This window comes from Streptomyces poonensis, assembly GCF_014650915.1.
Classification (GTDB): domain Bacteria; phylum Actinomycetota; class Actinomycetes; order Streptomycetales; family Streptomycetaceae; genus Streptomyces; species Streptomyces poonensis.
In genome coordinates this window covers 173,015-226,725 of the sequence record NZ_BMVW01000015.1, presented here as the reverse complement: position 1 = coordinate 226,725, position 53,711 = coordinate 173,015, and the positions used below count along the sequence as shown (strand labels likewise).

The 53,711-nt window shown below is 72.1% G+C and carries 47 protein-coding genes and 1 riboswitch (1 of these 48 cut by a window edge); of the genes, 32 read left to right on the top strand and 15 right to left on the bottom strand.

Annotated elements, in window-relative coordinates; genetic code table 11:
- Both IE242_RS29575 and IE242_RS29570 read left to right on the top strand, forming a co-directional pair.
- Positions 1-882 (top strand): 3-deoxy-7-phosphoheptulonate synthase (locus IE242_RS29575; RefSeq protein WP_189864644.1); only part of this gene is annotated, 882 nt, incomplete at its 5' end.
- Between the two features lie 165 nt (positions 883-1,047).
- Positions 1,048-1,302, top strand: coding sequence for a (2Fe-2S)-binding protein (locus tag IE242_RS29570; RefSeq protein ID WP_189864642.1), 255 nt, complete (start codon positions 1,048-1,050; stop codon positions 1,300-1,302).
- Between the two features lie 3 nt (positions 1,303-1,305).
- On the opposite strand, the gene bfr is transcribed toward IE242_RS29570, so the two are convergent.
- Positions 1,306-1,824 carry a bacterioferritin gene (gene bfr, locus IE242_RS29565; RefSeq protein WP_189864640.1) on the bottom strand — a complete coding sequence of 173 codons (519 nt, stop codon included), beginning with the start codon at positions 1,822-1,824 and terminating at the stop codon, positions 1,306-1,308.
- Between the two features lie 186 nt (positions 1,825-2,010).
- Between bfr and IE242_RS29560 the strand changes: the two genes are divergently transcribed.
- A complete protein-coding gene (locus IE242_RS29560; protein WP_189864638.1) occupies positions 2,011-2,676 on the top strand; it encodes a sulfite oxidase-like oxidoreductase in 666 nt (221 codons plus the stop codon).
- 69 nt (positions 2,677-2,745) lie between these two features.
- Here IE242_RS29560 and IE242_RS29555 read toward each other — a convergent pair whose 3' ends face one another.
- The 5 genes from IE242_RS29555 to thiO all read right to left on the bottom strand — a co-directional run bounded on the left by IE242_RS29555 (position 2,746) and on the right by thiO (position 7,917).
- Positions 2,746-3,615: a deoxyribonuclease IV gene (locus tag IE242_RS29555; protein ID WP_189864636.1), complete on the bottom strand. Its 870-nt coding sequence runs from the start codon at positions 3,613-3,615 to the stop codon at positions 2,746-2,748.
- 42 nt (positions 3,616-3,657) lie between these two features.
- Positions 3,658-5,565 (bottom strand): Stk1 family PASTA domain-containing Ser/Thr kinase, encoded by a 1,908-nt coding sequence (gene pknB / locus IE242_RS29550; protein WP_189864634.1) that lies wholly within the window; start codon positions 5,563-5,565, stop codon positions 3,658-3,660.
- 145 nt (positions 5,566-5,710) lie between these two features.
- Positions 5,711-6,505 (bottom strand): thiazole synthase, encoded by a 795-nt coding sequence (locus IE242_RS29545; protein WP_189864632.1) that lies wholly within the window; start codon positions 6,503-6,505, stop codon positions 5,711-5,713.
- 3 nt (positions 6,506-6,508) lie between these two features.
- On the bottom strand, positions 6,509-6,709 hold the full coding sequence (thiS, locus tag IE242_RS29540) for a sulfur carrier protein ThiS (RefSeq protein ID WP_189864630.1): 201 nt from the start codon (positions 6,707-6,709) through the stop codon (positions 6,509-6,511).
- Positions 6,706-7,917 (bottom strand): glycine oxidase ThiO, encoded by a 1,212-nt coding sequence (gene thiO, locus IE242_RS29535; protein WP_189864628.1) that lies wholly within the window; start codon positions 7,915-7,917, stop codon positions 6,706-6,708. The genes thiS and thiO overlap by 4 nt, the downstream gene beginning before the upstream one ends.
- A riboswitch (TPP riboswitch) is annotated at positions 7,915-8,026 on the bottom strand. Its footprint overlaps the gene before it by 3 nt.
- A gap of 171 nt (positions 8,027-8,197) precedes the next feature.
- Between thiO and IE242_RS29530 the strand changes: the two genes are divergently transcribed.
- The 5 genes from IE242_RS29530 to IE242_RS29510 all read left to right on the top strand — a co-directional run bounded on the left by IE242_RS29530 (position 8,198) and on the right by IE242_RS29510 (position 12,622).
- Positions 8,198-9,424 (top strand): NAD(P)/FAD-dependent oxidoreductase, encoded by a 1,227-nt coding sequence (locus IE242_RS29530; protein WP_189864626.1) that lies wholly within the window; start codon positions 8,198-8,200, stop codon positions 9,422-9,424.
- Between the two features lie 58 nt (positions 9,425-9,482).
- A complete protein-coding gene (locus tag IE242_RS29525) occupies positions 9,483-9,848 on the top strand; it encodes an Rv2175c family DNA-binding protein (RefSeq protein ID WP_189864624.1) in 366 nt (121 codons plus the stop codon).
- A 93-nt stretch (positions 9,849-9,941) separates the two neighbouring features.
- Positions 9,942-10,589, top strand: a complete 648-nt coding sequence (gene thiE / locus IE242_RS29520) for a thiamine phosphate synthase (protein WP_189864622.1) — start codon at positions 9,942-9,944, stop codon at positions 10,587-10,589.
- A gap of 123 nt (positions 10,590-10,712) precedes the next feature.
- Complete coding sequence (metF, locus tag IE242_RS29515; RefSeq protein WP_189864620.1) at positions 10,713-11,636, top strand: methylenetetrahydrofolate reductase [NAD(P)H]; 924 nt, start codon at positions 10,713-10,715, stop codon at positions 11,634-11,636.
- Between the two features lie 59 nt (positions 11,637-11,695).
- Positions 11,696-12,622 carry an SCO2102 family sporulation regulator gene (locus IE242_RS29510; protein ID WP_189864617.1) on the top strand — a complete coding sequence of 309 codons (927 nt, stop codon included), beginning with the start codon at positions 11,696-11,698 and terminating at the stop codon, positions 12,620-12,622.
- 93 nt (positions 12,623-12,715) lie between these two features.
- Here the strand turns inward: IE242_RS29510 and IE242_RS29505 are convergent, their stop codons facing one another.
- The 4 genes from IE242_RS29505 to IE242_RS29490 form a co-directional block, all read right to left on the bottom strand.
- A complete protein-coding gene (locus IE242_RS29505) occupies positions 12,716-14,230 on the bottom strand; it encodes a phytoene desaturase family protein (RefSeq protein WP_189864615.1) in 1,515 nt (504 codons plus the stop codon).
- 489 nt (positions 14,231-14,719) lie between these two features.
- Complete coding sequence (locus IE242_RS29500; RefSeq protein ID WP_189864613.1) at positions 14,720-15,352, bottom strand: TetR/AcrR family transcriptional regulator; 633 nt, start codon at positions 15,350-15,352, stop codon at positions 14,720-14,722.
- Between the two features lie 35 nt (positions 15,353-15,387).
- Positions 15,388-17,472 carry a YhgE/Pip family protein gene (locus IE242_RS29495; RefSeq protein WP_189864611.1) on the bottom strand — a complete coding sequence of 695 codons (2,085 nt, stop codon included), beginning with the start codon at positions 17,470-17,472 and terminating at the stop codon, positions 15,388-15,390.
- Complete coding sequence (locus tag IE242_RS29490; protein WP_189864609.1) at positions 17,444-18,256, bottom strand: ATP-binding cassette domain-containing protein; 813 nt, start codon at positions 18,254-18,256, stop codon at positions 17,444-17,446. Before IE242_RS29490 ends, IE242_RS29495 begins: the two co-directional genes overlap by 29 nt.
- A 203-nt stretch (positions 18,257-18,459) precedes the next feature.
- Here IE242_RS29490 and IE242_RS29485 point away from each other — a divergent pair, with 203 nt between their 5' ends.
- The 3 genes from IE242_RS29485 to IE242_RS29475 all read left to right on the top strand — a co-directional run bounded on the left by IE242_RS29485 (position 18,460) and on the right by IE242_RS29475 (position 20,640).
- Positions 18,460-19,017, top strand: coding sequence for an SAV_6107 family HEPN domain-containing protein (locus IE242_RS29485; RefSeq protein ID WP_189864607.1), 558 nt, complete (start codon positions 18,460-18,462; stop codon positions 19,015-19,017).
- A 168-nt stretch (positions 19,018-19,185) separates the two neighbouring features.
- Positions 19,186-19,971, top strand: a complete 786-nt coding sequence (locus IE242_RS29480; RefSeq protein WP_189864605.1) for a methyltransferase — start codon at positions 19,186-19,188, stop codon at positions 19,969-19,971.
- A gap of 276 nt (positions 19,972-20,247) precedes the next feature.
- Entirely contained in the window at positions 20,248-20,640 is a 393-nt protein-coding gene (locus IE242_RS29475; RefSeq protein WP_189864603.1) for an SCO2097 family morphological protein, read from the top strand.
- Positions 20,641-20,925: 285 nt separating this feature from the next.
- Here IE242_RS29475 and IE242_RS29470 read toward each other — a convergent pair whose 3' ends face one another.
- From IE242_RS29470 to IE242_RS29455, 4 genes are all read right to left on the bottom strand, one after another.
- Positions 20,926-23,331: a transglutaminase TgpA family protein gene (locus IE242_RS29470; RefSeq protein ID WP_189864601.1), complete on the bottom strand. Its 2,406-nt coding sequence runs from the start codon at positions 23,329-23,331 to the stop codon at positions 20,926-20,928.
- Complete coding sequence (locus IE242_RS29465; protein WP_189864599.1) at positions 23,328-24,698, bottom strand: DUF58 domain-containing protein; 1,371 nt, start codon at positions 24,696-24,698, stop codon at positions 23,328-23,330. The genes IE242_RS29470 and IE242_RS29465 overlap by 4 nt, the downstream gene beginning before the upstream one ends.
- Complete coding sequence (locus IE242_RS29460) at positions 24,698-25,735, bottom strand: AAA family ATPase (RefSeq protein WP_189864597.1); 1,038 nt, start codon at positions 25,733-25,735, stop codon at positions 24,698-24,700. The genes IE242_RS29465 and IE242_RS29460 overlap by 1 nt, the downstream gene beginning before the upstream one ends.
- 301 nt (positions 25,736-26,036) lie before the next feature.
- Positions 26,037-26,585 carry a beta-class carbonic anhydrase gene (locus IE242_RS29455; protein WP_189864595.1) on the bottom strand — a complete coding sequence of 183 codons (549 nt, stop codon included), beginning with the start codon at positions 26,583-26,585 and terminating at the stop codon, positions 26,037-26,039.
- A 448-nt stretch (positions 26,586-27,033) separates the two neighbouring features.
- Here IE242_RS29455 and rsmH point away from each other — a divergent pair, with 448 nt between their 5' ends.
- The 16 genes from rsmH to IE242_RS29375 all read left to right on the top strand — a co-directional run bounded on the left by rsmH (position 27,034) and on the right by IE242_RS29375 (position 45,096).
- Positions 27,034-27,990 carry a 16S rRNA (cytosine(1402)-N(4))-methyltransferase RsmH gene (gene rsmH / locus IE242_RS29450; protein ID WP_189864593.1) on the top strand — a complete coding sequence of 319 codons (957 nt, stop codon included), beginning with the start codon at positions 27,034-27,036 and terminating at the stop codon, positions 27,988-27,990.
- A gap of 131 nt (positions 27,991-28,121) precedes the next feature.
- On the top strand, positions 28,122-28,673 hold the full coding sequence (ftsL, locus tag IE242_RS29445; protein ID WP_189864591.1) for a cell division protein FtsL: 552 nt from the start codon (positions 28,122-28,124) through the stop codon (positions 28,671-28,673).
- 5 nt (positions 28,674-28,678) lie between these two features.
- Positions 28,679-30,652 carry a peptidoglycan D,D-transpeptidase FtsI family protein gene (locus IE242_RS29440; RefSeq protein WP_271208576.1) on the top strand — a complete coding sequence of 658 codons (1,974 nt, stop codon included), beginning with the start codon at positions 28,679-28,681 and terminating at the stop codon, positions 30,650-30,652.
- Between the two features lie 228 nt (positions 30,653-30,880).
- The gene (locus IE242_RS29435; protein ID WP_189864587.1) at positions 30,881-32,401 is read left to right on the top strand and encodes a UDP-N-acetylmuramoyl-L-alanyl-D-glutamate--2,6-diaminopimelate ligase; all 1,521 of its coding nucleotides are present in this window, start codon (positions 30,881-30,883) and stop codon (positions 32,399-32,401) included.
- Positions 32,402-32,405: 4 nt separating this feature from the next.
- A complete protein-coding gene (locus IE242_RS29430; protein WP_189864585.1) occupies positions 32,406-33,836 on the top strand; it encodes a UDP-N-acetylmuramoyl-tripeptide--D-alanyl-D-alanine ligase in 1,431 nt (476 codons plus the stop codon).
- Positions 33,836-34,927, top strand: coding sequence for a phospho-N-acetylmuramoyl-pentapeptide-transferase (mraY, locus tag IE242_RS29425; RefSeq protein ID WP_189864680.1), 1,092 nt, complete (start codon positions 33,836-33,838; stop codon positions 34,925-34,927). The genes IE242_RS29430 and mraY overlap by 1 nt, the downstream gene beginning before the upstream one ends.
- On the top strand, positions 34,909-36,339 hold the full coding sequence (gene murD / locus IE242_RS29420; protein ID WP_189864583.1) for a UDP-N-acetylmuramoyl-L-alanine--D-glutamate ligase: 1,431 nt from the start codon (positions 34,909-34,911) through the stop codon (positions 36,337-36,339). Before mraY ends, murD begins: the two co-directional genes overlap by 19 nt.
- 178 nt (positions 36,340-36,517) lie before the next feature.
- Positions 36,518-37,903 carry a putative lipid II flippase FtsW gene (gene ftsW / locus IE242_RS29415; RefSeq protein ID WP_189864581.1) on the top strand — a complete coding sequence of 462 codons (1,386 nt, stop codon included), beginning with the start codon at positions 36,518-36,520 and terminating at the stop codon, positions 37,901-37,903.
- Positions 37,904-37,909: 6 nt separating this feature from the next.
- On the top strand, positions 37,910-39,001 hold the full coding sequence (murG, locus tag IE242_RS29410; protein WP_189864579.1) for an undecaprenyldiphospho-muramoylpentapeptide beta-N-acetylglucosaminyltransferase: 1,092 nt from the start codon (positions 37,910-37,912) through the stop codon (positions 38,999-39,001).
- A gap of 32 nt (positions 39,002-39,033) precedes the next feature.
- A complete protein-coding gene (locus IE242_RS29405) occupies positions 39,034-39,825 on the top strand; it encodes a cell division protein FtsQ/DivIB (protein WP_189864577.1) in 792 nt (263 codons plus the stop codon).
- Positions 39,826-40,101: 276 nt separating this feature from the next.
- Positions 40,102-41,316, top strand: a complete 1,215-nt coding sequence (gene ftsZ / locus IE242_RS29400; protein WP_189864575.1) for a cell division protein FtsZ — start codon at positions 40,102-40,104, stop codon at positions 41,314-41,316.
- On the top strand, positions 41,313-42,050 hold the full coding sequence (pgeF, locus tag IE242_RS29395; protein WP_189864573.1) for a peptidoglycan editing factor PgeF: 738 nt from the start codon (positions 41,313-41,315) through the stop codon (positions 42,048-42,050). The genes ftsZ and pgeF overlap by 4 nt, the downstream gene beginning before the upstream one ends.
- Before the next feature lie 6 nt (positions 42,051-42,056).
- On the top strand, positions 42,057-42,776 hold the full coding sequence (locus IE242_RS29390; RefSeq protein ID WP_189864571.1) for a YggS family pyridoxal phosphate-dependent enzyme: 720 nt from the start codon (positions 42,057-42,059) through the stop codon (positions 42,774-42,776).
- Positions 42,777-42,906: 130 nt separating this feature from the next.
- The gene (locus IE242_RS29385) at positions 42,907-43,539 is read left to right on the top strand and encodes a cell division protein SepF (RefSeq protein WP_189864569.1); all 633 of its coding nucleotides are present in this window, start codon (positions 42,907-42,909) and stop codon (positions 43,537-43,539) included.
- A gap of 50 nt (positions 43,540-43,589) precedes the next feature.
- The gene (locus IE242_RS29380; protein WP_030582238.1) at positions 43,590-43,880 is read left to right on the top strand and encodes a YggT family protein; all 291 of its coding nucleotides are present in this window, start codon (positions 43,590-43,592) and stop codon (positions 43,878-43,880) included.
- 52 nt (positions 43,881-43,932) lie between these two features.
- Positions 43,933-45,096, top strand: coding sequence for a DivIVA domain-containing protein (locus tag IE242_RS29375; RefSeq protein WP_189864567.1), 1,164 nt, complete (start codon positions 43,933-43,935; stop codon positions 45,094-45,096).
- 294 nt (positions 45,097-45,390) lie between these two features.
- On the opposite strand, the gene ileS is transcribed toward IE242_RS29375, so the two are convergent.
- Positions 45,391-48,549, bottom strand: coding sequence for an isoleucine--tRNA ligase (gene ileS / locus IE242_RS29370; RefSeq protein ID WP_189864565.1), 3,159 nt, complete (start codon positions 48,547-48,549; stop codon positions 45,391-45,393).
- Between the two features lie 1,014 nt (positions 48,550-49,563).
- On the opposite strand from ileS, the gene IE242_RS29365 reads away from it, so the two are divergent.
- From IE242_RS29365 to IE242_RS29345, 5 genes are all read left to right on the top strand, one after another.
- Complete coding sequence (locus tag IE242_RS29365; RefSeq protein WP_308436795.1) at positions 49,564-50,277, top strand: TraR/DksA family transcriptional regulator; 714 nt, start codon at positions 49,564-49,566, stop codon at positions 50,275-50,277.
- Positions 50,278-50,355: 78 nt separating this feature from the next.
- Positions 50,356-51,201, top strand: coding sequence for a signal peptidase II (gene lspA / locus IE242_RS29360; protein WP_189864561.1), 846 nt, complete (start codon positions 50,356-50,358; stop codon positions 51,199-51,201).
- An 89-nt stretch (positions 51,202-51,290) separates the two neighbouring features.
- Complete coding sequence (locus tag IE242_RS29355) at positions 51,291-52,235, top strand: RluA family pseudouridine synthase (protein WP_189864559.1); 945 nt, start codon at positions 51,291-51,293, stop codon at positions 52,233-52,235.
- A complete protein-coding gene (locus IE242_RS29350) occupies positions 52,232-52,735 on the top strand; it encodes a GNAT family N-acetyltransferase (RefSeq protein WP_189864557.1) in 504 nt (167 codons plus the stop codon). The genes IE242_RS29355 and IE242_RS29350 overlap by 4 nt, the downstream gene beginning before the upstream one ends.
- 231 nt (positions 52,736-52,966) lie before the next feature.
- Positions 52,967-53,711: the 5' portion of a Na+/H+ antiporter gene (locus IE242_RS29345; protein WP_189864555.1), read on the top strand. 848 nt of this gene lie beyond the right edge of the window; the window shows 745 of its 1,593 coding nt (coding positions 1-745); the start codon lies at positions 52,967-52,969; the stop codon falls past the right edge of the window.

Genomic DNA, 53,711 nt, shown 5'->3' with positions numbered 1-53,711 from the left:
CGCCTGAAGCGGATGTACCACGCGTCCGCCTCGACGCTGAACCTGGTGCGCGCCTTCACCACCGGCGGCTACGCCGACCTGCGCCAGGTGCACGCCTGGAACCAGGACTTCGTGCGGTCGTCCCCGTCCGGGCAGCGCTACGAGCAGCTCGCGCGCGAGATCGACAACGCGCTGAACTTCATGCGGGCCTGCGGCACCGACCCGGAGGAGTTCAAGACCGTCGAGTTCTACGCCTCGCACGAGGCGCTGCTGCTCGACTACGAGTCGGCGCTGACCCGCGTGGACTCACGCACCGGGCAGCTGTACGACGTCTCCGGCCACATGGTGTGGATCGGTGAGCGCACCCGGCAGCTGGACCACGCGCACATCGAGTTCGCCTCGAAGATCCGCAACCCGATCGGCATCAAGCTCGGCCCGACGACGACGGCCGAGGAGGCGCTGCAGTACATCGAGCGCCTCGACCCCGAGCGGGAGCCGGGCCGGCTGACCTTCATCGTCCGGATGGGCGCCGACAAGGTCCGCGACAAGCTGCCCGAGCTGGTGGAGAAGGTCACGGCGTCCGGCGCGGTGGTCGCCTGGGTGACCGACCCGATGCACGGCAACACCTTCGAGGCGGCCTCCGGGCACAAGACCCGCCGCTTCGACGACGTGCTCGACGAGGTCAAGGGCTTCTTCGAGGTCCACAAGGCGCTCGGCACCCATCCGGGCGGCATCCATGTGGAGCTGACCGGCGACGACGTCACCGAGTGCGTGGGCGGCGGCGACGAGATCTTCGTGGACGATCTGCACCAGCGGTACGAGACGGCCTGCGACCCGCGGCTGAACCGCAGCCAGTCGCTGGACCTGGCGTTCCTGGTCGCGGAGATGTACCGGGACCAGTAGAGGGCCCACAGCGGGCTCAGGGCCGAGACAAAGGGGCGCGGATCACACGATCCGCGCCCCTTTGCACTTTTGCACATCCTCAGTGGCGGGTAAGGTTAGGTTTGCCTCACCGATCAGTCCGGGCCCTTGGCCGATCGCCTTCGGTTCCCTCGGTACGGCACGACCATGGAGCCCCGTCGGGAGGTGGACCGCGTGTTCGTCTGCAGCTGTTTCGGCGTGACCGAGGAGCAGGTGAAGCAGCATGCGGAAGCCGGTGCCTGCACGCCTCGGCAGATAGCCTCCGCCTGCAAGGCCGGCACCGACTGCGGCGGCTGCGTCAGGCGCATCCAGGCGCTGCTGGGACGCGGCGCCTGCCCTCGCCGGCAGCTGATCGACAGGGGCCGGCCCCCTCTCGCGGCGGAGCTCCCCGAAGCCGCCTAGCGCCTAGGGAGTGCGGAAGCCGTGCGTCCCGGGCCCTGAGGGGTCGGGCTGGGACTGCTCGATCACCGTCGAGATGTACAGCGCCTCGCCGAGCTTCTCGATCAGCTCCAGCTGGGTGTCGAGGTAGTCGATGTGGTGCTCCTCGTCGGCGAGGATCGCCTCGAAGATGTTCGCGGACGTGATGTCGTTCTTGTTCCGCATCACCTCCACGCCGCGCCGCAGCCGGTCGATCGCCTCCACCTCGATCTCGCGATCGGCCTGGAACATCTCCGTCACCGACTGTCCCACGCGGACGTGGAAGAGCCGCTGGTAGTTGGGCAGGCCGTCCAGGAGCAGGATGCGGTCGGTGAGCAGCTCGGCGTGGCGCATCTCGTCGAAGGACTCGTCGCGCGTGTACTTGGCGAGCTTCGTCCAGCCCTTGTGGTCCTGCAGCTTCGAGTGCAGGAAGTACTGGTTGATCGCCGTCAGCTCGGCGGTGAGCTGCTCGTTGAGGAATTCGAGGACCTCGGGGTCGCCCTGCATCGCTTGCGGCTCCTTCCGGAAGGGGGGAGTGGCGGGTTGCGCCGCATCCTTGCACCGCCACGGAGGACCGTCCAGTAAGTGCATACTTAGTAAGTAAGTGCATGCTTAGTCCGCTTAGTCGGGTTTATCCTGAAATCGCAGTGGGCCGGGTCATCTCCACCGTTCCGTGTCTGTCAGGATGGAGATATGGGTCAGCCGGTGGAACGCGAATCTGGAGCTCGTACATCTGGAGATCGCGCCTCGGACGGCGCGACGCCGCGGCCCGAGCTGCCGCCGGGGCAGCGGCTCCAGCGCGGCTGGCCGGTCACCCACTACGGACCCGTCCCCAAGTTCCGCCCCGAGCGCTGGGACTTCCGGGTCTTCGGCGCCACCGCGGACGGCGAGAAGCACAGCTGGACCCACGAGGAGTTCACCGCTCTGCCGTACGCCACGGTCACGGCCGATCTGCACTGCGTGACGAAGTACAGCATGCTGGGCGCCGAGTGGGGCGGCATTCCGGCCCGTACGATCCTGGACATCGCGCCGCCCGCGCAGGGCGTCACCCATGTGATGGTCTGGGCCGAGTACGGGTTCAGCTCCAACCTCCGCCTCGACGACTTCACGTCCGAGTGCACGATCTTCGCGACCCACAAGGACGGTGAACTGCTCACCGCCGAGCACGGCTTCCCGCTCCGGCTGATCGTTCCCCACCTGTACGCCTGGAAGGGGCCCAAGTGGGTGCGTGGCGTGGAGTACATGACCGCCGACCGCCGCGGCTTCTGGGAGGAGCGGGGCTACCACAACATCGGCGACCCCTGGCGGGAACAGCGGTACTCGTACCAGGAGGAGCCCGGGGACGGCCCCGAGCTCTGAGCCCCGGGTACGCACATCGGGGACATCGAGGACACCGGGGACACCGGGGACACCGGGGACACCGGGGACTCAGTCGTCCCTGAGCTTCTTCAGTCGCTCCACGTCCGCCGCGTGCCCCGCCTGCCCGCCGGGCGTCTCGATGATCAGGGGCACGCCCTCGGTGGCGGGGTGGGTCATCAGGGCGCGGAACGGGTCCTCGCCGATGTGGCCGGAGCCGATGTTCTCGTGCCGGTCCTTGTGGGCGCCCACCACGTCCTTGGAGTCATTGGCGTGGATCAGCTTCAGCCGGCCCTCGCCGACGGTGTCCGCCAGCAGGTCGAGCGTCTGGTGCATGCCACTGGGCCCGGTCAGGTCGTGGCCCGCGGCGAAGATGTGGCAGGTGTCCAGGCAGACGCCCAGCTTCGGGTGGGCGTCGAGCGCCTCGAAGTACGGCCCGAAGTCCCAGGTGCGCGAGCACAGGGAGGCGCCCTGGCCGGCGGTCGACTCCAGCAGCAGATACGGGTCGTCGTCGTGCGTCAGCTCGTCCAGCAGCGGCAGCATGTGCTCGCGGACCTGCGCCAGCGCGACGGAACGTTCCCGTCCGCCGGTGGCGCTCCCGGTGTGCACGACCACGCCCAGGGCACCGATCTCCCGGGCCCGGCGCAGTGAGTGCCGCAGTGAGTCGACGGACCGCTCGACCGTGGCCTCGGTGTGCGAACCGAAGTTGATCAGGTACGGCGCGTGCACGTACGCGGGGATCGCCTCGTCCGCGCAGGCCTGGCGGAACGCCTCGTCCTGCTTCGGGTTGCCCGGGGGCGTCGCCCAGCCGCGCGGGTTGGCCACGAAGACCTGGACGGTCTCCGCCTTCAGCTCGCGGGCGTAGGAGAGGCCGACGGAGTGGAGGCCGCCGGCCACGGGGACATGGCCGCCGACGGGGTTGCGAAGGTACGTGCTGCTCACCCCTCAAGGGTGACATGCGCGGGCACCGTGCTCCGGCCCCGGTCAGCCGATCTTGATGGTGATCGTCGACCCCTTGGGCGCGGTGTCGCCGCCGTCGACCGACTGGCTCTTCACCTCGTCGCTGAAGAAGCCGAGCAGCCCCCGGTCCTCCTTCACCTCGAAGCCCGCGTCCTGGAGCTTCTCCTTGGCCTCGTCCGCGCTGTCGCCCACGACGTCCGGGACCTCGATCATCTCGGGGCCCTTGGAGACCGTCAGCGTGACCGTGTCGCCCTCGGCGAGCTCCTTGCCCTCGCCCGGGGACTGCGCGGCGACCTGGCCCTCGTCGAACTCGGAGTGGACGCGCCCCTCGGCGATCCGCACCTCGAGACCGGCGTCCTCCAGCTGCTCGGTGGCGTCCTCCACGGAGGTGTCCGTCACGTCCGGCACCTCGATCGGGGCGCCCTTGCTCACGGTCAGCGCGATCGCCGAGCCGGACCGGCGCTCCGTGCCCGCGTCCGGCTTCGTGGCGATCACGGAGCCCTTCGGGACGTCCTCGCTGAACGCGCGCGTGACCATGCCGGGCTCCAGACCCGCCTTCTTCAGCCGCGCCTTCGCCTCGTTCAGCCCGACGCCCTCCAGGCCGGGCACCTTCACGGTCTCGGGGCCCCGGGAGATCGTCAGTGTCACCGTGCCGTTGTCGCGGATCCGCTCGCCCGGTTCCGGGTCGGTGCTGATCACGTTGCCGCGGTCGATGGTGTCGCTGTACGCGCGCTCGACGCCGACGTCCAGCCCGGCGGCCTCGATCCGCTCGCGCGCGTCGGCCTGCGGCTGGTCCAGCACCGCCGGGACCTTCGTGAACTGGCCGGAGTTGATGTACCAGAGGCCCGCCCCGACGCCGAGCACCAGCAGCACCGCGGCGACGGTCGCGAGCAGTCCGCGCCGGGGCGCCCTCCCGGTCCGCCGGGACGCGGCCGGCGGGGTCTCCAGCAGGCTCGTACGGTGCAGCCCGTCGTCCGCCGGCCCGGGCCGGGGCACCGTCAGCGCGCGCGGGATCACGCTCGTGCGGTCCTCCGCGTTGTCGTGCTCCGCGGAGGTCGCCCGCGGGGGCACCGCGTCCAGCTGCTCGTCGCTCAGACCGGCCCGCGCCCGGCGCGTGCGGGCGAGCAGCTCCACGGCGTCGTGCGGGCGCAGCCCGGGATCGCGGGCGGTCGCCGACGCCACCAGCTCGTCCAGTCCGGGCGCCAGCCCTGGCACCGCGGCCGACGGCGGCGGCACGTCCGTGTGTAGCGCCTGGTAGAGCACCTGGGCGGGGGAGTCCCCGGCGTGCGGCTTGGTGCCGGTGAGCATCTCGTACAGGACCACCCCGCACGCGTACACGTCGACCCGGGTGTCCGCCGTGCCGTGCTCCAGCTGCTCGGGGGCGAGGTAGGAGACGGTGCCGAGGACCGCGCCCGTCGTGCTCGTGACCGTGTCCACGGACCGTACGAGCCCGAAGTCGGCCACCTTCACCCGGCCGTCGTCCCCTATCAGGACGTTCTCCGGCTTCATGTCCCGGTGCACGAACCCGGCGCGGTGCGCGGCGCCGAGCGCGGCGAGCACCGGCTCCAGGATGTCCAGCGCGGCCCGCGGCTGGAGGGCGCCGCGCTCGCGCAGCACGTCCCGCAGGGTGCACCCGGCGACGTACTCCATCGCGAGGTAGACGTACCGTCCGTCCGTGCCCTGGTCGTAGACCCCGACCACGTTCGGGTGGTCCAGCCGCGCCACCGACTTGGCCTCGCGGATGAACCGCTCGACGAACATGCCGTCGGCGGCCAGCGTCGGGTGCATCACCTTGAGCGCGAGGACGCGGTCGAGGCGGGTGTCCACGGCCCGGTAGACCGTGGCCATGCCGCCGACCGCGATCCGCGCGTCGACGCGGTAGCGGCCGTCGAGCACCTGGCCGACGAGCGGGTCCTGAAGGGTCGTGTCCACGCAGGTGAGTGTACGAGCCGCCACTGTCGGCCCCGGGGGCCGCGTGGTCCGGGGGACGGAATGAAGCAGACCTGTGACCGTTGCGCGACGGCTGCGGACCCCTGACGGACGGCGGAACCGTGTGGTACGCGCGACCGCCCCGCGGTCAGAACGCGGGGCGCTCGGGATCGAACTGCGCGCGGCCCTCCGCCGGGGACGACGCCTCCGCGAAACGGCGCCGAGGAATGCGCCCCGCACGGTACGCGAGCCGGCCCGCCTCCACCGCGTGCCGCATGCCCTCCGCCATGAGCACCGGCTCCTGGGCACGGGTCACGGCCGAGGCGAGCATCACGCCCGCGCAGCCCAGCTCCATCGCGAGCGCCACGTCGGAGGCCGTACCGGCGCCCGCGTCGAGGATGACCGGCACGCGCGCGTGCTCCACGATCAGCTGGAAGTTGTGGGGGTTGCGGATGCCCAGCCCCGATCCGATGGGCGAGCCGAGCGGCATGATCGCCGCGCAGCCCACGTCCTCCAGCTTCCGGGCGAGGACCGGGTCGTCGTTGGTGTACGGCAGCACCGTGAAGCCGTCGTCGACCAGGGTCTCGGCGGCGTCCAGCAGCTCGATCGGGTCGGGCAGCAGGGTGCGCTCGTCGGCGATGACCTCCAGCTTCACCAGGTCGGTGCCGAGGGCCTCGCGCGCGAGGCGGGCGGTCAGCACGGCCTCGCCCGCGGTGAAGCAGCCCGCGGTGTTGGGCAGCAGGCGGATGCCCAGCTTGTCGAGCACGGACAGGACCGAGCCGTGGGACCTCGGGTCCACGCGGCGCATCGCGACCGTCGTCAGCTCCGTGCCGGACGCCACCAGGGCGCGCTCCAGGGTGTCCAGGCTGGGCGCGCCGCCCGTGCCCATGATCAGCCGAGACGAGTAGGTCGTACCGCCGAGGACGAAGGGATCGTCGGCCATGGGTCAGCCTCCTTGGACTGCGGTGAGGACTTCGACGCGGTCCCCCTCGGAGAGGGAGGTGGACGACCACTGCGCGCGCGGGACGACGGTTTCGTTGAGGGCGGCGGCGATGCCGGAGGGCGCCGTGGTGAGGGTGCTCACCAGCGCGTCCAGCGCGGTGCCCGGGGCGATCTGCCGGTGCTCGCCGTTGACCGAGATGTTCATGCGGGCTGCTCCGAGAGTGCGGTGTCCGGGCGTGCGGCCTTGGCGAGCCCGGTGTCCGACGGTGCGGTGCCGGCGAAGCGCCGGGGCGTGAAGTCGCGGGCCACGTCCGGGAGCCCGCCGGTGGTGAGGACGTGCGCCATGACGTCGCCGGTGACCGGGGTCAGGAGCACGCCGTTGCGGTAGTGGCCGGTGGCGAGGACCAGGCCGTCGAGGGCGGTCGGGCCGAGCAGCGGCGCGTTGTCGGGGGAGCCGGGGCGTAGTCCCGCGCGCGTCTCGGTGAGCGGCAGCTCGGTGATCCCGGGGACCAGCTCGTGCGCGTCCCGCAGCAGCTCGTACACCCCGCCCGCGGTCACCGTGGTGTCCCAGCCGAGCTCCTCGCTGGTCGCGCCGACGACGAGTTCGCCGTTCTCGCGCGGCACCAGGTAGACCTGGCTGCCGCGGACCACGGCGCGCACGGTCCGGCTCAGGAACGGCGCGTACCGCGGCGGCACGGCCAGCCGTACCACCTGCCCCTTCACGGGCCGTACGGGCGGCAGGGCCTCCTCGGGTATGCCCGCCAGCCGCCCGCTGAGGCTGCCCGCGGCGAGCACGGTCTGCCCGGCGGCGAGCTCGGTGCCGTCGGCGGCCCGCACCCCGGCGGCCCGCCCCCGGACGACGGTGAGCTCCTCGGCCCACACCCGGTGGAAGACCACTCCGGCGCGCTCGCAGGCGGTGACGAGGGCCTTCGCGAGGCGCCTGGGGTCTATCTGGTGGTCGCCGTCGACCCGCAGCCCGCCGCGCACGCCCGGTGCCAGCATCGGCTCCAGCCGGCGGCACTCGCGTCCGCTCAGCCACTGCGACTCCAGGCCGGACCGGATCTGGAGGGCGTGCAGTTCCCGCAGGTGGGCGCGGTCGTCGGCGTCCAGCGCGACCGCGAGGGTGCCGCACTGCCGGTAGCCGAGGTCCTGGCCCGCCGCCTCGCCGAGCTCGGCGGCGAAGGCGGGGTAGCGGCGCGCGGACTCCAGATTCAGCCCGAGCAGGGTCTCCTCGCCGTAGTGCAGTTCCGTGACGGCGGCCAGCATCCCGGCCGCCACCTGCGCGGCTCCGCCGCCGGGCGCCGGGTCCACCACGGCCGTGGCGAGCCCGCGCTGCGCGGCCCGCCAGGCCGTCACCAGCCCGATGATCCCGCCTCCGAGCACAAGGACATCTGATGCGCGTGTACGCGACATGGGCGTCCAGCCCCTCCCTTCGCCGGCATGACCCGGATCAGGTTCGTACGGTCGGAGGCCGCCAGCCTCCCTCTCAGCCCGGTGCGTCCGGGCTCCCGCGAGTGTTCTACCGTGGCCACCCTAGCCCGCGGCGTTCCGGACCCGTAAGGGAGCCTCCCCCGTCCGGAGGCCGGTCCGAAGGCCGGTTCCCGGCATCGGACGGGGACGCGGAGAGCGGTGTGGGACAGGCCACGGGCCGTGGCCGCTGACTGACAGGGTGTCAGGTGTCTAAGGTGATCAGGTGAGCGAGCAGACGCAGACACCGGGGCGGACGGCGCGGCAGGTCGTCGTGGTGGGCGCGGGCATGGCCGGGGTGCAGACCGCCGTCGCCCTGCGCGAACAGGGGTTCACCGGCGGTGTGACGCTGATCGGCGCCGAGCCCCACCAGCCGTACGACCGGCCGCCGCTGTCCAAGGCCGTCCTGCTCGGCAAGGCCGAGGGCTCCGCCTTCGACATCGACTTCGACGCGCTCGGCATCGAGCTGCGACTGGGTCGAGAAGTGCTGGGTGTACGCCCCGAGGACCACGAACTCGACACGGCCGAGGGCCCCGTCCCGTACGGCGTCCTGGTCGTCGCGACCGGCGCGGAACCGGTCCGGCTGCCGGGCGCGGAGGGCGTGCCCGGCGTGCATCTGCTGCGCACCCTGGACGACGCGGAGCGGCTGCGGCCCGTGCTGGCCCGGCAGCACGACGTCGTCGTGGTGGGGGCGGGCTGGATCGGCGCGGAGTTCGCGACGGCCGCGCGCGAGGCGGGCTGCGCGGTCACGGTCGTCGAGGCCGCGGACCGCCCGCTCGCGGGCGCCCTGCCCGCCGAGGTGGCGGCGCCGATGGCCGGCTGGTACGCGGACGGCGGGGTCACCCTGCGCACCCACGCGCGCGTGCGGCACGTCGAGTCCGGGGCGGTGGTCCTGGACGACGGCTCACGGGTGCCGGCCGGCGCGGTCGTGGTGGGGATCGGCGCGCGTCCGGCGACGGCCTGGCTGGAGGGCTCGGGGATCGAGCTCGGCTGCCACCGCGAGGTGGTGGCCGACGACCGTCTGCGCACCTCGGTGCCCGATGTGTACGCGGTGGGCGACTGCGCATCCTTCCCCTCGGGCCGGTACGGCGAGCGCCTGCTGATCCACCACTGGGACAACGCCCTCCAGGGCCCCCGTACGGTCGCGGCCGACATCATCGGCGAGACCCCTGTGGCGTACGACCCGGTCCCGTACTTCTGGTCGGAGCAGTTCGGCCGCTTCGTGCAGTACGCCGGGCACCACGAGGCGGCCGACGCCACGGTGTGGCGCGGCGACCCGGCGGGTGCGGCCTGGACCGTCTGCTGGCTCCGCGAGAACCGCCTCGTCGCTCTCCTGGCGGTGGGCCGCCCCCGCGACCTCGCCCAGGGCCGCCGTCTCGTCGAGGCCGGCACCCCGATGGACGCGGCCCTGCTGGCGGATCCGTCGAGGCCCCTGAAGACGGCCACGCTGTAGGAGCGCGCCCGGGGGTGCGCGGCTGTCACCCCGGCCAGGGGCATGGCAGGCTGGTTCCGTGACCGAGATTGACGCAAAGATCGATGTTCTCGTCCCCGCGTGGCTGACCCTGCCCGACATCGCCGAGCACCTCGACGTCGAGGTGACCCGTGTCCGGCAGCTGGTCAAGGAGGGCCAGCTCATCGCCGTACGCCGGGGTGAGAACCGCGCGCTGCACGTCCCCGCCGCCTTCATCGACGGGGACAAGGTCGTCAAGGGCCTGGCGGGCACCTTGACGCTCCTGAGGGACGACGGCTTCACGGACGAAGAGATGCTGGAGTGGCTCTTCACCCCCGACGACAGCCTGCCCGGCACCCCGGCCCAGGCCCTGAGCGAGAATCGCGGCACTGAGGTCAAGCGCCGCGCCCAGGCGCTCGCCGTCTGAACCTGATCATTCACCGTCCGGCGTACGGGCGGGACCGGGCCACGGGACGGCCCGGTCCCGCCCGTACGCCACTGACATGGGGGGAGCACCACCATGCCCGACTCCGCGCGACAGCAGCTCGCCGACGCCCGCCTGTACCTGTGCACGGACGCCCGTACGCGCCAGGGCGACCTGCCGGAGTTCCTGGACGCGGTCCTGGCCGGCGGCGTGGACATCGTGCAGCTGCGTGACAAGGGCATGGAGGCCGCCGAGGAACTCGAGCACCTCCAGGTGTTCGCCGATGCCTGCCGCCGCCACGGCAGGCTCCTGGCCGTCAACGACCGCGCGGACGTGGCCCACGCCATCGGCGCGGACGTCCTGCACCTCGGCCAGGGTGACCTGCCCGTCCCCGCCGCCCGCGCGATCCTCGGCGACGAGGTGCTGATCGGCCGCTCCACCCACGCCGAGGCGGAGGCCGACGCGGCCGCCGTCCAGGAGGGTGTGGACTACTTCTGCACCGGCCCCTGCTGGCCCACTCCCACCAAGCCCGGCCGTCCGGCCCCCGGCCTGGACCTGGTCCGGTACACGGCCTCCCTGGGCACCGACCGCCCGTGGTTCGCCATCGGCGGCATCGACCTCGCCAACCTCGACCAGGTGCTGGAGGCGGGCGCCCGCCGCGTCGTCGTCGTACGGGCGATCACGGAGGCCGACGACCCGGGGGCGGCCGCCGCGGAGTTCGCGAAGCGCCTGCGTGCCCTCTGAGGCGCGTCCTCTGAGGAGTGTGAGGCGCGTCCTTCTGTCCGAGGGATGGACAGTGAACCGGCAAATCGGACAAAAGGTCTGGCTCTGGTTGGGGTGTCGCCCTGGCGTGGCTAACCTGCCCGTATGGCCCTAGGAACCGCCTCCACCAGGACGGATCGCGCGCGCACCGTGCGCGACATGCTCACGTCCGGCAGGACGACGTACTCGTTCGAGTTCTCGGCGCCGAAGACGCCCAAGGGTGAGCGGAACCTCTGGAACGCCCTCAGGAGAGTCGAGGCGGTCGCCCCCGACTTCGTCTCCGTGACCTACGGGGCGGGCGGCTCCACGCGCGCGGGCACGGTCAAGGAGACCCAGCAGATCGTCGCCGACACCACGCTGACCCCGGTCGCCCACCTCACCGCGGTGAACCATTCCGTCGCCGAGCTGCGCAACATCATCGGCCAGTACGCCGACGCCGGGATCCGCAACATGCTCGCGGTCCGCGGCGACCCGCCCGGCGACCCCATGGGCGCGTGGGTGCCGCACCCGCAGGGGCTGACGTACGCGGCCGAGCTCGTCCGGCTGATCAAGGAGTCCGGCGACTTCTGCGTGGGCGTCGCCGCCTTCCCGGAGATGCACCCGCGCTCCACGGACTGGGACACCGACGTCACGCACTTCGTCGACAAGTGCCGTGCCGGTGCCGACTACGCGATCACCCAGATGTTCTTCCACCCCGAGCCGTACCTGCGGCTGCGCGACGCCGTCGACGTGGCGGGCTGCACGACCCCGGTGATCCCGGAAGTGATGCCTGTGACGAGTGTGAAGATGCTGGAGCGGTTGCCCCAGCTCAGCACCGCCGCCTTCCCGGACTCCTTGAAAGAGCGGATCCTCACAGCAAAAGACGATCCTGCCGCTGTACGCTCCATTGGCATCGAGTTCGCGACAGAGTTCTGCGCGAGGCTGCTGGACGAGGGTGTCCCCGGACTGCACTTCATCACGCTCAACAACTCCACCGCGACGCTCGAGATCTACGAGAATCTAGGTCTGCACCACCCACAGCAGACCTAGACGCCTGGACCGCGTACGACGAGGGACAAGCGGCCACGGCCGCAGGGAGAGGGGCGTACATGGGCTGGACGGTCCTCTACATCGCATTCGGCATCGTCGCGCTGTGGCTGCTCGGCGAGGTGCTGCTGCAGTACAAGGCGCGGTTGCGCTGGCGGCTGCTCGCCTTCGTCGGCTTCCTCGGCGTCGTCCTCGGCGTCCTGATCCCCTCCGTGCTGGTCATCGCGCTGGGAGCCGTCGCCTTCGCGGTCGGGCAGACCTATGTGACGCTGTCCTTCCGCCGCGGTTTCTCCACCGGCTGGGCCATCAACCACCGCTCGCGCGACGAAGGCTCCGGCAGCAAGCGCCGCCGCGGCGAGCCGGAGCGCCAGGAACCCACGCTGGAGGTCTCCGGCCTGGAGGAGACCGGCGTGGCCGACCCCTACGGGGAGCGAGAGGCATTCGACGGGGACGACGACGTGTTCGCCCCCCAGCGGACCGACCCGTCCGACGTCGATGCCACCGCGGTGTACTCGCCGCAGCCCCTGCCGGACGAGACCGGCAGCTACGGCGTGTACAGCGACCCCGCGTACGCCGCCGCCCCCGACGCGTCCTACGCCACGGTCGGCCAGTCCCCGGACCAGTCCTTCCCGTACGACGGCTACTCCGGCTACGACCAGCAGCAGTACGGCTACGACCAGGGCCAGGACCAGCACCAGCAGCAGTACGCCGCCTACTCCGATCCGTACGTCGGGAACCAGGGCTACGACGGCGGCGCGTACGGCACCGGCTACGGCGGCCAGCAGGCGTACGGGCAGCAGGGGTACGGCCAGGACCAGTACGCCGCCGGCGGGTACGGCGAGACACCGCCCGGCGGGGTGTGGGTGCCGCAGCAGCGGACCACCGATGACCCGTTCGGCGCCGAGCTCCCGGCGGAGCAGCCGTACCCGTACCAGGGCGACGGGCACGGGACCGGCCACGGATACGACGGGCAGCAGTACCGGTACTGACGGGTCGGCCGGTACTGCCGGTACTGCCGGTACTGCCGGACAGACCGGTGCCGAGGTACCGACCGGCGCCCACGGGTCATCGGTGCCGATGGCTCACTGAGAGCCGCGGAAGTCCGGTCCCTCCACGATCAGCCCCGCGACCAGCGCGCCCGACATGCCCGCGTGCGGCAGGCCGCCGCCCGGGTGCGCCCAGCCGCCGGCCAGGTAGAGCCCGGGGAGGCGGGTGGTGTTGCCCGGCAGCAGGAAGCGGCCCTCGGCCGCGGCGAGCGCGGGCGGCGACACGGAGCCGTCCTCGGCACCCGTCTCGCGCGCGGTGTGGGCGGGGGTGCGCACCTCGCGCCACAGGAGGCGCTCCCGCAGCCCGGGAACGGCTGACTCCGCGGCGGTGACGAGGAGTTCCGCGAACCGCTCCGCCGTGCCGGCGGCCTCCCGGCCGGCCGTGAGCGGGGCCGCCGCCGACACCACCACCGACTCGTGCCCGTCGTCCGGCCGCAGGGCCGGGTCGTCCGGGCGCAGCACGGTCACCGTGGGGCGTGCCGGGTCGCCGGCGCCGGCCCGGCCGCTCAGGAAGTCCAGCTCCGCGGCGCGGTCGGGAGCGTGCACGACCGTGCGGTGCGCCGCACCGGCCTCCGGCCCGCCGCGCAGGGCCAGCAGCACGGTGAACCGCCCGGCGAGCGCCGGCCGGCGCCCGGGCCGTACGTCGCCGTCCTCCTGGAGCGGACGCTCCGTCAGACCGGCCACGCGCGCGGGGGCCACAGCGGCGACCACGTGATCCGCCTCAGCGACCGTACGGTCGGCCAACTCCAGCCCGGCGGCCCGCCCGTCCTTCTCGACGATCCGGACGACCTCGGCGCCGAACACGAACTCCACCCGGCGCGCCCGGCACCGTTCGTACAGGGCCCGCGCCAGCTCCCGCATCCCGCCGCGCACGTACCAGGTGCCGAAGGCGTGGTCCATGTACGGCAGCACGGCCGCGCTCGCCGGAGCGGTCCGCGGATCCAGGCCGTACGCCAGCGCGTGGCTCTCCAGGAGGGCCGTGAGACGCGCATCGCGCAGCTCGTACGCGCCGATCTCGGCGAGCGTGCTCGCCCGCCGGGTGCGCAGCAGCCGCCTGTGGGGCACCGCCGGGTACGGCTCGCGCTCGCCGAGCACCTGCCAGTCGGCCCACAGGGGCTCCTCCAGCAGCGGCCGCCGTGTCCGGTCCCAGGCCTCGCGGGCCCGTACCAGGAAGTCGCCCCACCGGTCGCCCGCGCCCGATCCGAGTGCCGTGTTCAGTGCGCCGACCGCGCCCGCGCGCGAGGCGTTCGGCAGGAGGACGTCCGTGCCGTCCGGGAAGACGTGCCGCGCGGCCGGGTCCACCCGGACCAGCTCGACGCACTCCTCCAGCGGCTCCTTGCCGGTCTTGATGAACAGGTCGCGGTAGACGGCGGGCAGCGGCAGCAGACCGGGGCCGGTGTCGAAGGCGAAGCCGTCCCGCTCGAAGCGGCCCACCGCCCCGCCGTACGTCTCCGTCCGCTCGTACACCACCACCCGGTGGCCCGCGACGGCCAGCCGGGCGGCGGCCGCCATCGCGCCCATCCCGGCGCCGATCACCGCAATCCGTGCCATGCGGGCGACTTTATCGGCCGCCACCGACAGCCCGGCCGGAGGCCCGGGAGTACGGGACGGGCGGATGAGTTCGGATACGGACGCGAACGTCACCAGTCGGTGACGGTGTGTTCTGGGGGTGAGCACGCAGGTCTGAGTATCCGTACCTATTCGATGAGATGAGTACGCGCGCGGATGGGTCCCGACCTGCGCGAACGAGAGAGTGGAGGCACGGAAAGGGGCGCGGCTCCGGCACCGCCGGCACGGGGCGGCGGAACGGTGCGCGCGCCCTTGGCCGCTCCTTCCGCCGAGCCCCACAGCCGGCGGAAGCGAGGCACGGGGGAGTTCCGGGGGAGACCACACGGGGGAGCGCGGGGGACACGGGGGAACGGGGGAACGGGGGAGTACGGCGAAAGCGCCGGTCCGGGGTGGCTCGCGGGGGACGTGGCCACAGCGGACCGGCGCTTCGTCATGGGTCCCGGCCGTCAGCACGGCCCCGCGGCCCGCGCGCTAACGGCCGCCGCTCACCCGCCCCTGCAGCAGCCGGGACAGCGCCGCGTGCACCTCGTCCAGCGAACGCTCCGGCTGGAACGCCTGCCAGTCCAGGGCGGCCACCAGCACCATGCCCACCAGTGCCGCCGCGGTCAGCGGGATGTCGAGTTCCTCGCTCAGCTCACCGCTGGCGATGCCCTCCCGCAGCACGTCCTCGACGACCGCGACCGCCTCCTGGCGCACCACCAGCAGCGTGGACTGCCAGGCCCGGTTGGTGCGCCACAGCTCCGCCACGTACAGCTGGGTGAAGGCCGGATAGCGGTCGATGAACACGAGTCCGGCCCGGATCATCGCGTCCAGGGCGTCGACCCTGCTGCCGCCCTCGCCGGCGGTGCGCTCGGCCGCCTCCCGGAGGGAGGCGGTGAGGAGGCCCACTCCGTGCCGGAGCAGTTCCTCGAAGAGGACCGACTTGCTCGCGAAGTTGTAGTAGACGGTGCCCTTGGCCACCCCCGCGCGCTCGGCGATCTCGTCCACCGTGGTGGCGGAGAACCCTTGTTCGGCGATGAGGGTGACGGCAGCTTCGTAGAGCTTCTGCCGGGTCGCCTCGCGACGGCTGCTGCCGCCCCCTGACGTGGCCGTGCTGCTTTCCATGGCGTCGATTCTCACAGCAGACGGCGCCCGCGCGGTCACAGGCTCAGTTCCGGGTGCAGTCGGTCGAGGGTCCACACCTGCTTGCGGCGGGCGGCCAGGGCGGTCAGCGCGAGGGCGCCCGCGGTGAAGGCCGCCAGCACGGCGCACGCCTGCCAGACCGGGCCGAGACCGCCGCCCGTGATGAGCCGCCGGAGGGCCTCGACGACGTGACTCATGGGCAGGAAGGGGTGGACGGCGTTGAAGAAGCCCGGACTGGTCTGCACGGGATACGTGCCGCCCGCGGACGTCAGCTGAAGCATCAGGAACGCCAGGACGAGGATCCGGCCCGCCGCCCCGAAGCGCGCGTTGAGCCACTGCACGATCGCCGCGAAGCACGCCGTCACCAGGAACAGGAAACCCACCGTCCCGGCCGCCCGCGCCATCTCCAGACCCAGCGCCCAATGGAGCACCGACATCAGGGCCGCCACCTGCAGCGTCCCCAGGGCGGCCACCGGCAGCCAGCCCGCCAGCGCGATCCGCCACGCGGAGGCGCCCGCCGCGAGCGCGCGCCGGTTGAGCGGTGGGATCAGCATGTACGCCACCATCGCGCCCACCCAGAGGGACAGCGGGATGAAGTACGGGGCGAAGCCGGTGCCGTAGTTGGGCGCCTTGTGCAGGTCACTGGAGGCCAGCCGGACCGGGTCGGCCATCACCTCGGTGCGCCGGTCGCGGTCGTCCTCGCCGTAGTCGGGAATCTTGTCGGCGCCGTCGTGCAGTCCGCCCGCGAGTTTCCCGGAGCCGTCGACCAGCTTGTACAGGCCCCCCTTGAGGTCCGCCGCGCCCGCCTTCAGCTCGCCGACGCCCGTGTCGAGGTCCATCGCGCCCTCCTCGGCCGTGCCGAGGCCGGTGTGCAGCGTCTTCGCGCCCTCGGCGACGCGTGCGGCGCCCTCGTCGAGCGCGTCGATCTTGGCGACCGCGTCGTCGAGGTCGTCGGAGAGGTGGGGCGCCGCCTCGGCGAGGGCCCTGGCCTGCCGCTGGAGGGTCACCAGGTCCTGGTCGAGGGCCCGCATGTCCCCGCCGTGGTCCCGCACCACCGTGTCGACGTCCGCGGCGAGCGTCGCCGCGTCGGCCGCCGCCTCCTTGGCCTTCTTCAGGTCGTCGCAGGCCGGGTCGGGCACGGGCTGCTCCGCACAGCGCCTGCCGTACACGTCGTCGAGCGCCTCGGAGGCCGTACGGGTGCCGCTCGCCGCTGCCGGGGCGGCCTTCACGAACGCGTCCAGGTGGTCGCGGATCACGCCCGCGGAGTCGGCCACCAGGTTCGCCGTGTCCGCGATCGTCCTGCCGTTCTTCTCCAGGAAGGGCCGCACCTGGTCCGCCGCGCCGCCGACCTTCTCGGCGAGCGTCCGGGTGCCCGCCGCGACCTGCGCCGAGCCCTGCTCCAGGTCTCCGGCGCCGCTGTCGAGCCTCTTCAGGCCGCCCGCCAGGTCGCCGCTGCCCTCCTTGGCGTCCGCGAGCCCGTCCGCGAGGTCCTGGGAGCCCTGCTCGGCCTTCCCGATCCCGCCCTTGAGGTCGTCGGCCCCCTCGGCGGCCTTCTGCGTCTCGTCGTGGAGGTCGGAGAACGAGATGAAGATCCGGTCCAGGAACGTCCGCGACGCCTTCGTGGACGCGGCCGTGCGCACCTCCGCGAACACCGTCCGGGAGAGCTGCCCGACGATGTAGTTGTTCGCGTCGTTCGTCCGCACCTGGAGGGCGCCCGTCTCGGGCGAGTCGCCGGAACTGGACGCGATCCGCTCGCTGAAGCCGGCGGGCATGGTCAGCGACAGGTAGTAGGTGCCGTCCTCGACACCCGCGCGCGCCTCCTCGGCGCTCACCTCGTGCCAGTCGAACACGTCGCTGTCCCGCAGCCGCTCGGCGATGTCGTCGCCCGCGGTGAGCCTCTCCCCGTCCGCCGTCGTCCCCTTGTCGTCGTTCACCAGCGCCACGGGCACGCGGTCCAGACGGCCGTACGGGTCCCAGAAGGACCACAGGTACAGGGCGCCGTACAGCAGCGGCAGCAGCAGGAGCGAGGCCAGCGCCGCGCGCGGGAGCCTTCCCCTGCCGAACCGCCTGAGCTCAAGCGCGGCCAGCCTCGGCGAGCGCATCCGCCGTCTCCTCGCTGTCGTCGTTCGTGGGGGCCGGTTCCTCGTGGGCGTCGGAGGTCCGGACGCGGACCGCCCCCTCGGGGGCCTCGCTGCACACCGCCAGCACCGTGGTCCCGGCCGCGGCAAGGGACCCCAACAGGGCCCACGCCTCGCTCCGTTCGGCGTCGGAGAGCTTCAGGGCGACGTCGTCCACGCCGAGGAGACGGGGCCGGCCGATCAGCGCGAGCGCCACGGACAGCCGCAGCGCCTCCAGCCGTTCGAGATCGCGTACGGCGGTACGGGACCCCTTGGGCAGCGTCTCCGGGGCGAGTCCGGCAGCGGCCAGCGCGCCCTCGACGCGCGGCGTCGCCTCAGCGGTCACGCCGGCCCGGGGCCGCAGCAGCCCGCGCAGCGAGCCGCGCACGGAGCCGCCGAACCGCCGCTCCAGCAGCGCCCGTTCCCGCAGGTGCTCGCCGACGGTCAGGGCCGGGTCCAGATCGGTGACGCCGGGGACGTGGGCGAGCGCGCCGATCCGGCGGACGGCCGCCATGTGCCGGGGCAGCCGGTGCGGCCCGACCTCGGCGTGCCCCTCCGAGAACCTCATCCGGCCGGTGAGCGCCAGCAGCAGACAGGTCCGGCCCGACCCCGAGGGGCCCTCGATCGCGACGAGCGCGCCGGCCGCCGCGTGGAACCCGACTCCCCGGAAGGCCCAGCCACGCGGCCCCTTCAGCCCGAGGCCCTCGGCCTCGACGGCCACGCCCTCGGCCCCTGCGGTGTCGCCGTGGGGCCGTTGAGGCTCGTCCATGTACCCCTCGCTGCCCTGATCGGGAGCGCCGGCCCGGCCGGGCCCCCACTTTTGCACTGACTGGTCAGTTCAAAAACTACTCCGTACCTGTGAGCGAGGCAAAAGTCCAGGTCAGAACGGATTGTCAGTGCCATACCTCACGATGGGCACATACGGCACCTTCGTCAGGGGCGTGCCGTCACGCAGACGACAGGAGGTTCGTCATGGCCAGCCACCACGCCCGCGCCGCAGGCCGGCGCCGTGCCACCGGCCCTGCCCCCTCACTGACCGGCCCGGCGAGCGACGTGCACCCCGTGCTCCGCCGGGCCACGGCTCCGCCCGCCGCCCTCGATCTGCTCGCCCAGGCCCGCGCCGGCCTCGACGAGGCGGCCGGGCTGGAAGCGCCCAACGAGCGGTACGCCACGGCCCACCTCGCCGCACTGCGCACCGCCGCCGCCGTGCTCGCCGCGCGCGGCCGGCCGGAGACCGGCCCCCGGCGCCGGGCCCGCATCAGGAGCGCCTGGGAAGTGCTCCCCGAGATCGCGCCCGAACTCACCGAGTGGAGCGCCTTATTCGCCTCCGGCGCCCCCCGCCGCGCCCGCGCCGAGGCCGGCATCCGGAACGCCGCGAGCGCCCGCGACGCCGACGACCTCATACGCGACGTGGAGATGTTCCTCCGCATCGTCGAGCGCATGCTGGTCCTCCAGCCCGTCCTGCCCCGGTCCCGGCGGGACGGAGACCCGGATGTGCCGGACGCCCCGGACGTGCCGCACGCGGGCTGAGCGGCGCCGGAGGCACGCTAGGTGGTGGCGGGGATGCGGGCCTCCTCTGACTTCCCATTAGGGTGGGGAGCGCCGTACGCTCCGCCGCGGCCACCCGGCGCGGGCGGAGGCAAGCCGCCCATCGCTCCGCCGCACAGCAGGCGGTGCCGTGCCGAGGAGTCAACTGCCGTGTCGGACCTGCGACCCCGCGCTTCTCTCCGTACCGCCGTGGTCTGGGAGGTCCTGAAGGACGCCCTCGACCGCCGGGCCAAAGCCGCGGGGCACGAGGCACACGGTGGCCAGGGAGTCCTCGATGTGCTGGACACCGGAGGCGGCAGCGGCAACTTCGCGGTGCCTGTGGCCGGGCTCGGCCACCGCGTCACGGTCGTCGACCCCAGCCCCAACGCCCTCTTCGCGCTGGAGCGCCGCGCCGCCGAGGCCGGCGTCGCCGACCGGGTACGAGGTGTCCAGGGCGACGCGCACGGCCTCTTCGATGTCGTCGAGCGCGGCGGTTACGACGTGGTGCTGTGCCACGGAGTCCTGGAGTACGTGGACGACCCCGCCGAGGGCCTCGGCAACGCGGTCGCCGCGCTGCGCCCCGGCGGCGTCCTCAGCGTGCTCGCCGCGGGCCTGGGCGGAGCCGTGCTGGCACGGGCCCTCGCCGGTCACTTCAAGGAGGCCAGGCGGGCGCTCGACGACCCGGACGGACGCTGGGGCGAGGGCGACCCCGTCCCGCACCGCTTCACCGCCGAGCAGCTCACCGCCCTCGTCGGGGACGCGGGCCTGACGGTCGCCGCCGTGCACGGCGTACGGGTCTTCGCGGACCTGGTCCCCGGTGTGCTCGTGGACACCGAGCCGGGAGCCATGGAGGCGCTGCTGAAGCTGGAGGCCGCGGCGGCCGAGCTGCCCGCGTTCCACTCCGTGGCCACACAGCTCCATGTGCTGGGTGAGGCGCGAGGGACGGCCGAAGCCTGAGTGTCTCCCCGGGCGACGCCCTGATCAGGGGCTCGTCCGCAGATGGAGTACGCCACAGGCCCCCCGATCTGGCGCGACGCGCCGTATGATCGAGGGAGACCGTCCGGCATGACGGGCCGGTCACCGGGGAATCCACACCTCAGTGAACCGGAGTGCCATGACGGGTCCCGGTTGGCGAATTGGCGTAGAGGGGCGGGTTTCACGGGGGCGATTCCCTGCCTATCCTGAAGAGGACCCCCTGGGTCGCCCTGGCGACCGCACGATGAGGAGGACTCCGTGCCGCTCTCGGAGCACGAGCAGCGAATGCTCGAGCAGATGGAGCGAGCGCTGTACGCCGAAGATCCCAAGTTCGCGACAGCGCTTGAGGGAAGCGGGCTGCGTACGTACACCCGGCGACGGGTCTACCAAGCGGTCGTGGGCTTCCTGGTGGGTATCGCGCTCCTCATGGCCGGAATGGTCGTACAAGAGATCATCTGGGTCAGCGTGGTGGGGTTCCTCGTCATGCTGGGCTGCGCAGTGCTCGCCGTCACCGGCTGGCGCAAGGCCCCCAAGCCGGGTGAGCAGCCGTCCGGCGCTGCCGGCGGCGCCCGCAGCCCACGACAGCGCCGCTCCATGATGGACCGCATCGAACAGCGCTGGCAGCGTCGCCGCGACGAGCAGGGCCACTAGGTCCGACCGGGCTGCCCACACCTACAGCAACGTTCGAGGGGTGACCGTCCACCGGACGGTCACCCCTCAAACGTGCCTGCTCGAACATGCCCGGGCCCGGCGGCTCACGTCCGGCCGCCGAGACATCGGGCTGCCCACCGAGGCACCGCACCGACAGCCGAAACACCGGGGCTGCCCGCCGAGGGGACCCCGGCGGGCAGCCACCATCCGTTCCAGCCGGTCAAGCCGTTCCCGCCGGTCGACCGGTGAGCCGGACGGCGGTCAGCCTCTCGTTCCTCCGCTCCCTCACCCGTTCTGGCCGGACGGGCGGCGCAGCGTGGGGCGGCGGGCCGAGAGCTCCCTCCTGAGCGCCGCCCAGCGGGCCGACGCCGCCCAGACCACCCGGACGGTCGACCGCGGGATCAGCAGGGCCCGCAGCCGCGTGCCACGGTCGGCCCGCGCACCGAGGGCGACCGCGACTCTGCGGGCGTCCTCGGCGACTCCCGGCACCGGGTACGGACGCGGGGCGTAGAGAACCTGTTCCACCGCTCCCGCCAGACGGTGCAGCGCCGCCGTCGCCGGTTCGTCCAGCTGACCGAGCCGTACGATCCGCGCGGCGGCCTTGCGCGGCGTCTGCGACTCGTCCGGCGCGATCCCGAAGTCCCACGCCGTGTCGGTCACCTCCTGCCACGCCGCCAGCGTGTGGGCGGCCGCGCCCTCGGCCGTACGGCCGTGGGAACCGAGCCGTACGGCGCGTATCCGCTGTCGCCACAGCAGGGGCAGCAGCGGCAGCGCCACCACCACGAGGACCCCCAGGGGCACCACCGGGTACGGGTACAGCCACCAGGGCGGGCCGTCGTCATGCGCGTCCGCCGCAGCCGCCGGGGACTCGCTCCCGCACCCGTCCAGCCTCCGCTGCTGCAAGGTGCAGCTCTCGCTCGCCGACGGCGCGGCCGACGGCTCGGCGGCCGCCGACTGCGAGGGCCGGGCCACGTCCGGCAGACCACTGCCGTCCGGTGCCTCGGTCCGTGTGTACGAGGGGGTCGTCCCACGGGTCGGGGTCGGTTCGAAACGGGTCCAGCCCACGCCCTCGAAGTACAGCTCCGGCCATGCGTGCGCGTCCCGCAGGCCCACCGTCATCGAACCGTCCGCCTGCGGCGAACCGGGCGTGAAGCCCACCGCGACCCGCGCCGGTATGTCCAGCGTGCGGGCCATCGCGGCCATCGCGAAGGAGAAGTGGACGCAGAAGCCCTCCTTGTCCCTCAGGAACCGCGCTATCGCGGCCGAACCGCTGCCCACCTCCACCTGTGTGTCGTAGGTGAAGCCGCCGCCCACCGCGAACCAGTCCTGGAGCTTGACCGCCCGCTCGTAGTCGTTCGACGAGCCCGCGGTCACCTCACGCGCCGTCCGTGCCACGACCGGGGGCAGCGACCGCGGTACGTCCGTGAACTCGCGCCTGAGCTCGGCCGAGGCCTCCGGCGCGCCCGCGAGCTGTTCCGCGGTCGGCTGCACGATCAGGCTCCGGACCCCGTAGCTCATGCCCCGGGTGTTCTGCCCGTGGTCGCCGACGAGGGTGCGGCCCACCGGCTCGTAGCGCCAGTCGCCGCCGATGTCCACGGCCGTCGCCGGGAACGGCATCGGCAGCCAGTCCTGCCCGTAGTCCTTCGCCGCGGAGATCCGGGTCTCGATCTCGGTCCGCCTGATGTCGGGGCCGAGCCCCCGGGGAGCCGGGAACGTGTCCGGCACGTCCTCGATGCGCCGCTGGGCCGGCTTCCAGGCCGTGCCGTCGAACTTGTCCAGGGAGACGATCCGCAGATACATGTCCTGCGTGTCGTCGGTGTTGGTGCGGTACGACATCACCTGGCGGTCCTGGTCCACGTTCAGGCTGTCGCGCAGCGACACCAGCGGGTTCACCGCGGAGATGGTGCCGCCGCCCCCGGAGCCCGAGCCCACCCCGGCGCCGGTGCCGTCCAGCAGCCCGCCGCCCAGCGCGGTCGGGCCGAGCGGCACCACCAGGGCGATGCCCAGCGCCACCGCACCGATGCGCCGGCCGGTACGGACGGGGGCGACCGCGGCACCGCCGGACTCCGTCCCCGCTCCGCCCGGGGCGCCGCTGAAGACCCGGCCCCACTGCGACAGCCGCTCCCGGCTCTCGGCCAGCAGCAGCATCAGATAGCCCACCGCGGCGACCGCGAACAACAGCAGCGGCCGCAGCCACGCCGAGTCGTCGGACAGCCCCGCGGCGACCGAGTACAGCGCGAGCAGCGGAAGCCCGGCGGGGGCGGCCGTGCGGAACGTCACCGCGAGGGCGTCCACCAGGAGCCCGATCACCAGCACCCCGCCGACCACCATCAGTTCGATGCCGTCGGTCAGCGGGGCGGGAGTCGCGTACTCCCCGACGTCCTCCGCGCCCGCCTGCAGCAGATGCGCGAAATGCTCGAAGACCCGCGGACCCGGAACGATGCCGGCGACGGCCTGGTCCCGGGCGAACACCCAGGTGAGCAGCAGCAGCGTCACCAGCACCTGGGCCGCCACGGTCAGCGGCCGGGCCAGCGGCACGGCGCGGGTCAGCGCGCCCACTCCACTCTGCACGCCCAGCAGCAGCGCCGCCTGCCAGATCCACAGGCTGTCGCCGACCAGCGGCAGCAGCGCGCACGCCGCCATCAGGGTGGCGGCCCAGGAGCACAGCGTCAGTCTCGCCCCGCCGCTCATGACCGTCCCTCCGTACCGCTCGCCGCCGCGACGGCCGTGCGCTGCCGCTCCGCCTGACGCCACAGGTCCGTCAGCGCGGCGCCGCGCGGCACCCGCAGGGCCGTCCAGCCCGCCTCATGGAGCATCCGCAGCGTCTTCTCGCTCCGCCGCCCCGCGCCGGGGGCGGGCACGTCGGTGGGACCGTGCCCCCACGCCTCGCTGTCCAGGAGGAAGGCGACAGCCCCGCCGCTGCGCCGGCGCATCCGGCCGACCAGGGCGGCCTGCTCCTCGTCGAGATCGCCGAGGAAGGCCACCAGCAGTCCCTCCTGCCCGCCGCGCAGCACGTCGTACGCGCGCGACAGGCCGGCGCCGTCGGAGTGGTCGATCACCGCGAGCATGTCCATCATCAGGCCCGCCGCGTCGGCCGACTCCTGGCCGGCGCCCGTGAACCCGTCGGCGCCCTCCCCGGGCACCGAACTGCCGGTGTCCGTCAGCAACCGTACGGAGAAGCCCCGCTCCAGCATGTGCGCCAGCACGGACGCCGTGCCGGAGACCGCCCACTCGAAGGCCGAGTCCGGGCCCGCGCCCTCGTAGGCGATGCCCCGGGTGTCCAGCAGCACCGTGCAGCGGGCGCGCTGCGGCTGCTCCTCACGGCGCACCATCAGCTCGCCGTAGCGGGCGGTCGAGCGCCAGTGCACCCGGCGCAGATCGTCGCCGTGCCGGTACCCGCGCGGGATCACGTCGTCCTCGCCCGCGAGGGCCAGCGAGCGCTGCCGCCCGTCGCCGTACCCCTTGGCCTCGCCGCTCAGGCGCACCGGCGGCAGGGGCTCCACGCGCGGGATGACCGTCAGGGTGTCGTACGTCGAGAAGGAGCGGGTGAGTTCGCACATGCCGAACGGGTCGGCCAGCCGCAGCTGGAGCGGCCCCAGCGGATAGCGGCCCCGCAGGTCCGAGCGCACCCGGTACGACACCTCGCGGCGGCCGCCCGCCTCCACCCGGTCCAGGACGAACCGCGGGCGCGGACCGAGCACGTACGGCACCCGGTCCTGGAGCATCAGCACTCCCGTCGGCAGCCGTGAGACGTTGTCCATCCGCAGATGGACGCGGGCCTCGGTACCGGCCGGCACGCGCGCGGGGGACAGGCGGCGGCTGCCCGCGACGCGGTAGCGCGTGCGGTACAGCACGATCGCGCAGACCGCCGGCAGCACGGCGAGCAGCAGGCCGACGCGGAGCAGATCCCCCTGCCCGAGGACATAGGCGCAGACGGCGGCGGCGACCCCGGCGGCGAGGAAGGAGCGTCCGCGGGTGGTGAGGCCGTCGAACACCGTGCGCAGGCCGCCCTTGCCGTCGGCGCGGTCCGGGCCGGCAGCCGGCGCCGCGGGGGTCATCACAGCCTCCGGGGCGGCCGGCCGTACGCGGACGTGCCGGGGACCGTCGGGAAGCCGCTGGGCGGCGGGGGCGCCGCCGCGGGGACGGGCGTGCGCTGCAGGATCTCCTCGACGACCTGCTCGGCGGTCCGGCGGTTCAACTGGGCCTGGGCGGTGGGCAGCAGACGGTGGGCCAGCACCGCGACGGCGAGCGCCTGCAGGTCGTCCGGCAGCGCGTACTCCCGGCCGCTGAGGGCGGCGGAGGCCTTCGCCGCGCGCAGCAGATGCAGCGTGGCGCGCGGCGAGGCGCCGAGTCTCAGGTCGGGGTGGGTGCGGGTGGCCCCCACGAGATCGACCGCGTACCGCCGGACGGCCTCCGAGACGTGCACGCCCCGTACGGCCTCCACCAGCTTGACGATCTCGTGCGCGTGGGCCACCGGCTGCAGGTCCTCCAGCGGCGAGACACCGCCGTGGACGTCCAGCATCCGCAGCTCCGCGTCCGCGCTCGGATAGCCGACGGAGACGCGCGCCATGAAGCGGTCGCGCTGCGCCTCCGGGAGCGGATAGGTGCCCTCCATCTCCATCGGGTTCTGCGTGGCCACCACCATGAAGGGGCTCGGCAGCTCGTAGGTCTTGCCGTCGATGGTGACCTGGCGCTCCTCCATCGACTCCAGGAGCGCGGACTGCGTCTTGGGCGAGGCGCGGTTGATCTCGTCGCCGATCACGATCTGCGCGAAGATCGCCCCCGGCTTGAACTCGAAGTCCCGCCGCTGCTGGTCCCAGATGGACACGCCGGTGATGTCCGACGGCAGCAGGTCCGGCGTGAACTGGATGCGCCGCACCGAGCAGTCGATGGACCGCGCCAGCGCCTTGGCCAGCATGGTCTTGCCGACGCCGGGCACGTCCTCGATCAGCAGATGTCCCTCGGCGAGCAGCACCGTCAGCGAAAGCCGTACGACCTCCGGCTTGCCCTCGATCACCTCTTCTACCGAACTGCGGACGCGATCCACAGTGGCGGTCAGATCAGTAAGGCTCGCTCGTTCGTCATAGGTCGTCACCCGGCCCTCCTCGGCCCTTCCCCTAGCGCTGCGAGAGCAGGGGACACCCCCAACTCCCCGGGCCGACGCTCCGCGTTGCGGACCGGCCCACCCCGAATCACGGACACCACGCGCGAAAAGTTCCGCGTGACGCCACACCCGCATTCTTGCCGCCGTTACCGATTCGTGTCACTCGCCTGTGGACAACTGCCGGCGATATGCCGGACTCGCGGTGTTTCAGGCGCGGCAGAATCGGTACGGCGGCGTGGCCGACGGGCTTCGAGTGCGTGCCCCGTGCCGGGTGACGAATACGGGGCGTGTCCTACGCGGCTTCGATCTCGCGCAGCAGACCCGTCTTCACATCGAAGACAAAACCGCGCACGTCGTCGGTGTGCAGCAGGAAGGGCGAGGTGCGCACGCGCCGCATCGACTGCCGCACGTCCTGGTCGACGTCCCGGAACGACTCCACCGCCCACGACGGGCGCTGGCCGATCTCCATCTCGAGCTCGTGCCGGAACTCCTCGGTGAGGGACTCCAGGCCGCAGCCCGTGTGGTGGATCAGGACGACGCTGCGGGTGCCGAGCGCCCGCTGGCTGATGGTCAGGGAGCGGATCACGTCGTCGGTGACGACCCCGCCCGCGTTGCGGATGGTGTGACAGTCGCCCAGCTCCAGGCCGAGCGCGGCATGCAGGTCGAGGCGGGCGTCCATACAGGCCACGACCGCGACCTGGCGGACGGGACGCGCGTCCATGCCCGGGTCGGTGAAAGCCTCGGCGTATTGCTGGTTCGCCTCCACCAGCTGGTCGGTGACGGTGCCCCCGGCGGGTATGGCGCCTTCGGGTCCGGTGGGAACTGATGCGGAAGTCGTCATGCCTATGACGTTACTGGTCAACCGGGCCGGGGCGCGTCCTGGGCAGGGACGAGGAACACGGGCGGCGCTGGTTGTGAGGTACCCCACACGCCCCGCGCGAGCGCGTCCGTATGGGTGATTGCGCTCTCTTCGCCGCCTGCCGCGGGGCGGGACCGCGACGCGCAGGCCGGTTGATTGACCGCGGGAAACCGTGGACTAAAGTGACGCGAAGCGGGAGGCGAGGTTCCCCCTGCTGGACTGACATCCCAGGAGAGCCGGCGACCGTCCGGTGTCTCCCCGCGTGCGCGGCGCGTACGTACGGCTCGGCCTTCTCCCGCTCCCGGCCGGCTGACGCTCTGAAGCGCCGGCGGGCCGCCCCCGTCACCGGGGGGGACCTCCCGGCGTCAGCCCGGGGGACGGCGGGGACCCGCGGCGGTGCGTACGGTCGCGCCGGACCTGAGAGGGCCCCTTGAGCAACAGCCGCCACGTTCCCGTCATGCTCCAGCGGTGCCTGGACATGCTGGCCCCGGCGCTCACGGAGCCGGGAGCCGTCGTGGTCGACTGCACCCTCGGGCTCGGCGGGCACAGCGAGGCGCTCCTCACGCGGTTTCCCGAGGCCCGGCTCGTCGCCCTGGACCGCGACAAGGAGGCGCTGCGTCTGTCCGGTGAGCGGCTCGCACCGTACGGGGAGCGCGCCACCCTGGTGCACGCCGTCTACGACGAACTGCCCGATGTGCTCGACCGCCTCGGCATCCCGCGCGTGCAGGGTGTCCTGTTCGACCTCGGGGTCTCCTCCATGCAGCTCGACGAGGCCGACCGCGGCTTCGCCTACGCCCAGGACGCCCCGCTCGACATGCGCATGGACCAGACGACGGGGATGAGCGCGGCCGAGGTGCTCAACACCTATCCGGCCGGTGAGCTGGTGCGGATCCTCCGGGCGTACGGCGAGGAGAAGCAGGCCAAGCGGATCGTCTCCGCGATCGTGCGCGAGCGCGAGAAGGAGCCGTTCACGAACAGCGCGCGGCTCGTCGAGCTGATCCGCGACGCCCTGCCGCAGGCCGCCAAGCGCACCGGCGGCAACCCCGCCAAGCGCACGTTCCAGGCGCTGCGCATCGAGGTCAACGGCGAACTGTCCGTCCTGGAGAGGGCGATCCCCGCGGCCGTGGAGGCGCTCGCGGTCGGCGGCCGGATCGCGGTCCTGTCGTACCACTCGCTGGAGGACCGGCTGGTGAAGCAGGTGTTCGCGGCGGGGGCGGCCTCCACCGCGCCGCCCGGGCTGCCCGTCGTCCCCGAGCGCTACCAGCCCCGGCTCAAGCTGCTCACCCGCGGTGCCGAACTTCCCACCGAGGAGGAGGTCGCCGAGAACCGGCGGGCCGCTCCCGCCCGGCTGCGGGGAGCGGAGCGCATCCGCGAGACCGTCGAGTGAGGTCTGAGGTCTGAGGTCTGAGGTCTGAGGTCTGCGGCCTGAGGCGTGAAGAGCGTGAGGCATGCCCGAGAAGGACGACAAGGAGGGGCGAGGGGTGCGAGGGCGCGTGAGTCGACCGGCAGGGAGGGCGTGTGCCTAGGAAACCCGAGCTGAGGGGGCGCGCCGCCCGGCTCGCACGGCTCTTCCCCATGGCGTCCGGCCAGGCCGCGCGCACCCCCTTCGTCCTCCTGGTCGTCCTGCTCCTGGGCGGCGGTCTCATCGGCCTGCTCGTGCTGAACTCCGCGCTCAGCGAGGGGTCGTTCAGGCTGGACGACCTCGAGCAGGACACCAAGGCCCTCACCGACGAGGAGCAGGCGCTCCAGCGGGACGTGGACGCGTACGCGGCCCCCGACGCCCTCCAGCGCCGCGCCCGCGAGCTGGGCATGGTCCCCGGCGGCGTGCCCGCCTTCCTGAACCCCGACGGCACCGTGAAAGGTGTACCGAGCCCCGCCACGGCGCGCTCCGCGGCCGTACCCCCGGCCCTCGCGCCCGAGCAGAGCGCCGCGCAGCCGCCCGCGAGCCCGGCGCCCGCTCCCTCGGCGTCCACGCCCGGGGCCGCCCCGGCACCGGCCACGCAGACCGCGGTCGCACCGTCCGCACAGCTCACCCGGCCCCCGCAGTCCGCCCCGACCTCCGGCAGGTGACGTCAGTGTCCGACAGGGAACCGCCGCGCCGCCGCGTACCCAAACCCGCCCGGCCCGTACGTCCGGACGGCCGGCGCAGGCCCGGCCCGGGCCCCGGCGCCCGCCCCGCACGCCGCCCGGGAACCTCACGCCCCGGCACCACCCGCTCCGGGGCCCCGCGCACCATCCGGCTCGGCAGTCCCCGCCCCCGGCTGCGCCTGGTCAGCCTCGCGCTGACCCTGGTGATGATCGCCTTCGTCGTACGGCTGCTCCAGGTGCAGGCCGTCGACGCCGGCGAGTACGCCGCCAAGGCCCAGCAGAACCGCTACGTGGTGCACACCCTGGCCGCCGCTCGCGGCGGGATCACCGACCGCGACGGGGTGGCCCTGGCGATCAGCGTCGACGCGCACGACATCACGGCCGACCCCACGATGTTCACCCGCAAGGAGACGAAGATCTCCGACGCCCCCGAGCAGGCGGCCGAGCTCCTCGCGCCGATCCTCGGCCAGGACGAGACGGAGATCGCGGAGAAGCTGCGGACCAAGAAGACCCGGTACGTCCTGCTCGCCCGCCGCCAGACCCCGCAGGTCTGGAAGCAGATCAGCGACCTGAAGACGGCGCTCTCGAAGAAGGCCGACCAGGACCCCGGCACGGTGAACGTGCTGTCCGGCGTCTTCCAGGACCCCAGCAGCAAGCGCGTGTACCCGAACGGCGACCTCGCCGCCGGGATACTGGGCTGGGTCAGCGCCGACGGCAAGGGCGGCGGGGGCGTCGAGCAGCAGCTGAACGAGGAGCTGTCCGGCAAGGACGGCAAGATCCGCTACGCCCAGTCCGGCGGCCGCCAGGTGCCCACCGCGGGCTCCACCGAGACCCCCGCCGTGCCCGGCTCCGACGTGGAGCTCACCCTCGACCGCGACATCCAGTGGGCCGCCCAGAACGCCATCACCGAGCAGGTGAAGAAGTCCAGGGCGGACCGCGGCTACGTGATCGTGCAGGACACGCGGACCGGCGAGATCCTCGCCATGGCCAACTCGCCCGGCTTCGACCCCAACGACCTGTCGCAGGCGAACCCGGACGCGCTCGGCAACGCGGCCCTCCAGGACGCCTTCGAGCCCGGCTCCACCGCCAAGGTCATGTCGATGGCCGCCGTGCTGGAGGAGAACGTCGCCACCCCGACGACCCGCGTCACCGTGCCCAACCGCCTGCACCGCGGCGACCGGCTCTTCCAGGACGACGTCGACCACCCGACCTGGTACCTGACGCTCAACGGCGTGCTCGCCAAGTCCAGCAACATCGGCACCATCCTGGCGACCGGCCAGCTCGGCGACACGCAGAAGGAGGCCAACCAGGTGCTCTACTCGTACCTGCGCAGGTTCGGCCTCGGCAGCGCGACCGGGCTGGGCTTCCCCGGCGAGACCAAGGGCATCCTCGCGGACCCGGGGGACTGGTCGACCTCACAGCAGTACACGATCCCTTTCGGCCAGGGCGTCTCCATCAACGCGATGCAGGCGGCCTCCGTCTACTCGACCATCGCCAACGGCGGCGTACGCGTCGAACCCACCCTCGTCCGCGGCACCGAGGGACCCGACGGCCGCTTCACCCCCGCCCCCGAGCCCGAGAAGACACGGGTCGTGAGCGAGAAGACGGCCAAAACGCTCGCCCGGATGCTGGAGTCCGTCGTCGACGACGAGGAGGGAACCGGCACCAAGGCACGCATCCCCGGCTACCGCGTCGCGGGCAAGACGGGCACCGCGAACCGAGTGGATCCGGCCACCGGCAAGTACCGCGGCTACACCTCGTCGTTCGCCGGGTTCGCCCCCGCGGACAACCCGCGCGTCACCGTCTACTGCGCCATCCAGAACGCCACCGAGGGCAGCTACTTCGGCGGCCAGATCTGCGGACCCATCTACAAGGAGGTCATGCAGTTCGCGCTGAAGACCCTCCAGGTCCCGCCCACCGGGGCCGGGCCCGCGAACCTGCCCGTCACCTTCAAGCCCTGACCGGCGCCGGCGCATCCGCACGGCGCCGTCAGGGCACACCGACCGATCAGCACCGCACGAGAACCCACCAGGAACCAGCCCGTGACCACGATCACTCCCGATCCCGGGAACCACGTACCGCCGGATACCCCGCCCGGCGCCTCGCTTCGCTCCGGCGGGGGTGAGCCCGGTACGCTCACCGCCGTGCCACACGCTGATCAGTCCCAAACCACCCAGAAGGGCGCTTCCGTGACATATCCGGGGCCGCCCAGGCCGGTTCAGGTCTCCGCCACACCCCTCGCGGAGCTCGCCGGTCAGCTGGGTGCCACCACGCCGGAGAGCGCCGCCGAGGTCACGGGCATCACCCATGACTCGCGCGCCGTGCGCCCCGGCGACCTGTACGCCGCCCTGCCGGGCGCCCGCGCCCACGGCGCCGACTTCGTGACCCAGGCGGCCGGGCTCGGCGCGGTCGCCGTGCTGACCGACCCGACGGGCGCCGAGCGCGCCGCCGCCACCGGACTGCCCGTCCTCGTCGCCGACGACCCGCGCGCGCGGATGGGCGAACTGGCGGCCACGATCTACGGCCGGCCCGGGAACGACCTGCTCCAGATCGGTATCACCGGCACCTCCGGCAAGACCACGACGGCGTACCTCGTCGAGGGCGGCCTGCGGACGGCCCGCAGCACCGGGCTGATCGGCACCGTCGAGATGCGCATCGGCGACGAGCGCATCAAGTCCGAGCGGACCACCCCCGAGGCCACCGACCTCCAGGCGCTGTTCGCCGTCATGCGCGAGCGCGGGGTCGAGGCGGTGGCCATGGAGGTCTCCAGCCACGCCCTGGTCCTCGGCCGCGTCGACGGCTGCGTCTTCGACGTCGCCGTCTTCACCAACCTCAGCCCGGAGCACATGGAGTTCCACTCCGGCATGGAGGACTACTTCCAGGCCAAGGCGCAGCTCTTCACGCCCGCACGCAGCAAACAGGGCGTGATCAACGTCGACGACGAGTACGGCCGCCGGCTGGTGAAGGAGGCCGGCGTCCCCGTCGTCACCTTCTCCGCCGAGGGGCACCCCGACGCCGACTGGCGCGCCGTGGAGGTCCGGATCGGCCCGCTGGACTCCACGTTCACCGTCCTCGGCCCCCGGGGCGAGCGGATCGCCGCCAGGTCGCCGCTGCCGGGGCCCTTCAACGTCGCCAACACCCTCGCCGCGATCGCCGCCTGCGCCGCCGCCGGTCTCGACCCGCAGGCCGCCGCGGACGGCGTCGCCGCCGTGCCCGGCGTGCCCGGCCGGCTGGAGCGCGTGGACGCCGGACAGCCGTACCTCGCGGTCGTCGACTACGCGCACAAGACCGACGCGGTCGAGTCGGTCCTCAAGGCGCTCCGCAAGGTCACCGAGGGCCGGCTGCACGTCGTCCTCGGCTGCGGCGGGGACCGGGACGTCACCAAGCGGGCCCCGATGGGCGCCGCCGCGGCCCGGCTCGCCGACACCGCCGTACTGACCTCCGACAACCCCCGCTCCGAGGACCCCCTCGCGATCCTCGCAACCATGCTCCAGGGCGCGGCGTCCGTACCGGTGCACGAGCGCGGCGAGGTCCAGGTCTTCGAGGACCGGGCGGCCGCCGTCGCCGCCGCCGTGTCCCGCGCCGAGCCCGGGGACACCGTGCTGGTCGCGGGCAAGGGACACGAGCAGGGCCAGGACATCGCCGGGGTGGTCCGTCCGTTCGACGACCGCCAGGTGCTTCGCGAAGCTATCCAGAAGACCCAGGGATGAACTTGTGATCGCCCTCTCTCTCGCCGAGATCGCAGCAGTCGTCGGCGGGCAGACGCACGACATACCGGATCCGTCGGCGCTCGTCACCGGACCCGTCGTCCGGGACTCCCGCGACGCGGAGCCCGGCAGCCTCTTCGTCGCCTTCGCCGGCGAGCGCGTGGACGGCCACGACTTCGCGGCTTCCGTCGTCGAGGCGGGCGCGGCCGCGGTGCTCGCGTCCCGGCCCGTCGGTGTGCCCGCGATCGTCGTCGAGGACGTCCAGGCGGCCCTCGGCGCCCTCGCGCGCCACGTCGTCGCCAAGCTCGGCGCCACCCTCGTCGCCCTCACCGGCTCCGCCGGCAAGACCAGCACCAAGGACCTCATCGCCCAGGTGCTGCAGCGCAAGGCGCCGACCGTGTGGACGCCCGGCTCGCTCAACAACGAGATCGGCCTGCCGCTCACCGCGCTCAGCGCCACCGAGGAGACCCGTTTCCTCGTCCTGGAGATGGGCGCCCGCGGCATCGGCCACATCCGCTACCTCACCGGCCTCACGCCCCCGAGGATCGGCCTCGTCCTGAACGTCGGCTCCGCCCACATCGGCGAGTTCGGCGGCCGGGAGCAGATCGCGCAGGCGAAGGGCGAACTGGTCGAGGCCCTCCCTCCGGCAGAGGAGGGCGGTGTCGCGGTCCTCAACGCCGACGACCTCCTCGTCCGCGCCATGGCGTCCCGTACGAAGGCCAGGGTGCTCCTCTTCGGGGAGAGCGACGAAGCGGACGTACGCGCCGAGAACGTGCGACTCACGGACAGCGGACAGCCCGCATTCAGGCTTCACACACCCTCCGGTGCAAGCGATGTGACGATGCGCCTGTACGGTGAGCACCACGTGTCGAACGCGCTCGCCGCGGCCGCCGTCGCCCATGAGCTGGGCATGTCCGCGGAAGAGATCGCCACCGCGCTCTCCGAGGCGGGCTCCCTCTCCCGCTGGCGGATGGAGGTCACCGAGCGCCCGGACGGCGTGACGGTCGTCAACGACGCCTACAACGCGAACCCCGAGTCCATGCGGGCCGCCCTGCGCGCGCTCGCCTCGATGGGCCAGGCCGCACAGGCCAAGGGGGGCCGGACGTGGGCGGTGCTCGGCAAGATGGCCGAGCTCGGGGACGAGGCGCTCGCCGAGCACGACGCGGTCGGACGGCTCGCCGTCCGGCTCAACGTCAGCAAGCTCGTCGCGGTCGGGGGCAGGGAAGCGTCCTGGCTCCAACTGGGCGCATATAACGAGGGTTCGTGGGGTGAGGAGTCGGTGCACGTGTCCGACGCACAGGCGGCGGTCGACCTGTTGCGCAGTCAGTTGCGCCCGGGAGACGTCGTACTCGTGAAGGCGTCCCGGTCGGTCGGGCTCGAGAGCGTGGCGCAGGCGCTGCTGGAGAGCGGTACCGAGGGTGAGGTCGCCGGCCGATGATGAAGCAGATCCTGTTCGCGGGAGTCATTGGCCTCTTCCTGACGCTGGTCGGCACCCCGCTGCTGATCAAGCTGCTCGCCCGCAAGGGCTACGGCCAGTACATCCGTGACGACGGCCCGCGGACGCACGGCAGCAAGCGCGGTACGCCCACCATGGGTGGTATCGCCTTCATCCTGGCGACGATCGTCGCGTACTTCGGGGCCAAGCTGATCACGGTCTATCTGGACCCCAAGGCCGACGCGGCGCCGACCTTCTCCGGTCTGCTGGTGCTCGGCCTGATGGCGGGCATGGGCCTGGTCGGCTTCCTCGACGACTACATCAAGATCGTCAAGCGGCGGTCGCTCGGTCTGCGGGCCAAGGCGAAGATGGCCGGCCAGCTGATCGTCGGTATCGCCTTCGCGGTGCTCTCGCTGCAGTTCGCGGACAACCGCGGCAACACCCCGGCCTCCACGAAGCTCTCCTTCGTGCAGGACTTCGGCTGGTCCATCGGCCCGGTGCTGTTCGTCGTCTGGGCGCTGTTCATGATCCTCGCCATGTCGAACGGCGTGAACCTCACGGACGGTCTGGACGGTCTCGCCACGGGCGCCTCCGTGCTGGTCTTCGGCGCGTACACCTTCATCGGCGTGTGGCAGTTCCAGGAGTCCTGCGCCAACGCGCAGACGCTGATCAACCCGGACGCCTGTTACGAGGTACGAGATCCCCTGGACCTCGCCGTCGTCGCCTCCGCGCTGATGGGCGCCTGCCTCGGCTTCCTGTGGTGGAACACCTCGCCCGCCAAGATCTTCATGGGTGACACCGGCTCGCTGGCCCTCGGCGGCGCGCTCGCGGGTCTCGCGATCTGCTCCCGCACCGAGCTGCTGCTCGCCCTCCTCGGCGGCCTGTTCGTCCTCATCACCATGTCGGTCGTCATCCAGGTCGGCTCGTTCCGCCTCACCGGCAAGCGCGTCTTCCGGATGGCACCACTCCAGCACCACTTCGAACTCAAAGGCTGGTCCGAGGTCCTTGTGGTGGTCCGCTTCTGGATCATCCAGGGCATCTGCGTGATCGTCGGACTCGGCATCTTCTACGCGGGATGGGCGGCCGGCAAGTGACGTCCTGGCAGGACATGCACATCACCGTCGCCGGCCTCGGCGTGAGCGGCGTCAGCGCCGCCCGCGCCCTGGCCGGCCTCGGCGCGCGGATCACCGTCGTGGACGGCGGCGACTCCGAGGCGCTGCGCGAGCGCGCGGTCTCGCTGGAGGAGACCGAGGGCATCGCCGTACGGCTCGGTGACGCGGACACCCTGCCCGAGGGCACCGGACTGGTCGTCACCTCGCCCGGCTGGAAGCCCACGTCACCGCTGTTCGCCGCGGCCGCCGAGGCGGGCGTGGACGTCGTCGGCGACGTGGAGATCGCCTGGCGGCTGCGCGGCCCGGACGCCGCGCCCTGGCTCGCGGTCACCGGCACCAACGGCAAGACCACGACCACGCAGATGCTCGCGTCGATCCTGCGCGCGGCGGGCCTGCGCACGGCCGCGGTCGGCAACATCGGCACCCCGATCGTCGACGTCGTGCTGAGCGAGGAGCCGTACGACGTCCTGGCCGTGGAGCTGTCCAGCTACCAGCTGCACTGGGCGCCGTCCCTGCGCGCCCACTCCGCGGCCGTGCTGAACCTCGCCCCGGACCACCTCGACTGGCACGGCTCCATGGAGGCGTACGCCGCCGACAAGGGCCGCATCTACGAGGGCAACCGCATCGCCTGCGTCTACAACGTCGCCGACAAGGCCACCGAGGACCTGGTGCGCGAGGCGGACGTCGAGGAGGGCTGCCGGGCCGTCGGCTTCACGCTGGGCACCCCCGGGCCGTCCCAACTCGGTGTCGTCGACGGCATCCTGGTCGACCGCGCCTTCGTCGAGAACCGGCAGAAGAACGCCCAGGAGCTCGCCGAGGTCGGGGACGTGAACCCGCCGGCCCCGCACAACATCGCCAACGCCCTCGCGGCCGCCGCCCTCGCCCGCGCCTTCGGGGTACCCGCCACGGCCGTACGGGACGGTCTGCGGGCCTTCACCCCGGACGCGCACCGCATCGCGCACGTGGCGGACGTGGACGGTGTCGCGTACATCGACGACTCCAAGGCGACCAACACCCACGCGGCGGAAGCCTCGTTGGCGGCGTACGAGTCGATCGTGTGGATCGCGGGCGGGCTCGCCAAGGGCGCGACCTTCGACGAACTGGTGACGAAGTCGGCGAAGCGGCTCAAGGGGGTCGTTCTCATCGGCGCCGATCGTGGCCTGATCCGGGACGCGCTGGCGCGACACGCGCCCGAGGTGCCGGTCGTGGACCTCGACCGGACCGACACTGGGGCGATGCCCGCGGCCGTCCGGGAGGCCCAGCGGCTCGCCGCCGCGGGCGACACGGTGCTGCTGGCTCCGGCCTGTGCCTCCATGGACATGTTCGCCAACTACAACCAGCGCGGGGACGCGTTCGCGGACGCCGTCCGCGGACTCGCCGCCGCCGGCGCCTGAACGGCGCGTCCGGGCCGGTCCGGGCGCGCCCGGGACCCTTGGGAGGGACGCGTGTCGCCATCGTGGTCGGTGCTCGACGGCCGGCTGTCCGCCGACGGCACGGCGCCGTACCGGAGCGGTCCCGCGCGCGTGGGGGCGTTCGCGGATACGTCCTTCCAGGCAGACCGGGGGGTCCGCGATGGCCGGTAGCCGTACGAGCCGCAGCACCCGTACGACCCGTACGACCCGTACGAGCCGTCCGCCGCTCCAGCGCGTCACCCGGCGGCCCCCCGTTCCCCGCCCCCCGCGCGAGAACCCCGTACGGAGGCTGCACACGCGCGCGCGGAGGGCCTGGGACCGGCCGCTGACCGCCTACTACCTGATTTTCGGCGGCAGTCTGCTGATCACCGTGCTGGGGCTGGTGATGGTCTACTCGGCCTCCCAGATCAAGGCGCTGCAGCTGTCGCTCCCCGGGTCGTACTTCTTCCGCAAGCAGTTCCTGGCCGCGGCGATCGGGGCCGGGCTGCTGTTCGCCGCCTCCCGGATGCCGGTACGGCTGCACCGGGCGCTGGCCTACCCGATCCTGGCCGTCTCGGTCGCCCTGATGGCCCTCGTGCAGGTGCCCGGGATAGGGATGGCGGTCAACGGCAACCAGAACTGGATCTCCATCGGCGGCCCGTTCCAGCTCCAGCCCAGCGAGTTCGGCAAGCTCGCCCTCGTGCTCTGGGGCGCCGACCTGCTCGCGCGCAAACAGGACAAACGGCTGCTGACGCAGTGGAAGCACATGCTGGTGCCGCTCGTCCCGGTGGCCTTCATGCTGCTCGGGCTCATCATGCTCGGTGGCGACATGGGGACGGCCATCATCCTCACGGCCATCCTGTTCGGCCTGCTGTGGCTGGCGGGCGCGCCCACGCGGCTGTTCACAGGCGTGCTGACCGTCGCCGTGGTCATCGGCGTGATCCTCATCAAGACCAGTTCCAACCGCATGGCCCGGCTGGCCTGTCTGGGCGCCACGGACCCCGGCCCGAACGACGGCTGCTGGCAGGCCGTGCACGGCATCTACGCGCTCGCGTCCGGCGGACTCTTCGGCTCCGGTCTGGGCGCCAGTGTGGAAAAATGGGGCCAACTACCGGAAGCGCACACCGACTTCATCTTCGCCGTCACCGGTGAGGAGCTGGGGTTGGCGGGGACGCTGTCGGTGCTCGCCCTCTTCGCGGCTCTAGGCTATGCGGGTATCCGCGTGGCCGGACGTACGGAGGATCCCTTCGTCAGGTATGCCGCGGGAGGCGTGACCACCTGGATCACCGCTCAGGCGGTGATCAACATCGGTGCGGTGCTCGGTCTGCTGCCGATCGCCGGTGTCCCGCTCCCGCTGTTCTCCTACGGGGGGTCCGCCCTGCTGCCGACCATGTTCGCCATCGGGCTGCTGATCGCGTTCGCGCGGGAGGACCCCGCTGCGCGGGCAGCGCTTGCGATGCGTCAGCCTCGCTTCGGTAAAAAGCGGGCTGGAGGCCCTCAGGGGCCCGGGAGATGGAAAACGATGCGACGGCGTGCCTCGGCGGCGCGCTCGTCCGGAGAGCGGTGAATTTCGGTGCATGTCGTCCTCGCCGGTGGCGGAACCGCCGGCCACATCGAGCCCGCGCTCGCCCTCGCGGACGCCCTGCGCAGGCAGGACCCGACCGTGGGCATCACGGCCCTGGGCACGGAGCGCGGCCTGGAGACCCGGCTCGTCCCGGAGCGCGGCTACGAACTCGCCCTGATCCCCGCCGTGCCCCTGCCGCGCAAGCCCACCCCCGAGCTGATCACCGTGCCCGGCCGGCTGCGCGGCACGATCAAGGCGACCGAGCAGATCCTGGAGCGCACCAAGGCGGACGCCGTGGTCGGCTTCGGCGGCTATGTCGCCCTGCCCGGCTACCTCGCCGCCAAGCGCCTCGGCGTGCCGATCGTCATCCACGAGGCCAACGCCCGTCCCGGCCTCGCCAACAAGATCGGTTCGCGGTACGCCGCCCAGGTCGCCGTCTCCACGCCCGACAGCAAGCTGCGCGGGTCCCGGTACATCGGCATCCCGCTGCGCCGTTCCATCGCCACTCTCGACCGGGCCGCCGTCCGCCCCGAGGCCCGGGCCGCCTTCGGCCTCGACCCCCAGCTGCCGACCCTGCTGGTGTCCGGTGGCTCGCAGGGCGCCCGCCGCCTCAACGAGGTGGTCCAGCAGGTCGCCCCGTACCTCCAGCAGTCCGGCATCCAGATCCTGCACGCGGTCGGTCCGAAGAACGAACTGCCGCAGGTGCACCAGATGCCCGGGATGCCGCCCTACATCCCGGTACCGTACGTGGACCGGATGGACCTCGCGTACGCCGCGGCCGACATGATGCTGTGCCGCGCGGGCGCGATGACCGTCGCCGAACTCTCCGCCGTCGGGCTCCCGGCCGCCTACGTCCCGCTGCCCATCGGCAACGGCGAACAGCGGCTGAACGCCCAGCCGGTGGTCAAGGCCGGCGGCGGACTGCTGGTCGACGACGCGGAACTGACGCCCGAGTGGGTGCAGCGACATGTGCTGCCCGTCCTGGCCGACCCGCACCGGCTGTACCAGATGTCCCGCTCCGCGAGCGAGTTCGGCCGCCGGGACGCCGACGACCTGCTCGTCGGCATGGTGTACGAGGCGATCGCCTCCCGGCACCGCTAGGGCAGTACCGCAGATGTGAGAGGCAGGGGAGCGTGGCCGGACCGATGACCGGCGCCGAGCGCGGCGCACAGGAGGGCGACCTCGGGGCCGGCCCGCCTCCCGGGCGGAGACTCCCCGGCCCCCGCACGCTCGTCCTCCTGGCCGTCGCTCTCGCGCTGGTCGCCGGGGGCTGTGTCTGGGTCCTGTACGGCTCGCAGTGGCTGCGTACGGAGGACGTGTCGGTCTCGGGGACGCGGGTCCTCACTCCTGAGCGGGTGCGCGAGGTGGCGGACGTCCCGCTCGGCGCACCCCTCATTTCCGTCGACACGGATGCGATCGAGGCACGTTTGCGCCAGAAATTGCCTCGAATTGACGCGGTGGAGGTCGACCGCTCCTGGCCCCACGGAATCGACCTGAAAGTGACCGAGCGTACGGCGGTCCTGATTGTCGAAAAGGCGGAAAATGGGGGCAAGTACGCCGAAGTGGACGCGAAGGGCGTGCGATTCGCCACGGTTTCCCGGGTCCCGAAGGGCGTGCCGGTGCTGGAATTGGCCGACTCGCGGCCGTCCGGTGCGCGACGCTTCGGCGCCGACCGGCTGGTGCGGGAGGCGGTCCGCGTCGCCGGGGACATTCCGGACGCGGTCGCCGGGGAGACCCAGGTCGTCAAGGTCCGCTCGTACGACTCCATCTCGCTGGAACTCCGCGACGGCCGGACCGTCCTGTGGGGCAGCGGCGAGAAGGGCCGCGCGAAGGCCCGGACGCTGACCGCGCTGATGAAAGCGGCGTCCGGTGCGCGGCACTTCGACGTGAGTGTTCCCACCGCCCCGGCGTCATCGGGGAGTTGACGCACATCAGCGCAGGCCAGCACCCTGGTTGGGCAGCGCTACGGCTGATCACATAGGGTGAAAAGAAAAACGGGAGGTTCGGCGTGTTCGTTGAACGCGCGCCACTTGTCGACTTAGTGTCCTGTTCGGAAGAGTCCAGGGAACAGGCACACTGGTAACCCTAAACTTCAGCGTTAGGGTTCGGGTCGGCGATACGGACCGTCCCAATCGGCATCCGTCGTCACCTCGCCGCGCGGCGAAGTGACGACCCGTAAATCGAGGCGAGAGGCCTTCGACGTGGCAGCACCGCAGAACTACCTCGCAGTCATCAAGGTCATCGGTGTCGGCGGCGGTGGTGTCAATGCCATCAACCGAATGATCGAGGTCGGTCTCAAGGGTGTCGAGTTCATCGCGATCAACACGGACGCGCAGGCTCTGTTGATGAGCGACGCCGACGTCAAGCTGGACGTCGGCCGTGAACTCACCCGCGGACTGGGCGCCGGCGCCAACCCGGCCGTCGGGCGCAAGGCCGCCGAGGACCACCGCGAGGAGATCGAGGAGGTCCTCAAGGGGGCCGACATGGTCTTCGTGACGGCGGGCGAGGGCGGCGGCACCGGCACCGGCGGAGCGCCCGTCGTGGCGAACATCGCCCGTTCGCTGGGCGCCCTCACCATCGGCGTGGTCACGCGCCCGTTCACCTTCGAGGGACGGCGCCGCGCCAACCAGGCCGAGGACGGCATCGCCGAACTCCGCGAAGAGGTCGACACCCTCATCGTCATCCCGAACGACCGGCTGCTGTCGATCTCCGACCGCCAGGTGTCGGTTCTGGACGCCTTCAAGTCGGCCGACCAGGTTCTGCTCTCCGGTGTCCAGGGCATCACCGACCTCATCACCACGCCCGGTCTGATCAACCTCGACTTCGCCGACGTGAAGTCCGTCATGTCCGAGGCCGGTTCGGCCCTCATGGGCATCGGTTCCGCCCGCGGCGACGACCGCGCGGTGGCCGCGGCCGAGATGGCGATCTCCTCGCCGCTGCTGGAGGCGTCCATCGACGGCGCCCGCGGCGTGCTGCTCTCCATCTCCGGCGGCTCCGACCTCGGTCTCTTCGAGATCAACGAGGCCGCCCAGCTGGTGAGCGAGGCCGCGCACCCCGAGGCCAACATCATCTTCGGTGCCGTCATCGACGACGCGCTCGGCGACGAGGTCCGGGTCACCGTGATCGCGGCCGGGTTCGACGGCGGCCAGCCCCCCGCCAAGCGGGAGAACATCCTCGGCTCCGCCGCCGCCAAGCAGCGCGAGGAGCCCGCGCCGCCCCCCGTACGGCCCGCCGTGGAGCGGGAGAGCCGTCCGACCTTCGGTTCCCTCGGCAGCGTGACGCCGAAGGAGGAGCCGGAGCCCGCCCCGGAGCCGGTGCACCACGACCTCCCCCCGGTCTCCCCGCCGGTCCCGCCGTCCCGGACGTACGCGGACAGCGCGGCCGAGGAACTGGACGTGCCGGACTTCCTGAAGTGATAGGGCAGCGCGACAGCGTGAGCGGCGCGCACTTCGCCTTCACCGACCGGTGGGGCGGGGTGAGCGCCGCTCCGTACGAGGAGCTCAACCTCGGCGGAGCCGTCGGGGACGACCCGGAGACGGTACGGACCAATCGCGAGCTGGCCGCGAAGTCGCTCGGGCTCGACCCGGCCGAGGTCGTCTGGATGAACCAGGTGCACGGTCCGGAGGTCGCGGTGGTCGACGGGCCCTGGAGCTCCGCGGACCCTTCGGCCGTGCCGTCCGTCGACGCGCTCGTCACCGTCCGGCGCGGACTCGCCCTCGCCGTGCTCACCGCCGACTGCGTCCCCGTGCTGCTCGCCGACCCCGTCGCCGGGGTCGTGGGCGCGGCGCACGCGGGACGGCCCGGCATGGTCGCCGGGGTGGTGCCCGCCGCCGTCCGCGCCATGATCGAACTGGGTGCCGAGCCGTCCCGGATCGTGGCCCGCACCGGTCCCGCCGTCTGCGGCCGCTGCTACGAGGTGCCCGAGGCGATGCGCGCCGAGGTGTCCGCCACCGAGCCCGCGGCGTACGCCACGACGAGCTGGGGCACCCCGGCCGTGGACGTGAGCGCCGGTGTGCACGCCCAGCTCGACCGGCTCGGGGTGCGTGACCGGGAGCAGTCCCCGGTCTGCACGTTCGAATCGGGCGACCACTTCTCGTACCGCCGCGACCGCACCACAGGGCGACTCGCGGGATATGTCTGGCTGGACTGATGGGGCATGACGGACCGTAAGACCGAACTCGCCGAGAACCTGGCGAAGGTGGAGGACCGTATCGCGGCGGCGTGCGCGGCGGCGGGCCGGAAGCGCGAGGAGGTGACCCTGATCGCGGTCACCAAGACCTACCCCGCGAGCGATGTGCGTTTTCTCTCGGAACTGGGAGTGCGGCACGTCGCCGAGAACAAGGACCAGGACGCGTCGCCCAAGGCCGCCGAGTGCGCGGATCTGCCGCTTACCTGGCACTTCGTCGGCCAGTTGCAGACCAACAAAGTCCGTTCTGTGGTGTGTTACGCCGATGTCGTACAGTCCGTGGATCGTCCCAAGCTCGTCACGGCTCTGTCGAAGGAGGCCGTCCGGGCGGGGCGCGACGTGGGGTGTCTGCTCCAGGTCGCGCTCGACGCAGGGGAGAGCGGCCGGGGGGACCGGGGCGGTGTCGGCCCCGGCGGGATCGAGGAGTTGGCCGGTCTTGTGGCGGACTCGCCCGGCTTGCGGCTCGACGGCCTGATGACCGTGGCGCCGCTCACCGGTGAGTACGCGGGGCGCGAACGCGCGGCGTTCGAGCGGTTGATGGATTTGTCGACTGCCCTGCGCAGAGCCCATCCGGCTGCGAACATGGTCTCGGCAGGGATGAGCGCGGACCTCGAGCAGGCCGTGGCCGCCGGGGCGACACATGTGCGCGTCGGCAGCGCGGTACTCGGAGTCCGCCCCAGGCTCGGGTAACGTCGCCAAGAAGTCGGACCACAGCAGAAAATATGGTCATTACCGCTGGTAGGCGGGCATAGCGACCACGTGGATCGCGGGCACTTGGCAAGTCGTCAGTCGATCCACCACAGAGCGGAGGACTCAGAGCATGGCCGGCGCGATGCGCAAGATGGCGGTCTACCTCGGCCTCGTGGAGGACGATGGGTACGACGGCCGCGGATTCGACCCCGACGACGACTTCGAACCCGAGCTCGACCCGGAGCCCGAGCGCGACCGCAGGCGGCACGAGACGTCGCATCAGACGCACCAGCCCCCACGGGACGAATCGGTACGAGTCGTGCAACCCACCGTGCAGCGTGAGCCGGTGGCGCATTCCGCCCCACTGCCCGCGGAACCGGCGCGCCCGGCGCGGATCGCGCCCGTGGCGTCCATCACACAAGAACGTCAGAGCCTGGAGAAGAACGCACCGGTGATCATGCCCAAGGTCGTGTCGGAACGAGAGCCGTACCGGATCACCACGCTGCACCCGCGGACCTACAACGAGGCCCGTACCATCGGGGAACACTTCCGTGAGGGCACCCCGGTGATCATGAATCTGACCGAGATGGACGACACTGATGCGAAGCGACTTGTCGACTTTGCCGCTGGTTTGGTGTTCGGTCTGCATGGAAGCATCGAGCGGGTGACGCAGAAGGTGTTCCTGTTGTCGCCTGCTAACGTCGATGTCACGGCGGAGGACAAGGCCCGCATCGCAGAGGGCGGGTTCTTCAACCAGAGCTGAGACGCACAACCGGACAAGCTGTACGAACAGGGGAGAGGGAAGCACGGATCATGAGCGTGGTTTGGCAGGTGCTCTACGTCGCGCTGATGTGTTTCCTGATCGTGCTGATCTTCCGGCTGGTCATGGACTACGTCTTCCAGTTCGCCCGCTCATGGCAACCCGGCAAGGCGATGGTCGTCGTTCTGGAGGCCACCTACACTGTCACGGATCCACCGCTCAAGCTTCTGCGGCGGTTCATCCCGCCGTTGCGTCTCGGGGGCGTGGCACTTGACCTGTCCTTCTTCGTACTGATGATCATCGTCTACATCCTGATCTCCATCGTGAGCAGTCTCGCGAGGTGAATGTGGACGATACGGTCTTGCCGACTGCCGATGACTACGTTGAGGTGAAGAGATGCCGTTGACCCCCGAGGACGTGCGGAACAAGCAGTTCACGACCGTCCGCCTCCGAGAAGGCTATGACGAGGACGAGGTCGATGCCTTCCTCGACGAGGTCGAAGCCGAACTGACCCGTCTGCTGCGCGAGAACGAGGATCTGCGCGCCAAGCTGGCCGCCGCCACGCGCGCCGCCGCGCAGAACCAGCAGAACATGCGCAAGCCCCCGGAGGGCCCCGGCGGCCCCGGTGGTCCCGGTGGTCCCGGCCCCCAGGACCAGCAGCAGGGCATGCGCGGTCCCGGCGCTCCCGTTCCCGCCGGCATATCGGGCCCGCCGCAGCAGCAGATGGGCGGCCCCATGGGTGGTCCGCCCCAGCTGCCGAGCGGTGCGCCGCAGCTGCCCGCCGGTCCCAGCGGTCAGGGCCCCCAGGGTCCCGGTCCGATGGGTCAGGGTCCGATGGGGCAGGGCGGCCCGATGGGCCAGGGCGGTCCGATGCAGCAGCAGATGGGCGGCCCGATGGGCGGTCCCATGGGTGGCCCCGGCCCGATGGGCGGCGGTCTTCCGCAGCCCGGTCAGGGTCCCGGCGGCGACAGTGCCGCGCGCGTGCTGTCGCTGGCCCAGCAGACCGCCGACCAGGCGATCGCGGAGGCCCGTTCCGAGGCCAACAAGATCGTCGGTGAGGCCCGCAGCCGTGCCGAGGGTCTGGAGCGCGACGCCCGTGCCAAGGCCGACGCCCTGGAGCGGGACGCGCAGGAGAAGCACCGTGTCGCGATGGGCTCCCTGGAGTCCGCCCGCGCCACGCTGGAGCGCAAGGTCGAGGACCTGCGCGGCTTCGAGCGCGAGTACCGTACGCGGCTGAAGTCCTACCTGGAGAGCCAGCTGCGTCAGCTGGAGACCCAGGCGGACGACTCGCTCGCCCCGCCGCGTACTCCGGCCACGGCCTCCCTCCCGCCGTCCCCGGCGCCCTCCATGGCCCCGGCCGGCGCGAGCGCTCCGTCCTACGGCGGCAACCAGCCGATGGGTGGTGCCCCGGCTCCGGCCGCGCCCTCCTACGGCGGCCAGCAGCAGATGTCCCCGGCCATGACCCAGCCGATGGCGCCGGTGCGTCCGCAGGGCCCGTCCCCGATGGGCCAGGCTCCCTCGCCGATGCGCGGTTTCCTGATCGACGAGGACGACAACTGACGGCCCGCCGTCAGTAGGCCCCAGTAGGCCTCACGCGTCGGCAGCGCGTACAGGGCGAGGCCCCCGGATGATCCGGGGGCCTCGCCCTTTCTGCACGGGTCGCCTTTCCGCACGGGTCGATCGGGGCAGCGGCCGACATATGCGGCACGAGGGCCCGATCCCCCGAAAAGGGGACCGGGCCCTCGTACTGCGCCCAGTGACCCGAAAGAGAACGGGGGAACTGGGCGACCGGCCGCTGACGGCCCGCGGTCACCGTACGGACGTGCGGACGGTGACCGCCTCGGACCGATCGTCCTACGACTCCTGCGCCGTCGCCTTGCGCAGCCGGAACGTCAGGGACAGGGACTCGTCCGTGAACGGCGCCCCGTATGTGCCGTCCGCCTCGCCCTGCGCGAAGTCCGCGGCGAGGACCTCGTCGGCGATGAGCTCCGCGTGCTCGCTCAGGGCCGCGATCACCGCGGGGTCGGTGGCGGTCCAGCGCAGCGCGATCCGGTCGGCCACGTCCAGGCCGCTGTTCTTGCGGGCCTCCTGGATCAGCCGGATCGCGTCACGGGCGAGACCGGCGCGGCGCAGCTCCTCCGTGATCTCCAGGTCGAGGGCGACCGTCGCACCCGAGTCGGACGCCACGGACCAGCCCTCGCGCGGCGTCTCCGTGATGATCACCTCGTCGGGGGCGAGGGCGATGGTCTCGCCGTCGACCTCGACGGAGGCCGTGCCCTCGCGCAGGGCCAGGGACAGCGCGGCCGCGTCGGCGTTCGCGACGGCCTTGGCCACGTCCTGGACGCGCTTGCCGAACCGCTTGCCCAGCGCACGGAAGTTGGCCTTGGCCGTGGTGTCGACGAGCGAACCGCCGACCTCGCTCAGGGACGCCAGCGAGCTGACGTTCAGCTCCTCCGTGATCTGCGTGTGCAGCTCGGGGCTCAGGGCGTCGAAGCCGGCCGCCGCGACCAGCGCGCGCGACAGCGGCTGACGCGTCTTGACACCGGACTCCGCGCGCGTGGCACGGCCCAGCTCCACCAGCCGGCGCACCAGCACCATCTGCTTGGACAGCTCCGGGTCGATGGCGGTCAGGTCCGCCTCCGGCCAGGTGGACAGGTGCACCGACTCCGGGGCGTCCGGGGTGACCGGCACGATCAGGTCCTGCCAGACCCGCTCGGTGATGAACGGGGTCAGCGGGGCCATCAGCTTGGTGACCGTCTCGACGACCTCGTGCAGGGTGCGCAGCGCGGCCTTGTCGCCCTGCCAGAAGCGGCGGCGCGAGCGGCGTACGTACCAGTTGGACAGGTCGTCGACGAACGCCGACAGGAGCTTGCCGGCGCGCTGGGTGTCGTAGCCCTCCAGGGCCTGCGTGACCTGGTCGGTGAGCGCGTGCAGCTCGGACAGCAGCCAGCGGTCCAGGAGCGGGCGGTCGGCCGGGGCCGGGTCCGCCTCGCTGGGCGCCCAGCCGGACGTGCGCGCGTACAGGGCCTGGAAGGCGACCGTGTTCCAGTAGGTCAGCAGCGTCTTGCGGACGACCTCCTGGATCGTGCCGTGGCCGACCCGCCGCGCCGCCCAGGGGGAGCCGCCGGCCGCCATGAACCAGCGGACCGCGTCCGCGCCGTGCTGGTCCATCAGCGGGATCGGCTGCAGGATGTTGCCCAGGTGCTTGGACATCTTGCGGCCGTCCTCGGCGAGGATGTGGCCGAGGCAGACGACGTTCTCGTACGACGACTTGTCGAACACCAGGGTGCCGACCGCCATCAGCGTGTAGAACCAGCCGCGGGTCTGGTCGATGGCCTCCGAGATGAACTGCGCCGGGTAGCGGCTCTCGAAGAGCTCCTTGTTCTTGTACGGGTAGCCCCACTGCGCGAACGGCATCGAGCCCGAGTCGTACCAGGCGTCGATGACCTCCGGCACGCGCGTGGCCGTCCTGCCGCAGCCGTCCTCGGGGCACGCGAAGGTGACCTCGTCGATGTACGGGCGGTGCGGGTCGAGGCCCGACTGGTCGGTGCCGGTCAGCTCGGTGAGCTCCGCGCGGGAGCCGATCACGGTGAGGTGGTCGTCCTCGCAGCGCCAGATGGGCAGCGGGGTGCCCCAGTAGCGGTTGCGGGACAGGGCCCAGTCGATGTTGTTGTTCAGCCAGTCACCGTAGCGGCCGTGCTTGACCGAGTCCGGGAACCAGTTGGTCTTCTCGTTCTCCTGGAGGAGGCGGTCCTTGATGGCCGTGGTGCGGATGTACCAGGACGGCTGCGCGTAGTAGAGGAGCGCCGTGTGGCAGCGCCAGCAGTGCGGGTAGCTGTGCTCGTACGGGAGGTGCTTGAAGAGCAGACCGCGGCTCGCGAGGTCCTCGGTGAGCTTCTCGTCCGCCTTCTTGAAGAAGACGCCGCCGACCAGCGGGACGTCCTCCTCGAAGGTGCCGTCGGGGCGGACGGGGTTCACGACGGGCAGGCCGTAGGAGCGGCAGACCTTGAGGTCGTCCTCACCGAAGGCCGGGGACTGGTGGACCAGGCCCGTACCGTCCTCGGTGGTGACGTAGTCGGCGTTCACCACGTAGTGGGCGGGTTCCGGGAACTCCACGAGCTCGAACGGACGTTGATACGTCCAGCGCTCCATCTCGGCGCCGGTGAACGACTGGCCGGTGGTCTCCCAGCCCTCGCCGAGGGACTTCGCCACGAGCGGCTCGGCGACGACGAGCTTCTCCTCGCCGTTGGTGGCGACGACGTAGGTGACGTCGGGGTGTGCGGCGACCGCGGTGTTGGACACCAGGGTCCACGGGGTCGTCGTCCACACCAGGAGCGCGGCCTCACCCGCGAGCGGACCGGAGGTGAGCGGGAAACGGACGTACACCGAGGGGTCGACGACCGTCTCGTAGCCCTGGGCCAGCTCGTGGTCGGACAGGCCGGTGCCGCAGCGCGGGCACCAGGGGGCGACGCGGTGGTCCTGGACCAGCAGGCCCTTGTTGAAGATCTCCTTGAGCGACCACCAGACGGACTCCACGTACTCGGGGTCCATCGTGCGGTACGCGTCGTCCAGGTCGACCCAGTAGCCCATGCGGGTCGTGAGCTCGGAGAACGCGTCGGTGTGACGGGTCACGGACTCGCGGCACTTGGCGTTGAACTCGGCGATGCCGTACGCCTCGATGTCCTGCTTGCCGGAGAAGCCGAGCTCCTTCTCGACGGCCAGCTCCACCGGGAGGCCGTGGCAGTCCCAGCCCGCCTTGCGGGCCACGTGGTAGCCGCGCATGGTGCGGAAGCGGGGGAAGACGTCCTTGAAGACGCGGGCCTCGATGTGGTGGGCACCGGGCATGCCGTTGGCCGTGGGCGGGCCCTCGTAGAACACCCACTCGGGGCGTCCCTCGGACTGCTCCAGGCTCTTGGCGAAGATCTTCTGCTCGCGCCAGAAGTCGAGCACGGCGTGCTCGAGGGCGGGCAGGTCGACCTGGGCGGGTACCTGGCGGTACGTCGGCGCTGTCATCGGCGAGCTTCCTCCAACGGACTTTCTGCCTTCCGTCGGAGGGACGAGAGCCTGCTTGCTGCCTGCGCCGCGTACGGCGCGCTCCCGCGGTACCACCCTCCTTGGCTCCCCGGCGCCTCGTGCACACCGATGAGCCCCCTCATTGAGGTCGCGAAACCGGTTCTACTCGCCGGGGCGGCCGTCCCGCATGTCCTGTGCGTCCTGCAGGGCCCGCTCCGGCTTTCTTCCGGCGGCTCCGGGGTGATCTTCACGTCGCGCTCGCCCCCGGGCTTCCACCGTCCCCGGGTCGCTCCTGGCTGCGTACGCCGCTACTCGTCCCCATCCACGCTTCTCGCTCCGCCCAGTGTACGGCGCCCCGGGGACAACGGCCGACCGGTTTTGGGCCGCCCGGGGTGGGCGGGCAGGGGCGGAAGCCGGGCGAAGTGATCGGTGGAGCGCGTGGCCGGGGCCAGGAGGGCCGAGGCGTGACGCCGGGCGCGACACCTGGGTGTGACCCGAATGGAGCGGGTCCGCGGTCCGGTTTTGGGGCGCCCGCCGTGACGGATTACCGGGCGGGGAGCTGGGCACAACGCTTGCAGGCTCGCCGAGGCGCGTGTGCGGGGCGGGCGAATCGAGCGGTGCGCCCCGTTGCCGTAGGACTCAAGTCGATTTATCGTCCCAGCACGATTCGCGAGCAAGATCACAATATGTGAAGGGGCCGCGGCCATGGTGGCGAAGAAGACCGCCGGACAGCAGTCGGCGTCCAGGAGATCCACGGCCGCGGGGGCCTCCGGCGGGGCGGCCGCCGGGAAGGCCGGTGGTGTCGGGGCGGTGGCGAGGAAGGATGCCTCCGGTGGACGGGCCGGTGGACGGGCCGGTGGACGGGCCGGTGGCGGGGGCGGCAAAGAGGCGGCTTCCGCTTCCGGGGGAAAGGCCGCCAGAGGGACCGCATCGGCGAAGAGCACTTCGGGAAGGACTGTTTCGGCAGGAACCGCGTCGGCAGGAACCGCTTCGGAGGCGGCTCCCTCGAAGAAGGTGACCGAGGAGGAGGGCCCGGCGAGACCGGTGGCCGGAGAGGCGGCCGGTGAGAAGGCGGCGGTGAGGAAGGCCGCCGCGAAGAAGCCCGCCGCCGCGCGGAGCGCCGCCGTCCGGGGAGGCACCGACAGGCCGGCCTCCCCGACGAGCGCGGCCGATAAGAGCACGGCCAAGAAGGCGGGTGCGGCCCAGGCCGCGAAGACGACGGGAGCGACCACAGTGGTTGCGAAGAAGACTCCTGGCACGGCCACAGCGGCGAACACGGTGGCGAAGAAGCCCACGGCAGTCCCCAAGGCACGGGCCGGCGCGGTGGAGCCCGGCGAGCTCGCGGTGCGCCCCGGCGAGGACCCCTGGACACCGGAGGAGGTCGCCGAGGCGCGTGCGGAACTGGAGTCCGAGGCGATGCGGCTGCGGACCGAGCTCGACGCGTCCGAGCGGGCGCTCGCGGGGCTGATGCGCGACAGCGGCGACGGCGCCGGCGACGACCAGGCCGACACCGGTGCCAAGAACATCACCCGCGAGCACGAGATGGCGCTGGCGCAGAACTCCCGCGAGATGCTGGAACAGACCGAGCGGGCCCTGGAGCGGCTCGACGCGGGCACGTACGGGCTCTGCGAGAACTGCGGCAAGCCCATCGGCAAGGCCCGTATGCAGGCCTTCCCGCGGGCCACCCTGTGCGTCGAGTGCAAGCAGAAGCAGGAACGCCGTTACTGAGTGCCGCCTGAGCACATGATCGGCGGGGACCGTGACGTACTCTCGTCCTCAGTCAGGCACCTAGGTTGAGGGACTCACGTGGCAGAGGCGGAGCGCATCATCGGTACGCCGGACACCCCCGACGCGGCGGGAGCCGGGCCGGAGCGGTCCGAAGGGCGGGCGGCCGCGGGCGAGCGGTCCGGCTCCGACGACGGCACACGGGCCCCGCACGCCCCGGCCGGGCGGCCGGACACCGGCCCCGCGCGCGGGGCGGACCCCGTGCCCGGGACGGGATCCGTGTCCGGCACGGGACCTGCGTCCGGAGCCGGCCCGGCCGTCGGAGCGGGGCCGGAGTCCCGCTCCGAAGGGGCGCAGGGGGCCGGCGAGGTGTCCGACGCGGACGCAACGACGGACGGCGTGGCGGAGAGCGAGGCGGGCGGTGCCGGCGCGCGGCCCCGGGGCAAGCGGCGGATCGCCGTGCTGTTCATGGTCGCCGTCCTGGCGTACGCCCTCGACCTGATCAGCAAGATGATCGTGGTCGAGAAGCTGGAGCACCACGAGCCGATCGAGATCGTCGGGGAGTGGCTGAGGTTTGTGGCGATCCGCAACGCGGGCGCCGCCTTCGGCTTCGGCGAGGCGTTCACCGTCATCTTCACGGTGATCGCGACGGCCGTGATCGTGGTGATCGTCCGGCTCGCGCGCAAGCTCTACAGCCTGCCCTGGGCCGTCGCGCTCGGGCTGCTGCTCGGCGGTGCGCTGGGCAACCTCACGGACCGCATCTTCCGCGCGCCCGGCGTCTTCGAAGGGGCGGTGGTGGACTTCATCGCCCCCAAGGGCTTCGCCGTGTTCAACCTGGCCGACTCCGCGATCGTCTGCGGAGGCATCCTCATCGTGCTGCTGTCCTTCCGGGGGCTCGACCCGGACGGCACCGTCCACAAGGACTGAGGCACTGAGGCACTGAGGGACCGAAGGTCTGACGGCCTGCTCAGGGGCGCGCGTACGGCGTTGTCGGACCCGTCCGGCATACTCGACGGGTGAGCACGATTCCCGAGATCCGTACCCTGCCCGTGCCCGACGGCCTGGAGGGCGAGCGCGTCGACGCCGCCATCTCCCGCATGTTCGGCTTCTCCCGCACCAAGGCCGCGGAGCTGGCCGCGGCGGGCAAGGTGCTGGTCGACGGCACGGTGGTCGGCAAGTCCGAGCGGGTGCGGGGCGGGGCCTGGCTCGAGGTCGAGATGCCGCAGGCGCCCGCGCCCGTCCAGGTCGTCGCCGAGCGGGTCGAGGGCATGGAGATCGTGTACGACGACGACGACGTGGTCGTGATCGTCAAGCCGGTCGGCGTGGCCGCGCACCCGAGCCCCGGCTGGACCGGCCCGACCGTGATCGGCGGGCTCGCCGCCGCGGGCTACCGGATCTCGACCTCGGGCGCCGCGGAGCGCCAGGGCATCGTCCACCGGCTCGACGTGGGCACGTCGGGGCTGATGGTGGTGGCCAAGTCGGAGTACGCGTACAGCTTCCTCAAGCGCCAGTTCAAGGAGCGCACGGTCGACAAGCGCTACCACACGCTGGTGCAGGGGCACCCCGACCCGACGAGCGGCACCATCGACGCGCCCATCGGGCGGCACCCGAACCACGACTACAAGTGGGCGGTCACGGCCGACGGCAAGCCGTCCGTCACGCACTACGACCTCATCGAGGCGTTCCGCGCGGCGTCGCTGCTGGACGTGAAGCTGGAGACCGGGCGCACCCACCAGATCCGCGTGCACATGTCGGCCCACCGGCACCCCTGCGCGGGCGACCTCACGTACGGCGCGGACCCCACGCTCGCCAAGCGGCTCGGCCTCACCCGGCAGTGGCTGCACGCGGTGCGGCTCGGCTTCGAGCACCCCGGGGACGGACGGTGGGTCGAGTTCGAGAGCGACTACCCCGAGGACCTGCAGAAGGCCCTGGACCGGGTGCGGGAGGAGACGTACGGATGAGCGGCCCCTCGTATGTGGTGCGCATAGCCGCGGAGCCGGCCGACCGTGAGGCGTGCTTCGCGGTGCGCAAGGAGGTCTTCGTCGCCGAGCAGGGCGTCCCGGAGGACATCGAGTACGACCCGTACGACGCCCTCGCGGTCCATGTGCTGGCCGTCCGGGAGGACGGGACGCCGCTCGGCACCGGCCGGCTGCTGTCCGGTGAGGCGGCCGCGGGGAAGACCGGCGGCGACCCGGCGGTGGGTTCGCTCGGGCGGCTCGCCGTGATGAAGCAGGCGCGCGGACTCGGCGTGGGCGCTGCCCTGGTGCGGGCCATCGAGGGCGCGGCGCGGGAGCTCGGGCTGACGGCGGTGGATCTGCACGCGCAGACGCACGCCCTGGGGTTCTACGAGCGGCTGGGATACGTGGCGTACGGGCCGGAGTTCCCCGACGCCGGCATACCGCACCAGGCGATGCGGCGCGCCCTCCGATCCGGCGATGCGGAGCGCTCCCTGATCAACTGAGCGCTCTCTGATCAACTGATGTGCTGATGCGGAACGTGTGACGGGAGAGGCGGGCGTGCCCCGGCGTGAGCCGCGCCGATGTGGGCATCCGGAGTACTGCGGCCCGTAAGGACCGTTCCCACGATGCCGGAGCGGGCGGCGCGCCGTCGGGCGCGGACGGGCCGCGCGGGGTGGTGCGTGGCACCCTGGGCATCGGGGTGCCTTGATCGTCCAGACCGGCGGAGCGCGACCGTGGATCAGTTGGCCCTGCTGTTCACCCTGCTGCTCGGGGCCCTGGTGAGCGTTCCGCTGGGCGACCGGTGGGGGCTGCCGGCACCGGTGCTGATGACGATCCTCGGGATCGTCCTCGCCGTGCCGGACTTCGTGCCCAACGTGGACATCGCGCCCGAGCTCATCCTGCCCGCGCTGCTGCCGCCCCTGCTGTACGCGGCGGTGCGGAAGACCTCCTGGCGGCAGTTCGCGGCCAACCGGCGGCCGATCTTCCTGCTGGCCGTGGCGCTGGTCTTCGTCACCACCGCGGCGGTGGGCGCGGTCGCCCACACGATCGTGCCGGGGCTGCCGGTCGCCGCCGCCGTGGCACTCGGCGCGCTCGTCGCGCCGCCCGACCCGGTGGCCGCGACGGCCGTGGCGGGACGGCTCGGCCTGCCGCGGCGGCTGGTGTCCATCCTGGAGGGCGAGGGACTCTTCAACGACGTGACGGCCATCGTGCTCTACCACGTCGCGATCGCCGCCGCCGTCAGCGGATCCTTCTCCCTGCCGGACGCCGCGCTGGAACTGGTGCTGTCGGCCGTCGTCGCCGTCGCCGTCGGCCTGGGGCTGGGCTGGGCCGCGTACAAGCTGCTGGACATCCTCGGGGACGCCACCCTCCAGGTCGGGCTCACCCTGCTCGTGCCGTACGCCTCCTACGTGCTGGCCGAGGAACTGCACGGGTCCGGGGTGCTCGCCGTGCTCACCACGGCCCTGTTCCTGTCCGAGC

Coding starts and splice junctions, on each gene's coding strand:
- IE242_RS29570 (WP_189864642.1), top strand. CDS start 1,048: ATGGAGCCCCGTCGGGAGGTGGACCGCGTGTTCGTCTGCAGCTGTTTC.
- bfr (WP_189864640.1), bottom strand. CDS start 1,824: ATGCAGGGCGACCCCGAGGTCCTCGAATTCCTCAACGAGCAGCTCACC.
- IE242_RS29560 (WP_189864638.1), top strand. CDS start 2,011: ATGGGTCAGCCGGTGGAACGCGAATCTGGAGCTCGTACATCTGGAGAT.
- IE242_RS29545 (WP_189864632.1), bottom strand. CDS start 6,505: ATGGCCGACGATCCCTTCGTCCTCGGCGGTACGACCTACTCGTCTCGG.
- thiS (WP_189864630.1), bottom strand. CDS start 6,709: ATGAACATCTCGGTCAACGGCGAGCACCGGCAGATCGCCCCGGGCACC.
- thiO (WP_189864628.1), bottom strand. CDS start 7,917: ATGTCGCGTACACGCGCATCAGATGTCCTTGTGCTCGGAGGCGGGATC.
- thiE (WP_189864622.1), top strand. CDS start 9,942: ATGCCCGACTCCGCGCGACAGCAGCTCGCCGACGCCCGCCTGTACCTG.
- metF (WP_189864620.1), top strand. CDS start 10,713: ATGGCCCTAGGAACCGCCTCCACCAGGACGGATCGCGCGCGCACCGTG.
- IE242_RS29510 (WP_189864617.1), top strand. CDS start 11,696: ATGGGCTGGACGGTCCTCTACATCGCATTCGGCATCGTCGCGCTGTGG.
- IE242_RS29505 (WP_189864615.1), bottom strand. CDS start 14,230: ATGGCACGGATTGCGGTGATCGGCGCCGGGATGGGCGCGATGGCGGCC.
- IE242_RS29500 (WP_189864613.1), bottom strand. CDS start 15,352: ATGGAAAGCAGCACGGCCACGTCAGGGGGCGGCAGCAGCCGTCGCGAG.
- IE242_RS29495 (WP_189864611.1), bottom strand. CDS start 17,472: ATGCGCTCGCCGAGGCTGGCCGCGCTTGAGCTCAGGCGGTTCGGCAGG.
- IE242_RS29490 (WP_189864609.1), bottom strand. CDS start 18,256: ATGGACGAGCCTCAACGGCCCCACGGCGACACCGCAGGGGCCGAGGGC.
- IE242_RS29485 (WP_189864607.1), top strand. CDS start 18,460: ATGGCCAGCCACCACGCCCGCGCCGCAGGCCGGCGCCGTGCCACCGGC.
- IE242_RS29470 (WP_189864601.1), bottom strand. CDS start 23,331: ATGAGCGGCGGGGCGAGACTGACGCTGTGCTCCTGGGCCGCCACCCTG.
- IE242_RS29465 (WP_189864599.1), bottom strand. CDS start 24,698: ATGACCCCCGCGGCGCCGGCTGCCGGCCCGGACCGCGCCGACGGCAAG.
- IE242_RS29455 (WP_189864595.1), bottom strand. CDS start 26,585: ATGACGACTTCCGCATCAGTTCCCACCGGACCCGAAGGCGCCATACCC.
- mraY (WP_189864680.1), top strand. CDS start 33,836: ATGAAGCAGATCCTGTTCGCGGGAGTCATTGGCCTCTTCCTGACGCTG.
- murD (WP_189864583.1), top strand. CDS start 34,909: ATGGGCGGCCGGCAAGTGACGTCCTGGCAGGACATGCACATCACCGTC.
- ftsW (WP_189864581.1), top strand. CDS start 36,518: ATGGCCGGTAGCCGTACGAGCCGCAGCACCCGTACGACCCGTACGACC.
- IE242_RS29390 (WP_189864571.1), top strand. CDS start 42,057: ATGACGGACCGTAAGACCGAACTCGCCGAGAACCTGGCGAAGGTGGAG.
- IE242_RS29385 (WP_189864569.1), top strand. CDS start 42,907: ATGGCCGGCGCGATGCGCAAGATGGCGGTCTACCTCGGCCTCGTGGAG.
- IE242_RS29380 (WP_030582238.1), top strand. CDS start 43,590: ATGAGCGTGGTTTGGCAGGTGCTCTACGTCGCGCTGATGTGTTTCCTG.
- IE242_RS29375 (WP_189864567.1), top strand. CDS start 43,933: ATGCCGTTGACCCCCGAGGACGTGCGGAACAAGCAGTTCACGACCGTC.
- ileS (WP_189864565.1), bottom strand. CDS start 48,549: ATGACAGCGCCGACGTACCGCCAGGTACCCGCCCAGGTCGACCTGCCC.
- IE242_RS29350 (WP_189864557.1), top strand. CDS start 52,232: ATGAGCGGCCCCTCGTATGTGGTGCGCATAGCCGCGGAGCCGGCCGAC.